The 57,671-nt window shown below is 45.9% G+C and carries 42 protein-coding genes and 2 pseudogenes (1 of these 44 running past the window's edge); 13 read left to right on the top strand and 31 right to left on the bottom strand.

What is annotated here, in order from left to right; all coding sequences use genetic code 11:
• Window positions 1–487 precede the first annotated feature (487 nt).
• From hemW to Q0171_RS05275, 6 genes and pseudogenes are all read right to left on the bottom strand, one after another.
• Window positions 488–1,675, bottom strand: coding sequence for a radical SAM family heme chaperone HemW (gene hemW, locus Q0171_RS05250; protein WP_299327477.1), 1,188 nt, complete (start codon window positions 1,673–1,675; stop codon window positions 488–490).
• 76 nt (window positions 1,676–1,751) lie between these two features.
• On the bottom strand, window positions 1,752–2,213 hold the full coding sequence (locus Q0171_RS05255) for an META domain-containing protein (RefSeq protein ID WP_299327480.1): 462 nt from the start codon (window positions 2,211–2,213) through the stop codon (window positions 1,752–1,754).
• A 38-nt stretch (window positions 2,214–2,251) separates the two neighbouring features.
• A complete protein-coding gene (locus Q0171_RS05260) occupies window positions 2,252–2,923 on the bottom strand; it encodes a hypothetical protein (RefSeq protein WP_299327482.1) in 672 nt (223 codons plus the stop codon).
• 12 nt (window positions 2,924–2,935) lie between these two features.
• Window positions 2,936–4,825, bottom strand: coding sequence for a molecular chaperone HtpG (gene htpG / locus Q0171_RS05265; protein ID WP_299327484.1), 1,890 nt, complete (start codon window positions 4,823–4,825; stop codon window positions 2,936–2,938).
• Window positions 4,826–5,558: 733 nt separating this feature from the next.
• Window positions 5,559–6,101: pseudogene (gene cysE, locus Q0171_RS05270) on the bottom strand (serine O-acetyltransferase); the annotation flags it as partial.
• Window positions 6,102–6,133: 32 nt separating this feature from the next.
• On the bottom strand, window positions 6,134–7,204 hold the full coding sequence (locus Q0171_RS05275; protein ID WP_299327486.1) for a PDZ domain-containing protein: 1,071 nt from the start codon (window positions 7,202–7,204) through the stop codon (window positions 6,134–6,136).
• Window positions 7,205–7,413: 209 nt separating this feature from the next.
• Here Q0171_RS05275 and Q0171_RS05280 point away from each other — a divergent pair, with 209 nt between their 5' ends.
• A complete protein-coding gene (locus Q0171_RS05280; RefSeq protein ID WP_299327488.1) occupies window positions 7,414–8,859 on the top strand; it encodes a hypothetical protein in 1,446 nt (481 codons plus the stop codon).
• Window positions 8,860–8,883: 24 nt separating this feature from the next.
• Here Q0171_RS05280 and obgE read toward each other — a convergent pair whose 3' ends face one another.
• From obgE to Q0171_RS05305, 5 genes are all read right to left on the bottom strand, one after another.
• On the bottom strand, window positions 8,884–10,035 hold the full coding sequence (obgE, locus tag Q0171_RS05285; RefSeq protein WP_299327490.1) for a GTPase ObgE: 1,152 nt from the start codon (window positions 10,033–10,035) through the stop codon (window positions 8,884–8,886).
• 35 nt (window positions 10,036–10,070) lie between these two features.
• Window positions 10,071–10,676, bottom strand: coding sequence for a DUF2059 domain-containing protein (locus Q0171_RS05290; RefSeq protein WP_299327492.1), 606 nt, complete (start codon window positions 10,674–10,676; stop codon window positions 10,071–10,073).
• A gap of 80 nt (window positions 10,677–10,756) precedes the next feature.
• On the bottom strand, window positions 10,757–11,014 hold the full coding sequence (gene rpmA, locus Q0171_RS05295; RefSeq protein WP_299327494.1) for a 50S ribosomal protein L27: 258 nt from the start codon (window positions 11,012–11,014) through the stop codon (window positions 10,757–10,759).
• 11 nt (window positions 11,015–11,025) lie between these two features.
• Entirely contained in the window at window positions 11,026–11,340 is a 315-nt protein-coding gene (gene rplU, locus Q0171_RS05300; RefSeq protein ID WP_299327496.1) for a 50S ribosomal protein L21, read from the bottom strand.
• A gap of 94 nt (window positions 11,341–11,434) precedes the next feature.
• Window positions 11,435–11,824 (bottom strand): RidA family protein, encoded by a 390-nt coding sequence (locus Q0171_RS05305; RefSeq protein ID WP_299327498.1) that lies wholly within the window; start codon window positions 11,822–11,824, stop codon window positions 11,435–11,437.
• 85 nt (window positions 11,825–11,909) lie between these two features.
• Between Q0171_RS05305 and Q0171_RS05310 the strand changes: the two genes are divergently transcribed.
• The 4 genes and pseudogenes from Q0171_RS05310 (at window position 11,910) to Q0171_RS05325 (ending at window position 15,767) form a co-directional block, all read left to right on the top strand.
• Window positions 11,910–12,626, top strand: coding sequence for a hypothetical protein (locus tag Q0171_RS05310; protein WP_299327500.1), 717 nt, complete (start codon window positions 11,910–11,912; stop codon window positions 12,624–12,626).
• 78 nt (window positions 12,627–12,704) lie between these two features.
• A pseudogene (locus Q0171_RS05315) lies at window positions 12,705–12,929 on the top strand (Sir2 family NAD-dependent protein deacetylase); the annotation flags it as partial.
• Between the two features lie 119 nt (window positions 12,930–13,048).
• Window positions 13,049–14,416, top strand: coding sequence for a hypothetical protein (locus tag Q0171_RS05320; protein WP_299327502.1), 1,368 nt, complete (start codon window positions 13,049–13,051; stop codon window positions 14,414–14,416).
• A 67-nt stretch (window positions 14,417–14,483) separates the two neighbouring features.
• The gene (locus Q0171_RS05325; RefSeq protein WP_299327504.1) at window positions 14,484–15,767 is read left to right on the top strand and encodes a citrate synthase; all 1,284 of its coding nucleotides are present in this window, start codon (window positions 14,484–14,486) and stop codon (window positions 15,765–15,767) included.
• Between the two features lie 134 nt (window positions 15,768–15,901).
• Here Q0171_RS05325 and Q0171_RS05330 read toward each other — a convergent pair whose 3' ends face one another.
• From Q0171_RS05330 to Q0171_RS05360, 7 genes are all read right to left on the bottom strand, one after another.
• Window positions 15,902–19,066 (bottom strand): efflux RND transporter permease subunit, encoded by a 3,165-nt coding sequence (locus Q0171_RS05330; protein WP_299327506.1) that lies wholly within the window; start codon window positions 19,064–19,066, stop codon window positions 15,902–15,904.
• A gap of 9 nt (window positions 19,067–19,075) precedes the next feature.
• Window positions 19,076–20,140: an efflux RND transporter periplasmic adaptor subunit gene (locus Q0171_RS05335; protein ID WP_299327508.1), complete on the bottom strand. Its 1,065-nt coding sequence runs from the start codon at window positions 20,138–20,140 to the stop codon at window positions 19,076–19,078.
• A complete protein-coding gene (locus Q0171_RS05340) occupies window positions 20,137–20,655 on the bottom strand; it encodes a MarR family transcriptional regulator (RefSeq protein ID WP_299327510.1) in 519 nt (172 codons plus the stop codon). Before Q0171_RS05340 ends, Q0171_RS05335 begins: the two co-directional genes overlap by 4 nt.
• A gap of 565 nt (window positions 20,656–21,220) precedes the next feature.
• The gene (locus Q0171_RS05345; protein WP_299327512.1) at window positions 21,221–23,335 is read right to left on the bottom strand and encodes a methyl-accepting chemotaxis protein; all 2,115 of its coding nucleotides are present in this window, start codon (window positions 23,333–23,335) and stop codon (window positions 21,221–21,223) included.
• A 158-nt stretch (window positions 23,336–23,493) separates the two neighbouring features.
• Window positions 23,494–25,413 carry a tetraacyldisaccharide 4'-kinase gene (locus Q0171_RS05350; RefSeq protein WP_299327514.1) on the bottom strand — a complete coding sequence of 640 codons (1,920 nt, stop codon included), beginning with the start codon at window positions 25,411–25,413 and terminating at the stop codon, window positions 23,494–23,496.
• Window positions 25,414–26,424: an NAD(+) synthase gene (gene nadE / locus Q0171_RS05355; protein WP_299327516.1), complete on the bottom strand. Its 1,011-nt coding sequence runs from the start codon at window positions 26,422–26,424 to the stop codon at window positions 25,414–25,416.
• Window positions 26,421–27,110, bottom strand: coding sequence for a DedA family protein (locus tag Q0171_RS05360; RefSeq protein WP_299327519.1), 690 nt, complete (start codon window positions 27,108–27,110; stop codon window positions 26,421–26,423). Before Q0171_RS05360 ends, nadE begins: the two co-directional genes overlap by 4 nt.
• Before the next feature lie 168 nt (window positions 27,111–27,278).
• Here Q0171_RS05360 and Q0171_RS05365 point away from each other — a divergent pair, with 168 nt between their 5' ends.
• A complete protein-coding gene (locus Q0171_RS05365; protein WP_299327521.1) occupies window positions 27,279–27,848 on the top strand; it encodes a hemerythrin family protein in 570 nt (189 codons plus the stop codon).
• On the top strand, window positions 27,841–28,347 hold the full coding sequence (locus Q0171_RS05370; RefSeq protein ID WP_299327523.1) for a hypothetical protein: 507 nt from the start codon (window positions 27,841–27,843) through the stop codon (window positions 28,345–28,347). The genes Q0171_RS05365 and Q0171_RS05370 overlap by 8 nt, the downstream gene beginning before the upstream one ends.
• Window positions 28,348–28,410: 63 nt before the next feature.
• Here Q0171_RS05370 and dapE read toward each other — a convergent pair whose 3' ends face one another.
• From dapE to Q0171_RS05420, 10 genes are all read right to left on the bottom strand, one after another.
• A complete protein-coding gene (dapE, locus tag Q0171_RS05375) occupies window positions 28,411–29,736 on the bottom strand; it encodes a succinyl-diaminopimelate desuccinylase (RefSeq protein ID WP_317279214.1) in 1,326 nt (441 codons plus the stop codon).
• A 2-nt stretch (window positions 29,737–29,738) separates the two neighbouring features.
• Complete coding sequence (mnmG, locus tag Q0171_RS05380) at window positions 29,739–31,823, bottom strand: tRNA uridine-5-carboxymethylaminomethyl(34) synthesis enzyme MnmG (RefSeq protein ID WP_299327527.1); 2,085 nt, start codon at window positions 31,821–31,823, stop codon at window positions 29,739–29,741.
• A 15-nt stretch (window positions 31,824–31,838) separates the two neighbouring features.
• Window positions 31,839–33,014: a pyridoxal phosphate-dependent aminotransferase gene (locus Q0171_RS05385; RefSeq protein WP_299327529.1), complete on the bottom strand. Its 1,176-nt coding sequence runs from the start codon at window positions 33,012–33,014 to the stop codon at window positions 31,839–31,841.
• Between the two features lie 190 nt (window positions 33,015–33,204).
• Window positions 33,205–33,756: a hypothetical protein gene (locus Q0171_RS05390; RefSeq protein WP_299327531.1), complete on the bottom strand. Its 552-nt coding sequence runs from the start codon at window positions 33,754–33,756 to the stop codon at window positions 33,205–33,207.
• A 251-nt stretch (window positions 33,757–34,007) separates the two neighbouring features.
• Window positions 34,008–34,526 (bottom strand): chemotaxis protein CheW, encoded by a 519-nt coding sequence (locus Q0171_RS05395; protein WP_299327533.1) that lies wholly within the window; start codon window positions 34,524–34,526, stop codon window positions 34,008–34,010.
• A 1-nt stretch (window position 34,527) separates the two neighbouring features.
• Window positions 34,528–36,906 (bottom strand): chemotaxis protein CheW, encoded by a 2,379-nt coding sequence (locus tag Q0171_RS05400; protein WP_299327535.1) that lies wholly within the window; start codon window positions 36,904–36,906, stop codon window positions 34,528–34,530.
• A gap of 57 nt (window positions 36,907–36,963) precedes the next feature.
• Window positions 36,964–37,911, bottom strand: a complete 948-nt coding sequence (locus Q0171_RS05405) for a chemotaxis protein CheV (RefSeq protein ID WP_299327537.1) — start codon at window positions 37,909–37,911, stop codon at window positions 36,964–36,966.
• A 45-nt stretch (window positions 37,912–37,956) separates the two neighbouring features.
• Window positions 37,957–39,066 (bottom strand): hypothetical protein, encoded by a 1,110-nt coding sequence (locus tag Q0171_RS05410; protein ID WP_299327539.1) that lies wholly within the window; start codon window positions 39,064–39,066, stop codon window positions 37,957–37,959.
• Window positions 39,067–39,075: 9 nt separating this feature from the next.
• Window positions 39,076–40,845: an outer membrane protein transport protein gene (locus Q0171_RS05415; protein WP_299327541.1), complete on the bottom strand. Its 1,770-nt coding sequence runs from the start codon at window positions 40,843–40,845 to the stop codon at window positions 39,076–39,078.
• 182 nt (window positions 40,846–41,027) lie between these two features.
• Window positions 41,028–41,861 (bottom strand): hypothetical protein, encoded by an 834-nt coding sequence (locus tag Q0171_RS05420; protein WP_299327543.1) that lies wholly within the window; start codon window positions 41,859–41,861, stop codon window positions 41,028–41,030.
• 64 nt (window positions 41,862–41,925) lie between these two features.
• On the opposite strand from Q0171_RS05420, the gene Q0171_RS05425 reads away from it, so the two are divergent.
• The 5 genes from Q0171_RS05425 to Q0171_RS05445 all read left to right on the top strand — a co-directional run bounded on the left by Q0171_RS05425 (window position 41,926) and on the right by Q0171_RS05445 (window position 50,443).
• Window positions 41,926–45,417, top strand: coding sequence for a UvrD-helicase domain-containing protein (locus Q0171_RS05425; protein ID WP_299327545.1), 3,492 nt, complete (start codon window positions 41,926–41,928; stop codon window positions 45,415–45,417).
• 15 nt (window positions 45,418–45,432) lie between these two features.
• Window positions 45,433–46,914 (top strand): hypothetical protein, encoded by a 1,482-nt coding sequence (locus Q0171_RS05430; RefSeq protein WP_299327547.1) that lies wholly within the window; start codon window positions 45,433–45,435, stop codon window positions 46,912–46,914.
• Window positions 46,901–48,544: an ATP-binding protein gene (locus Q0171_RS05435; RefSeq protein ID WP_299327549.1), complete on the top strand. Its 1,644-nt coding sequence runs from the start codon at window positions 46,901–46,903 to the stop codon at window positions 48,542–48,544. The genes Q0171_RS05430 and Q0171_RS05435 overlap by 14 nt, the downstream gene beginning before the upstream one ends.
• A complete protein-coding gene (locus tag Q0171_RS05440; protein ID WP_299327551.1) occupies window positions 48,544–49,200 on the top strand; it encodes a response regulator in 657 nt (218 codons plus the stop codon). Before Q0171_RS05435 ends, Q0171_RS05440 begins: the two co-directional genes overlap by 1 nt.
• A gap of 88 nt (window positions 49,201–49,288) precedes the next feature.
• On the top strand, window positions 49,289–50,443 hold the full coding sequence (locus Q0171_RS05445) for a PLP-dependent aspartate aminotransferase family protein (protein ID WP_299327553.1): 1,155 nt from the start codon (window positions 49,289–49,291) through the stop codon (window positions 50,441–50,443).
• Window positions 50,444–50,510: 67 nt separating this feature from the next.
• Here the strand turns inward: Q0171_RS05445 and Q0171_RS05450 are convergent, their stop codons facing one another.
• Window positions 50,511–52,448: an ATP-binding protein gene (locus Q0171_RS05450; protein ID WP_299327555.1), complete on the bottom strand. Its 1,938-nt coding sequence runs from the start codon at window positions 52,446–52,448 to the stop codon at window positions 50,511–50,513.
• Window positions 52,449–52,659: 211 nt separating this feature from the next.
• On the opposite strand from Q0171_RS05450, the gene Q0171_RS05455 reads away from it, so the two are divergent.
• Complete coding sequence (locus Q0171_RS05455; RefSeq protein WP_299327557.1) at window positions 52,660–53,496, top strand: substrate-binding domain-containing protein; 837 nt, start codon at window positions 52,660–52,662, stop codon at window positions 53,494–53,496.
• 536 nt (window positions 53,497–54,032) lie between these two features.
• Here the strand turns inward: Q0171_RS05455 and acnB are convergent.
• A complete protein-coding gene (gene acnB, locus Q0171_RS05460; RefSeq protein ID WP_299327559.1) occupies window positions 54,033–56,603 on the bottom strand; it encodes a bifunctional aconitate hydratase 2/2-methylisocitrate dehydratase in 2,571 nt (856 codons plus the stop codon).
• Window positions 56,604–57,002: 399 nt separating this feature from the next.
• On the bottom strand, window positions 57,003–57,671 hold the 3' portion of the coding sequence (locus Q0171_RS05465) for a di-trans,poly-cis-decaprenylcistransferase (RefSeq protein ID WP_299327561.1). The gene runs 42 nt beyond the window's last position; the window shows 669 of its 711 coding nt (coding positions 43–711); its start codon lies off the right edge, out of view; the stop codon is at window positions 57,003–57,005.

Raw genomic sequence — 57,671 nt, forward strand, 5'->3', positions numbered from 1 at the left:
TTGTCTCGCCTTGCAAAGCCACGATTCTAACTCCAAAATCCTAGAATCCTTTGCTGACTTTTTTACATTTTTAGCTTTTCTCCGTCATTGCGAGCCTTGCACCGCAAGGCGTGGCAATCCATAAACACAAACACAAAAACCTAGAATCCACTTTTTGACTTTCTCCCTTAAAGCCCACTAGCCCCACCGCAAAGCGTAGCTTCTTTAGTAAATCTTAGAATCGTTTTACTCTCAAAATTTGCTTCAACCCTAGAATCCTTTGGTTGCTTTTTTAGATTTCTTACTTAATCCTAGAATCCACTTTTTCACTAGATTCTAGCTTATGGATTGCCACGCTTTGCTACCGCAAAGCTCGCAATGACGGAGAGGGAGAGTGGAAAATAGATTGCCGCGCCGCTAAAGCGGCTCGCAACGACAAGAGATATTTCGCCTAAAGGCTCAATATGACAAGAAAAAGGGCGTTTTTAAAAAAGTGGATTCTAGGGGGTTAGCGCGTAAGCCACAGAGTGATCTCATCAGCTAGAAATATATCGCTTGCTATGAGCCTGCCGCCTTGCACGATACACATTTTTTCTTCTAGCAAGATGCTCAAGCGATTGGGATTGATATAAGCAGATACCGCAGCGATATCCACGCCCACTTCACTCCTAAGCCCCAAAAACACCGCCTCAAAGGCTAGATCGCTTAAAGCTAGGCTCTCGCACTGCTTTGCCAAAGGGTTGGCGATATAAGCTCGCAGATCCTTTTGCCGCTCATAGCGCACCTGCCCTACCCTACCCACTGCCCCCACGCCACAGCCCAAATACTCCTCCCCAGCCCAATATGCGCGATTGTGCAGGCATTTGTAGGGGCGGGCGAAGTTGGAGACTTCATAGTGGCAAAAGCCCTGTGCCAAAGCTACTTCACGCACGATGTGTGCTTGCTTCTCTAGGCTATCTTTTTGCGCTGGGCTTGGCGCGGCTAGGGACTTATGCTTATGGGCAAATCGCGCGCCATCTTCTATCATTAGCGAGTAGGCGGAGAGGTGGTCAATATCAAGCGCGCAGGCTTTCTGCATATCCGCGCGCAGCGTAGCTTCATCATCAAAGGGCGTGCCATACATCATATCAATGCTTCTATGTGGGAAAACTTGCGCGATTTCTAAAGCGTGGTAAATGTCTCGCCCACTATGCTCGCGCTCCAAAAATACAAGCTTGCGCGGATCAAAGCTCTGCACCCCAAAGCTTATGCGGCTTGCCCCAAAGCCTGCTAGATCCTTGCACCACTGCGCTTGCAGAGAGTTGGGATTGGCTTCGATTGTGATTTCAGTGATTTTACTTAAAGCACAATGCCTATCAATCTCGGCGAAAATCCGCTCATAGGCGTGGCTTGGCAGCAGGCTTGGTGTGCCTCCGCCGATGTAAATACTGCGAAGATTGGCTCGATCCAGTGCGGTGGGATTTTTGGATTTTGGTGTGGTGGATTCTGGAATATGCTTTGTGGTGCTAGATTCTCCACCAGAATCTAAAAATTCTAAAAGCTCCCCAGCTCTATATGCCTCTAATGTGGCGCGGATATCGACAATAAGGCTTTGGAGATAGGCTTCATGGAGCTTAGTATCTGGAATCACAGCGGAGTTAAATGCGCAGTAGCCGCATTTACTCGCACAAAATGGAATATGGATATATAAAATCACCGCCCTACCCTACCCAAACGCTTTTGAAACTACATGGAGACAATATTTATGCCTGCTTACGCTCGCCGCACTTAATCTACCTTATAAAATCTGGCTCCATACTAACTGCTGGCACAAGCCGAATGCGAAATCCATTATCGCCCACAAGCTCGATCATCTCATCATCGCCTTGCACGATGAAGCGCCCACTGAAATTGCGCGCAAAAATTGTCTCGATTTGAGACTCTAGGCTGCTAGCACACATTTTGCGAGTAAGCGCGCCAGAGCCTACGATAAGCACTCGCCCACCACCTTGAATCTCATAGGAGGCAGAGAAGTTATTGCACCCGACAATTCCACCCACACGCACGCCGCTAAACGAGAGAAACGCGTTCTCCACCTCGTAGGGAATGATAATTTCATACTCACCAATGCGCATAGATTCCACCTCAAAGCGCGTGAGTTTGCTAAGCGAATACGCACTCACGCCAAGTAGATTTTCATACGCACCAAGTGTGCCAGCGCAGAGCAATAGCAAGAATACAAGAAGCTTTTTCATGGATTTCCTTATAAGCACAGGAGACTTGATAGCAGAATCTAATAAAGCACTATCGTGCCGCCATCATAGCTATAAATCCCAAACACAGCGCCATAAAGCACAAGCGCGAAAGTTAGATTCTCATAGATAAGGCGCGGAATCTTTGCCTTGAATTTGTCGCTGTGGCTTTTGCTGGATTTTTCTAAAAAATTGCGCGATTGCAGCAGGGCAAACACCAGGTCAAACACCGCAAATGTCAAAAACACCCACACAATCCCCTTGCCATAGTAAGCAAAAAGCATGACATAATCGCTGGATTTTAGTAGCGAAAGTGGCTCGAGCGCTATGCCCAGAAACCATTGCACGGGAAAAATCTCGCCCCCAAGCTGTAAGCTAGGATACGCACATGCTAGATAGAGCAAGAAAAGCAACATATAATGGCGCAAAATCTTGAAGCGATCACTCAAGATAAATGCCAAAAATAGCACCATAATCCCGATGAAATTCTCCGCGAAATACATAACGAGCTTCATAAATGGTATAAACACAAGGTAGGCTATAGATTCTGGCAGTGCGCAAACAAGCACTACCACATAGAGGATAAAAAGTAGTAGCACCTTGGCGTTGTAGTCGCTTGCGCTTACATGGTGCCAGAGGCTACAACATGCCCTCTGGCATAGCCTCCATGCGTTGGTGCCAAATGGGGATTGGCGCGGGGATTTTGGCTGCATTATCACTCTTGGCTATTTTTCTAGACTTTCTTGGATAAGTGCATGTAGTCTTGCAGTAAAATCTTTCGCGCTCTCTAGGCTGCCGGATTCTAGGAGCTTGGCACTATCATAGAGTAGATGTGCGATATTTTGGAGCTTGCTAGATTCTAGGCTAGAGTCTGCACCAGAATCTATGAGCTTGGCAAAAATACTATGATTGACATTGATCTGGAGAGTCTTTTTAGCTTTTGGCGGCTCTTGTCCCATTTGTCGCATAAGATTTGCCATCATAGCATTTTGCTCATCGCCAATAAGCGCGATAGGTGAGCTTAGGCTAGCGCTTAGTTCGATGTCTTTTATCTCTTCACCAAGCGCGTCTTTGAATCCCTGCACGATAGGCTCGAAGCGTTTTTTTGTCTCTTCATTGACATTCTCCTCGCCTAGCTCTTTGAGTGCCTCGCTACTAGCAGCATCTTTAAGTGGGGTTTTATCATATTCGCCCACACCTGGCATAACAAAGCCATCAATCTCATCGCCCAAAAGCAGCACATCAAACCCGAGTCTAGCGTATTTCTCTAGGAGCGGGGAGGCTTTGAGTAGGTCTTTGTTCTCACCGATGAGATAGTAGATACTTTTTTGCTCTTTTGGCATGGCATCTTTGTAGGATTTTAGGCTTAGATTCTCTGCCTTGCTTGAGTCGAATCGCAAAAGCTCTAAAATCTTGTCTTTATTTTCAAAATCTCCATAGAGACCTTCTTTGAGCACCTTGCCAAATTGGGCATAGAAGCTCTTGTATTTTTCATCATCTTTGGCAAGCTTGGCAATCTCGCCTAGAATCTTTTTGGTGCTGGCAGATTTGATATTGGCGAGAATCTTGTTTTGCTGCAAGATCTCGCGACTGACATTAAGCGGTAGATCCTCGCTATCAATCACGCCTCGCACGAAGCGCAGATATTGGGGCAAAAGCTCTTTGTCATCATCGGTGATGAAAACGCGCTTGACATAGAGTTTCACACCCGATCGATAATCCACTCGATAGAGATCAAATGGCGCCACAGCTGGAATGAAAAATAGCGTAGTGTATTCTAGATTGCCCTCGACTTTCGTATGAATCCAGCTTAATGGCTCGCTATTATCATGCGCAAAACCTTTGTAGAATTCTTTATAATCTTCATCTTTTAGCTCGGTTTTAGCGATTTTCCAGATAGCCTTGGCGGTGTTTAGCTGCTCACATTTTTGCAATGTCTCATCTTTTTTGCCCTCTTTTTTCTCTTCTTCTGTGGCATATTTTGTCTCCTCATAGTGGAGAAAAATGGGGAATGCGACATGTTCGGAATATTTTTTGATAATCGATTCTATCTCCCAGCGGCTAGCAAACTGCTTTTCATCTTTTTTCAAATAAAGCGCGATTTGAGTGCCATGCGTGTCTTTCTTACACTCTAAAATCTCATATTCCCCACTACCATCGCTTATCCAGCTATACGCCTGCTCGCTTCCAGCCTTTTTGGTAGTAACGACAACTTTCTCTGCGACCATAAATGCGGAGTAGAATCCCACGCCAAATTGCCCAATAAGCGCGGAATCCTTTTTCGCATCACCGCTTAACGCGTTTAAGAAGCCTTTTGTGCCAGATTTAGCGATTGTGCCTAGATTGTCGATAAGCTCGCCCTCGTCCATACCCACGCCAGAGTCTGTGATTGTAATCACGCCCTTTTTCTCATCAAAGCTAATGTCAATGCGTGGATCAAAGGCTATCCCTTTAAATTTGTCATCGCTTATAGTAAGGTAATTTAGCTTATCTAGCGCATCAGAGGCGTTACTCACAAGCTCGCGCAGGAAGATTTCCTTGTTAGAATACAGCGAGTGGATCATAAGATCAAGCAGCTGTTTGATTTCAGTTTGGAATGTCATCTTTTTTCCCATGGTGGTCTCCTTTTGGAATGGATATCGGTTATAAAGCTGGCAATTATAGCAAGGAATTGATAAATATGCAAAAACTTTATACAAATACTATAAAGTTTTATTAGTCTTATTGAGTAATTTTTTATTAGTTAAGTAATGTAGAGTAATTAGGGCGGCATGCTGTGTAAGAGAATCTGGACAAATAGGCAATGTAAGCACAACGCAAGCAGGGAGAGAAGCAGAAAAAGGTGCAAAGTGGTTTGTGCAAGAGCTATCCGTCATTTCGCAAGGCTTGCACATAGCTGCCATATCGCTCTTCTAGCTCTAGCTTTTTGCGCTTAAGCACATTTTGGGTGTTTTCATAGTCTGGAATCTCTGGATTTTCCGCACTTCTTTCTTGATGTCGCGGAGTTTTTTGCTTCTCTGGTTTTTTATGATTTTCTAGATTCTTTCGTGTGTCTTCACGCAGCAAGCGATTCTCCAGCTCAAGAATCTCCACACGCTCGAGCAGATAGAGAAATGCTTGCTTACTAATGTCTGGGAGATCACCACTTGTGCCACTGCTTTGGGCAAGTGGATTGGCATATAGGCTTGTATGAGAATCTAGTGCGTGAGATTTTATATCCTTAGATTCTGGGGTATTGGAATCTAAGATATTAGATTCTGGCAATATAGGCTTCTTAGTGCTAGATTCTAGCACTAAGTCCTGTTGCAATGGGGTTTGTGGATTGACTGAAGTGCTAGCTCTAGGCGGGAGAATGCGCGCTGGAATCCCCACTGCCGTGGCGCCTGCTGGGACATCTTTTAGCACCACGGAGTTTGCTCCAATTTTTGCCCCTTGCCCTATGGTGATATCTCCTAGCACCTTTGCTCCAGCGCCTATGACGACACCGGATTCTAGTGTAGGGTGGCGCTTCTGTCGTGCCAAACTCACCCCGCCCAAACTAACTCCCTGATAAATTGTAACATCATCGCCCACAATTGCCGTTTCCCCAATCACCACCCCAATGCCATGATCGATAAATACCCGCCTGCCAATGCGTGCAGCTGGGTGAATGTCGATGTTGGTAAGAAACTGCATAAACCCCATAATCATACGCGCTAGAATCCTAAACCCACGCTCATATAGCGCATGTGCGATACGATAATGCACCAGTGCCATGACACCAGGATAATTGAAAAGGAGCTCGATTTTGGATTTGAGAGCTGGATCATTGCGTGAGGGAGTGAGAAAATCCTCGCAGATAATGGCAAAAATCCCAACTTGTTTTGTTTGGCTTGCTGTATCGCGACTCATTTTGCCTGCTCATTTGTCATTTTTACACGCTTTTATAGTTTAGATCGGATAAAAATCTCTACGCCTTCATGCAGCACAAGCAGCTCGACTTTGCCTCGCACAAAGGCTTGTGAGAAAAGCTGCCTAAAATGCCAGAAATTTGCGTCTTTTTTCACAGGTGTTTTATCAATCCATAGGATTTTATCCCCCACACTTAGCTGGCGTAGATTATTGGGCAAGGGTTTAGGCATAGCGCGAATTATCAAATCCCTATCGATAAGCACGCCATAGCGCTCGAAAAATGTATCCTGCAAAAGCCCACCACCATAGCGCTTACCTACACGCACTTCTCCGCTTAGTATGCGACTCCCCCGCAGGACTTTCACACTTGCGCTAGATTCTGGAGCAAGATCTGCGACTATCCATTCAAAATCCGCCATAGATTCAATTGCTCTGCCATTGATAGAGAGAATTGTATCTTGGGGTTTTAGGAAAGTTTTTGGAAAAAATATATCAAGCTGTTCAACGATGACACCTCTTGGGTGTTTTGAGTTTGTGGAGGCTTGGGTGTTTGGCGTAACACGCACTCCTATATCTCCATAGCGTCCGCCGCGTGGGCTTAAAAAGCGGTCAATAAGAAGCTTAGGGACAAAATACTGCCCATACGCACTAATCCCATAGCTTTGGTAGCAAATCGTGCTAATGACAGAATCTTTAGGTAGAGTCGTGCTAAATTTTCCCAGATCAAACACACCTTTTTCAAAGTTTAGCACGCTGCCTTGTAGAGCATGCGTAGCACTCACTGCAGCAAGCGGAAGAGAGTGCGCGAAGCTATCAAGCGGCTTTAGGTGGTAGCTTTTTGGTAATTTGCCAGAGAAAAGATAGAGCCCCAGGAATGGATCAGCCTTAATGATGCGCGGGGAGCGCAGGGGTTTTTGTGAAAAGGCGATGAGATGAGGAGTGTCATTATAGAGCACAGAATACACGCGCACAGAATCTATGTTTGCAGTGGCTTGTTTGTAGTAGTTTTGACAGACGCTAAAATCTAGCGCTGCAGCAAGTGGCGCAAACGCCAGCATAAAAACCCCCGCAAAAAACGCTACCATATTTTTACATATACTCATTGTGTATTCCTTACATTGGCTTTTGGATTTTAGATTCTGCTCTATTGTCAGCCCGACTTAACTTTGTGATTGACCCTATACTCTGCATGCGCGCTATTATAACAAATCTACAAAAGTTTCTAGGATATCTGCTATAATGGAGAATGTTGTAAGACTCATTTGTAGTGTTTGTTCGCCGGATTTAGCGGACATGTAGGGAGTGGTGGTTTATGCTAACAGGGAAACTAATTGTAATTGATGAGAGCACCAAAAAGGGCAAGATAGAACAAGATCTCAATCAGCGTGTCTATGATTTTGATTTTTCGGTTTGGGACGAGGATTCTGGTGCAATGGCAGTGGGCGAGGAGGTGGAGTTTGAAGTAGAAATGCGTGTGGTAACGCGCGCAAAAATCAAACCAAAGCCAATCGATCCTGATGAAATCCCCATGACAAAGCTCCCAAATGTCTGTATCGAAGAGTTTTTTGCTAGGGAAAATGAGATATTGCTTGAGTATAAAGATTTTGTTGAAGGGCATTTGAGCTTGGACTTTTTGCGTATGCGTCGCTTCTTGCTCACTGCGTATAACGATCTGTGTGAGATGGATAATCTCGTGGAGAATGAGCAGCTACGCACATCAAAAATGGAAATCAACCACCTGTGGCGCGAGTTTGAAAACTATGTGAAAAAAGCACAATACACACCAGCCTATGCGTTTGAGAAAATCTTCCTTGCCAAGCAGATAGAATACATCAAAGTCGAGAAAGACATCGAGGCTACCCAGCTGGCACTCAATAATGCCAAAGCCCAATCCCAAGTGCTAGGCACAAATCTTGAAGCCAACGAGAAGCGATTGCAGCGCATGGCTAGTAGCTCTGGACGCGGTGGAGTGGAGTATCTGCGGTTTGAAAAAGAAGTCAAACTCATGCGCAGAACATATGTCGATCTTATCCAGTTTATCGCTACACGGCAGGAGTGGCTAGCACACGAACGCGAGCGACTCAAAAAGTTTAAGGACATTCATTTTCAAGAGTTTGTCGATGTGTATGCGCCCATGTTGCGTGAGATCAAAGATCGTTTCGTGGGGCTGCTCAACTCTAAAGCCTATGATTTAGACAAAGAGCTATGGGATCGTGCGAAAAAATCCCAAATCGTGCGAAAATTTTTCCGTGATGCGCGTATTGAGGGAGGATTCTCGTCAAAAACTTTCCTGCGCTACTTTCTACGAGGTCTCGATAGAACTAAAGCTTCGCCAAAAACTAAAGAGCTTTTTAATCTACTTAAATACCTAGAAGAAATAAGCCATAAAAATGTATTAGTGCTTCGAAGCTCGGCGGTAGATGGACTGAAATTCAAAGAAGTGATTGAAAAGATTGATTCCACGCTTAGTGTGAGCGTAGAGAAAAACCCAATAAATGCACTAAAACTCCTTGCGACATCGCACCAAGACATTATCGTGCTTGATGAGAAAATCGGTGAGATGAGCGCGCTAGATTTTATCCAAAATACAAAAAATCTTCCGCAAAAAGAGCCCACAAAGCCCGTGATATTTTGTCTTGTAGTAGCAAAAATGCCAGACTATGACACGGCGGAAGAAGCGAAGCGATTAGGAGTGGCGTATTTTATTCCAGATCAAAATATGGACGCACTCTTTGACTCTGTGCGTATGGCGCTTTAGATATAGCCACAAATTTAACTGCTTTTAATGCTGTATCTTGCCTAGGGCATTATGAAGAATGAATTTTAGTTTATCCGTATTGGTATGCGCAACAGAAGAGATTCCAAGCACAAAAATTGGGGCAAATGGAGAAGTGGCATTGCTACTAGAATCTACATGAGTTTTATCCGGGTGGTCATTACTCATGGGGGGCTTTGTATTTAGAAGCTCTGGGCTCGTAGATTCTGGGATATATTCAAGATTTTTTATAGATTTTGCACCAAAAGATTCCACAAACTTTGCAAATTGTATCGCCAAGTAGTTGCCTTCTTCATTATTGGCACCAGTAAATATATCAATTTTGCTCACCACAATAGCAAATGGTCTAGTATGCAAATCACGGCTAAAGTTTTCAATCTCCATGCGGAGATTGTGGTATTGGCTTGCTAGATCACGCAGACCATCAAGCACAAATAGTAGGCATTTCGTGCGCTCAATATGCTTTAAAAACTCTAGCCCAAGCCCCCTGCCTTGACTCGCGCCATCGATAATCCCAGGTATATCTGCCATCACAAACGAGCGCAGCTCATCGACTTCCACCACGCCTAAATGCGGCGTGAGCGTGGTAAATTCATAGTTTGCTACTTCTGGTCTAGCGTTAGAGAGTGTGGAGATAAGGCTAGACTTCCCAACATTTGGATAGCCTACAAGCCCTACATCAGCGATAAGCTTTAGCTCTAGGCGGATATGTAGGCTCTCACCTGCTATGCCCTTTTGCGCGTAGGTTGGGGCTTGATTGCTCGCATTTTTGAAGCGCGCATTGCCAAGTCCGCCTTTACCGCCTTTAAGCAGCGTGATCCTAGCGCCAGCGTGATCTAAATCCGCTAGCAGCTCCCCGCTATCAAACGCGAAAATCTGCGTGCCAAGCGGGACTTTCACCACCATGTCAGCGCCATTTTTCCCTGTGCAGCGGCGGGATTTGCCCGGCTCCCCATGCTGGGCTTTGTGGTGCTTGCTCCCGCGGAAGCGCGAGAGTGTATCGGCGTTATTATCGACCTCGATAATAACATCACCGCCTTTGCCACCATCGCCGCCATCAGGTCCGCCCTGTATGACAAACTTCTCTCGCCTAAAGCTCACCGCCCCAGCGCCGCCATTTCCAGAAGCGACAAAAATATCCGCACTATCGACAAACATGCAACACCTTTAACCTTTTTATCCCTGATGTGCGATTATTTGGACTTTTGAGAGCGCTTTTCTATAGCTTGGAGTTTGTGCTCCATTTCTAGGACATGACGCTCAATCAGGACTTGCACGAGCTCTTGTGAATCGCGCATAATATTCATCGTGTTATCAGCTAGCTTCTTGCCCATGCCCGATTGATAAAACGCGCTTAGCTCGTTTAGATCTGCTTCGGTGTAGTATTTTTGATAGATTTCTAGCATAGCTTCTTGTAGGTCATCAGCGATTTGCCTAAATGTAGCGCGCACGACTTTTTCGATTTCCTTTTTTTGCGCGGCGGTGGCGGTGTTTGCCTTTGATAGAATTTGATTTAGCAGCATATCAATTGATTGCCCATCTTTTAGGTCATTGATCACGCTATTAGTCTTAGACACTGCTAAAAATTTCTCAAACGCCTTTTTATAAGATTGGCTTATAGGTGCTTTTGCGCTGGATTCTGTGGCTTTAGATTCTGCTAAATCTTGCTCCTTAAAATCCGCTGCATGTGCCACAGCCCCAAATCCCAATGCCACGACAAGCACAATGTGAGCAAAGCGCCCAGAAAAAGGGGTAAGCAAAAAAGCAGGCATAGAAAATTTGCTTGTGATATTTGACATGATGACTCCTTAAATGTGGCGAGAATAGAAAAAGCGTATTTAAGCAAGCGCAATGCTTGCTTAAATTTAACTATGTAGATTTATGAAGCAGGGATAACAGAGACTTTTTTACGCTCTTTTGTTTTTTGAGAGAATTGCACGACTCCATCGATGAGCGCGTAGATCGTGTGGTCTTTTCCCATGCCGACATTATCGCCCGGATGCACTTTTGTGCCTCTTTGGCGGATAATGATATTGCCAGCGCGCACAAACTGCGAGCCAAACTTCTTAACACCTAATCTTCTTCCCGCAGAATCTCTATTATTCTGGGTGCTACCCTGACCTTTCTTGTGTGCCATAATCTTGCTCCTTATTTACTTGCGATACTTAGGATTCTCACGCGTGTGAAATCTCGGCGGAATCCACGCTTAGTCTTGCTATCTTTTCTTCTGCGTTTTTTGAAAGTGATGACTTTCTTCCCGCGACCCTCATTGATGACTTCAGCTTCGATTTTCGCCCCAGAGACAAATGGCGTGCCCACGACAAGGGATTTGCCATCGTGTATAGCGAGAACTTCTTCGAAGCTGATTTTTGACTTCGGCTCAAGGCTTAGTTTATCAAGCAGGATAATGCTCCCTTGCTCTACCTTGTATTGCTTGCCTCCATTCTTTAAAATCGCATACATGTCTTTCCTTTGCTAATGATATTGCTCGATTATTATGCGTGATAGGCGATAATAATGCTTGCAAGGGCGCGATTATAGCACAAAATTTTTGGAATTAGCTTAAAACAGCTATGGCTTCGATTTCGATGAGCGCGTTTTTTGGCAGGGTTTTTACTGCGATTGTGCTTCTAGCAGGCTTATGTTCGTCAAAAAACTTCGCATACACCGCGTTGAATGCAGCAAAATCCTCCATATTTACAAGGAAGCAGGTTGTTTTTACTACCTGGGCTAATCCCACACCGCTTGCCTCAAGGATAGCGCGGAGATTGCGCAGTGCTTGCTCGCTCTGGGCTTCTATATCACCCTCCAGGAATGTGCCATCAGGCTTTAGCGCAATTGCGCCTGATGTAAAAACAAACCCCCCAGCCTTTATCGCCTGTGAATATGGACCTATGGCTTCTGGAGCATTTGGTGTATGGATAGACTGAAGTAACTTGCTTGACATGAGAGCTCCTTATGTGATTTTTGGTATATAATAGCGCAATAATGCTTGCAAGCCCATGTTAAAACCAAAAACCATAAGGAATGCGATGAGAATCATCACAAAATACCACATGCTGCTTTTTCTCTTTTTTTCGCTATCTACACAAGCCCTAGCGCAAATCCCAGAATCTAGCGATTTTGCTCTGTTGGAATCTAGCACAGAGCCCAACCAGGATTCTGGCACTAATCCCCCCCAGAATCCACTTCCTAAGCATGATGCCAGCGCTATTTCTGCGCGTGTGGATTCTCTCATCGATGAGCCTACAAACCAAAAACCACCAAGCGAGGATAGGGTTGATATTATCGACTATAAGCGCGGGAAAATTTTGGGCTATATGGTGTTGCGAAATGGCAATATTATCCGCCGTGTGCTTTTCAAAGAGCCAAAAGATTTACACGCACCAAAATCCCCTTTCCAACACCCTGCAGCCCCGCAAGCACATAAACCCCAAGAATCCAAACCGGATTCTCCAGAATCCATTTCAAAAAGCACATCTCCAAACACCCCAGAGCACCAAAGCCCCACCGAAGCCTACCTTTCGACCACTCCATCAGATAAAGAGCGTGCAAAAAGCCAAGATGCTAAACTTAGCGACAAAGCCATGACGCCTAAATTGCATAAGCAAAATGCAGCCTCTAGCTCCCTGCCCCAAGAGATTGGCGAGGAGTCCAGCAGGATCAATAAAACCTACAAAAACCGCGAATGGGATAAGAAAAAAATCCCCCACGATGTGCAAACGCGTGTGATTGATATTGGGCATTAAACATGTCCAGCCCCAGAATCAAAGCACCAATACAAACATAAGTCGCCACATAAACTATCAATAAACACAAGGAGCGGTATGAAGCAAATTATGATATTTAGCGGTGCAGGACTAAGTGCAGAGAGTGGGCTTGGGGCATTTCGCGATAGCGATGGGCTTTGGGAGAAATATGATGTCATGGAAGTATGTAGCGTGAGAGGGTTTGCTAAAGATTGGCAAAAAGTCCTTAGCTTCTACGATGAGCGCAGAATCCAGCTAGGCAGCGTGCAGCCAAATGTGGCACACAACATAACTGCCGCGCTTGTAGATGAGCTTCGCGCCTAGATTGCGTAGAATAAGGCTGGATTCTAGCAGAATCCGCGATAGAGTGCTATGATGATAATGGGATTATATGATGTGGGTGCTGCCCATAGGACAAGACGATGAGGATTGATATATTTTGTGAGAGCGGTAGTATGTATGGGTTGGGGCATTTTTACCGCTGCTTGAAGCTCGCTCTACTCTGTGCTAAGCTCCCCCAAATCCATACCATCATCTTGCACAATCGCGGGGACTTTTCTCCAAATCTACGCACACTGCTTGCGCAAGAAAGCATAGAGAGTGTTATAAAATTACACTATGATGGGCAGGATTGGAATAATGGAGAGCGGATACAGGACTTAATAAATAACTATGCTTCTAGACAGCAAAAGCATCACAAGCAAGGGCAAGATCATCACAAGAATCATACTCTTGCAATATGCCCATTTGATATTGTTATCATCGATAGCTATGAGGCAGATTCTCATATTTATACCGCCCTGGCACAAAATGCCCAAGCACTCATTTGCCTAGATGATACCCAGCGCACCATCTACCCTCCACGCAGTATTATACTAAGCTCCTTGCCAGAGAGCTATGAGTTTTTTTCGCAAGAACGCTTTGCTGCATGCGACTACACGCTGTGGTGTGGGGAGGAGTATGTAATCTTACCTACTTCATCACCCATGCCTTGGAGGTTGGTGGATTCTAGTAAGCAAAAAACTATCAATACACCAGAATCTGCCTTAGAATCTAGCTCTCCAAACTCCAAAAACCATTTAGACTCTAGCGCAAATCTTGCGCTAAATCCACAATGCCAAGCACAAAAACCTCCAGAATCTACACCCAATCAAATCCCAGAATCCCAAACCCAGCTAGCAAGTGGTATTTGCCAAGTGTTTGTGAGCTTTGGCGGAGTAGATAGGGAAAACTATACGCAAGGTTTTGTGGATTCTCTTGCGCAGTTTATGAGGGATAATAGCGCAAAACCAACCTGCTACAATAGCCCAGAATCTAGCATAAATTCTAGAGATTCCAGTAAGCTAGATTCTGGCTGGCATTTCCATATTGTGCTAGGTGGAGGCTATCCCCATGAGCTAGACACAAATGCGCTTCCTGCGGGGAGTTTTAGCCTATATAGAAATCTAAGCCCAGCAGAGTTTCTTGCTCTGGCGTGTTTATGTGATTGTGCCATTAGCGCTGGAGGTGGAAGTATGCTTGAGCTACTTGCCTTACAGGTGCCTAGTATCATATTTAAGAGCGCCAAGAATCAGCATGCGCAAATCATACATTGGGCGGTTCAGGGTGCGATTATCCACGCCAAAAGCCTAGAATCCATACCTACACACTTATGTATGCTTCTAGCCCCAGAGCGCTTATCTGCTATGCGCACGCTACTTGGCTCGCTTGCTCTTGGCACAACTCTGCCTTTGGCTCTAAATAATCTTGCCCAGTCGTTACGAAACTCCACTAATCCTAGCCAAAAGTAAAAAATATTTTACCCGATGCACAAAATGCTGGTAAAATGTTAGGCAATCCACAACGAAAGGACACACAATGGGAACAATCACTCTTACCAACAATGAGACCAATCAAAGCTGGGATTTTGATCTCATCGACTGCACCAGAGGTCCAAAAGCGGTGAATTTTTCTAAGCTTTTTGAGAGCACAGGGATTTTCGCCTATGATCCGGGCTATGGTAGCACCGCAGGCTGTGAATCTACCATTAGCTATATCGATGGCGCAGCAGGCGAGCTACTCTACAAGGGAATGCCTATCCAAGATTTAGTTGCGCGATACAAATTTACTGATATTTGTAAGCTGCTTATTAGCGATGAGCTGCCCAAAAACGAGCAAGAATCACTAGAGTTTGATCTAGAGCTGCGCCATAGAAGCTTTTTGCACGAGCGATTGAAGGGGATTTTTAGTATTTTCCCAGACTCTGCACACCCTATGGCGACACTCTCCGCGCTTGTCTCTGTGCTAGCCACACTCTACTATGATCACAAAGAAATGGACGATGAAGACGACTACCAAACAATGGCACGCAGAATCATCGCCAAAATCCCCACAATGATAGCCTTTTGCTATCGCAACTCCGTAGGTGCGCCATTTATCGAGCCAGATATTAGTAAAAGCTATGTAGAAAACTTCTTATATATGCTTCGCGCCTATCCACACAGCAGACTTAAGCACACACTAAAAGGCGAGCAAGAAATCACCCCACTTGAAGTAGAAGCCCTAGATAAAATCCTAACCCTCCACGCAGACCACGGGCAAAATGCCTCCACCACAACCGTGCGCAATGTCGCTTCCACAGGCGTGCATCCTTACGCAGCTATCGCTTCTGGGATCAACGCGCTATGGGGTCCAGCGCACGGCGGAGCAAATGAAGCAGTCTTGCGCCAGCTTAATGAGATTGGCGATGTGAAAAATGTCGCAAGCTTTGTAGATAGGGCAAAGGATAAAAACGATCCTTTTAGGATTATGGGATTTGGGCATAGGGTGTATAAAAGCTACGACCCACGCGCTAAGGCGATTAAATCGCTCAAAGATGAGCTTGATAAAAAGGGGATCAAAATGGATCACCGCCTAAGCGATATTGCAGAAAAGCTTGAAGAAGTCGCCCTGCAAGATGACTACTTCAAAGCGCGCAACCTCTATCCTAATGTGGATTTTTACAGCGGTATTATCCTAAGCGCGCTCAAAATCCCCACACAGCTTTTCACGCCAATTTTCGTGCTAGGAAGGATGCCCGGCTGGTGTGCGCAGCTTATCGAGCATTCTAAAAACACAAGTGCTAGAATCACTCGCCCAAGGCAAGTATATCTCGGCAAATAGGCGATAGCACAAAAGTGGATTCTAGGCTCAAGGCTTATTTGCCAGCGCAGAATCCATAGAACATTATGCTTTATCTTACACCTAAGTCCGCAACGACAAAAGACACTTCGCTAAGCTTCCTTAGATTTTGGATTCTAAGATCTAGGCTTGATACTTAGCAGCATCGCAGGGATAATAAACACACTCACAATCGTGGAGAAAAATAGCCCGCCAATAAGCACCGAGCCAAGCCCACGATAAATCTCGCTCCCCGCCCCTGCAAAGATCACCAAAGGCAGCAGTGCCAGCACGCTTGTAAGCATACTCATATAAATGGGTGAAAGGCGCGTTTTGGTAGAGTCCAGCACGCTTTGTGTCCAAGGCATTTTATAGGTGTAGAAATTGATCCGCGCTTGATAGATGATTAAAATCGCATTATTCACCACGCTCCCCACAAGGATAATAAACCCTAGCATTGTGATGACATCAAGATTTTGCGGCGCGATGAAGTGGTTGGTAAAAAACAGCCCCATAAGCCCCCCACTCACCGCCAAAGGCACAGAAGCAATAATTAGCAGCGGATAAAAGAAATTCCCATACAGCGCACATAAAATCAAGTAAGTAATCGCCACCGCTAGCAAAAATCCGCCCAAAAGCTCATTTTTAAGTGTGCTAAGTTTATCGGCATTGCCATTGAGTGTGATGTGTAAATCTGGGTAGGAGTGCGCTATGGGTGCGATGACTTCTTTACGGATTGTTGTGATGAACTCCTCTAGCGGTGTGTTGCCACTTGGGTTTAGGATAAGCAAGACATTGCGCTTTTGCTCAAAGTGGCGGATCGTGGAGACTCCTAGCGTGCTTTCCACCTCGCTTAACGCCCCTAGCATAACAACCTTGCCATTTGGCGCGTAAATGGGGGCGTATAAAATATCTTCTGGGGAATTCTTTTTCTCCCTATTTTCTTGGGATTGCAGCATAAGTTCGACATAGCCTTCATCGATTTTCACACTGCCAAGCGACTTGCCGCCTAAAAGCACGCTGACAATATTGCCAAAACTCGCTACATCAAGCTTATTTTCTAGCAGGGCAAAGTCATTGGGGTAGAGGTTTATCTCGCGATTATTCGCGCCAATGCCAGGCACCACACGCACACTCATATCGCTAAAACGCTCATTAAGCTGCGATTTGATCTGTGCTGAAGCGGCAAAAATTTGCTCTAAATCATCTCCGCTGACATTGATGTCAATGCTCGAGCTAGAAGCCCCGCTAAAGATTTGCTGGCGCAGCACCACGCCGCTGACACCGGGGACTTGCTCAATCGCCTGTTTGGCAAACTTGATAAGCTCGGCACTTTGCTTAGGATCTTGGGCGATGAGATAAAAGGAAATCGAATTCCCAGCCCCGATATAGAAATTTTTAATCATTGGGACTTCTTCTTGCTCGCTAGCTTCTTGGGATTTTATACAAGTGTCTGTAAGCTCCTGCCCAAGAGCATCGCGCCTATATCTGCAGATATATGGCTCGATTTGCAAGCTGATTTGATCCACGATATAACGCTTTTCATTGTAGGAGAGACCGGGCGCGGTTGATATATATGCGATGATGAAATTCTGCTCTCCGCGCGGGAGATAGTCTGTTTTAGGAAAGGTGAAGTAGCTAAACGCAAGGCAGAAGCCCAAAAACCCAGCTATGGTGTAGAATCTAGCCCTACCGCTTTGGACACATTTACACACAAGGCGCATTATATAATCCCTACACCTTAGCCCAAATGCGCCAATCTTCTGGCTAAGTGGATTCTGGGGCTTTGCGCGGCGTAAAAAAAGCAGCAAAAACGCCGGCACGATAAGGACACAAACCACAAATGCCAGCACAATCGCACTGCTAGCAGCAATCCCAATATCTGCAAAGAGCTGCCCAGCTTCGTCCTTGAGATAGAAAATCGGCACAAAAATGGCGATTGTCGTAATGCTTGAGGCAAAGAGCGCGCCTAGCACTTCTCTCACTCCTGTAAGAGTGGATTCTACGGGGGAGTTGGGCGTTTTAGCGCGATTGCGGATAATGGATTCTAGCACGACAATGGCAGAGTCTATCACCATAGAAATGGCAAAGGATATGCCCGCAAGGGAGATGATATTAAGCGTCCTGCCAAAGATATGCAGCACGATAAATGTCCCAATAATGCTTAGAGGGATCACAAGGGCTACAAGCACTAAAGAAGTAAGGTTGCGCAAAAATAGCAGCAGCACTGCGATTGCTAGCACCATACCTAGCAGCACGCTTTGTTTAACTTGGGCGATGGCATTTAGGATAAAGCCACTTTGATCGCGCCCCCAAGTGATTTCTAGCTCTTTTGGCAGGACTTGGTCATTGAGCTTTTGGGTGAGAGCTTTAATGGACTCTGTCATTTCAAGGATATTGGCATCTGCGGTGGGGCGGATTTGGATTGATAGGACTTGCTCTCTATTGTGGAGGTTGTAGCTTGTTTTGCCCGAGTAGCCGCTCTGCACGCTGGCGATGTCCTTTAGCCGCGTGATTTTGCCATTTTGCACGCGGATAATGGTGTTTAGCACTTCATCAGGGGAGCGATACTCACCGATGGTTTGCACGCGATAATTATGCTGGTCAAAGTCAATACTCCCAGCAGAGATATTGTGATTTTGCTTGTTTATGGCGTTAATGATGTCTTGGATAGTGATGTTGTTAAAGGCGAGCTGGGCGGTGTTTAGCACGATTTGGGCTTGCCGCTGCACCCCACCTGCAAGTATGACTTCCCCCACCCCAGCAATGCGCTCATAATGGGGCAGCACTTCATTTTCTATAATGCCTTTATATGTATCAATCGCGCTATCAACGCCCCCATTTTGATCTATGGAGAATATAGCTTCTTTAAGCGAGACAAACAGATACACGCTTATAGGGATTGTTTCGCCTGTGGTTTTGACAATGGGCTTTTGCACACCTTCTGGATAGCCTGTGATCTCTTCAAGCTTGGCACTGACTTCTACAAACGCACTGCGCAAATCGCTCTCAAGCCCAAATTCTAAATTCACAATCCCTATGCCATCGCGCATAGTGGCAGTGAGATTTTTGAGATTTTTGAGATTTTTTAGCTTGGCTTCTTGCCTTTGGACAATCTCTTTTTCTATCTCATAGGGCGAAGCACCTGCATAGTGGGTATAGATACCAATTGTAGGGCGCGTAGTTTGGGGTAGAAGCTGGTAGGGGATCTTCACAAATGCGATACACCCAAAAAGCGTGATAAATATCGCCACCACGCTGGCAAAAACTGGGCGAGTTAGGAAAAATGCGACAATATTCATTTGCGTGCTTTATCTAGGCTTGATGATATGCACTTGCGTGCCATTTTGTAGATTCTCCTGTCCGCGTAGCACGAGAGAATCTGCCTCTGTAAGCTTGGCACGCACAAGTATTTGAAAATCCTGTGTGTGTAGAATCTCTACTGGGATTTGCTCTGCTTTTTGCGCGCGAATCGCAAAGACATAGGGCTTATTATCCTTATAGACAATGCTGCCGCGCGGGATAATAAAGCCCCTTTGCCCACCGCTGACATCAAGCAGCGCACGCGCTGCCATTCCGTCTAAAAAGCTCCCATCATTGCGCACAGCAATATGCACAGGAAATGTCCTAGAGAGCGTATCAGCACGCGGGATAAGCGCGGAGATAGAGCCTTGATACTCTTTGCCACCGATATGGAGCTTGACCTTTTGCCTTGCTTTTAGCGTGCGCACAACAGAGCTTGGCACATCAATAATCACCTCCGTATCGCGTGAGTTTAAGATCTGGCATACCACCGCGCCTGTTTGCACCCACTCGCCCTTATGCGCGCGCTGCTCCACGACAATGCCATCAAAAGGCGCGTAGATGACCTTTTGATCCTTTTGCACTTTGGAGATGGCTAGCTCACCTAGCAAGGCTTGGATTCTAGCTTCTTGGGACTTGACTTCATACTCTAAATTTTCATACTGCTGGATAGAGATGGATTGAGACTGCAAGAGATTTTTGTAGCGTTCTAGCTCGTTTTTCTGCCGCTCTAGCGTATAGCGTGCATCGGCAATCTTTGCTTGCTTAATCTTAATATCTTCTAAAAGCAGAGCAGAATCTAGCGCGATAAGCTTCTGCCCCTTTTTGACATTATCGCCGATAGAGAAATACACCCCCTCTACCACGCCTTGCGCAGAAGTAGCCACAGAGCTAATCTCCTTAAATCGCACACTCCCGATAAATGACTCCACTTTACTAAGCGTGCCATATTTGATTGCCACACTCTCTACTGGCACTTCCTTAGAAAGTGCAAAAGTGCTTATGCACGCAAGCAATAGCACCCCACGAGATAAACATAAAATGCTCCAAAAAACACCTCGATAAATATTCATAGATTCTCCGTTATATCGCGCCATTTTTGTTTGTTTGTTTGTTTGTTTGTTTGCTGGGCAGCTTTATGTCGAATGGCTTGATTGATCTTTTCAAGCAAAGAGCGTAGAATCGCCTGCTCCTCTTGGTTTAGGGCTTCGTCAAAAAGCATATCAAGCTCTTCTTTAAGAAATGCCACACTCTCGAGCTTTTGCCTACCAGATTCTGTGATATACACATAGGCAAACCGCTTATCTTTGGTATCTTTTTGCTTTTTGACAAAGCCCTTTTGCTCGAGTGTAGAAAGCAGGCGCGAAGTAGTTGTGATATCTTTGAGCAGGGCGTTTGCAAGCTCGCCGACACGGATATTTTGACTCGTAGAATGCAGAAAATACAGCACCCAAAGCTGCTCGGTCCCAATCCCAAAAGGGCGCAGAAGATTAAGCATATAGCCCTCGAGCTGATGTGCGGTATCACCCAGAAAATACCCTACACTCTTACTTTTTTTATTACAAATTTCCTTATTACGCGACGCCATACTACCCTTTACTGGCAAATTTTTCCACATTAACCACTGCACTTAAGCCCTAGCGATTGAGAATCTAGCTACAAATCCGCGACACAATCACAAAGCCAATACCCAAAGCAGAGACGGATCCCAAGACAAACCAAATCGCAACAAATTGCCAGATTCTAGGGTTGTGCTTTTTATGCGATTATTATGGACTACCAAAGAATCTCGCTGTGCTTGCCTTGCCACTTAATTGCTGCTGAACTTGCTCACAATGACAAGAAAGCAGATTCTAGTAACGCCAAAAATACAAAAGCCCAAATTCTAAAACACTAGCAAAGGATTCTAGGGTAAAAGCCCATTTTGTAGCAACACGATTCTAAGCATTGCGCCTGTTTTATTCTAAAGGATTCTAGGATTTGCGATGAGAAAACCAGCGAAGCGGTGCAAGGCGAACAAGGTGAAGCCGCAGCAGGTTTCTTTAGTAAATCGGGGTTTTTCAAGCGCGTGCAAGGGCGCATACTAGAGCGTATGTAACCGCAGCACGCGCGCAGAAATCCACGATTTATCGCGCAAAGATAGAATCCTTTTATTAGATTTTTTTCTTATTTGCATCATCTAATATCGCCTTCGCAATCCCTGACACATCTTGTGAGATTTGTGAGCTAGCATTGGCAATGCTTACATTCTCTTGGGTTACAGACTCTAGGCTAGAGATGGCTTCGTTGATTTGTGTAATGCCTGCGGTTTGCTCTTTGATAGATTCTGCCATATCGTTGATGGACTGCACTAGGAGGTTTGTGTTTGCCTCTATCTCGCCTAGAGATTTGCTGGTGCGCTCTGCTAGTTTTCTCACTTCATCAGCTACGACTGCAAAGCCCCGTCCGTGCTCTCCAGCTCTAGCAGCTTCGATAGCGGCATTTAGGGCTAGGAGGTTTGTTTGATCTGCTATATCTCTAATGATACCAATGACATTTCTTATATCTTCTGTTTGCTGGATTACTTCATTGGTCCTGCCAGAGACATTTTGCATAGATGAAGTGATCTCCTCTACTGCAGTAGCAGTTTGCTCTAGGCTGCTAGCTTGGGAGTTAGAAGATTTAGTAAGGGCGGCTACGGCTTCTTCTAGCTTGTTGCTTTGATTGTGCAAAGAGTTGGCAAACTCTAGGGAGGTGGTGAGCATTTTTCTAATCTCTTCTCCTAGAGTGTTAGTAACTACTTCTACTCGCCCTTGTGCATTTGCTACTTCTGTGGTGAAATCAAGGCGGGTGTAGGAGTCAAAGACGCGATTAAGCTCTGAGAGATCGTTTCCAATGGCACTTGAAAGTAGATTTAATAGATCATTGACAGAATCTTTAAGCGCATTTAGCTGGGGGTTTGAGCCAGAGAGGGTGATTCTTTTTGTAACTCTGCCTTGCTTGGTGTGGTTGATGACAGAGAGGGATTCGGCTACTAGCTCATCATCTTTTTTCAAGTGTGCGCGAGATTTATCGATGTTCTCGTTAATCATCTGCCCAATTTTGCCAAGCTCATCGTGGGCTTTAATCTGGATATGATGAACCTCATTACCCTCGTGGTTGATGTATTTAAAAAACATATCAAGAGTTTTTAGGATAAGTGGCAAGCGTGATGAGAGAATCCTTCGCACAAGCAGATACACCGTAGCAATTACAAGTAGTAGAATCACAAGAGACCCCACCACGATAAGCCCTTGTAGCGAGTGCAATGGTGCTAGAACTTCATCTACGGGTGCTGCAACAAAAACCGAAAAACTTTTTCCATCAGATGTGTTAAAAGACGATATGCTCGCATAGGCTTTATCGCCATTTATCGTAATATAATTATCAATGACAGCAGATTTTTTCTCATCAATGAGACTAATCACAGCTTTAGTTTCTGGGCGGTTGTTTGATTCTAGCAAGTTTTGCAGAGCAATACTTCGGGTAGTATGCAAGGCTATCGTGCCATCTTGGGCGACTAGGGCTTTTACCTCTCGGTCAAACGCTTTATCTTGAGGATTGAGAATAAAATCCGCTAATTGTGAAAGATCAATAGTGAAGCCAAATACGCCAACCAACCTACGCTCACTGTCAAACAGCGGTGCAGCCAGATTGAGCCCGACAAATTCCCTGCCGTTTATCACAAGCTTGCTTGGGCGACCAAATATCGCACCATCGCCGTATTTCGCAGTCTTTAGCACCTCTTGCACGACAGGGAAGCTCACCACAGAATCCTGTGCCTGCACGACTTTCACTCCGCCTGCTCTTTCCATGTCGGTGTCCTCATAGACCATGATGACTTTACCGCTACTTGTGTTGTAGGCTTTGTTTTTCTGCGCGACACTACTAGGCGAGTCAAGCAGATAAATAAAGCCATAGTGTGCATAGCCACCCGCATCAAGCGCAGAGCGCAGAGAAGATTCAAATATCGAAGCTGTAGTCGAGCTACCAAGCGAAGAAATCGTAAGAAGCTCGCTTAGGCTTTTTGAGCTACTAGTGAGAACCGCAGACATCTCGCTAAAGGCTTCTTTGACATAAATGGCATACTTACCAGAGGCATTTTGAATGATAGATTCTGCATCTTGGCGCATGTTGTCGCCGACATTTTTTGAGACAATGAGAGCGAGCGCGACAACCCCGATGATAACAATTTGCGAGATGAATAAGATAAACTTCGTCCCGATACTCAATCTACGATAAAACCCCATAACAAACTCCTTAGTATTTAGGATAAGTCGCTTTGGATTATATTGATTTAACCCCGCATGTTTTAAATTCTACACTATGCCAGCTTAAAATCAGGTTGGCTTCTTAACTTCTCTCAACAAGTTTAATAGCCCTCTGGCATTCCAAAATCCACCCCAAGCTAAAAGTTTAACAACCTCGCATAATACGCCTGCCCACTTTTTGTCAGCCCGACGCGCACATTTGCCAAGCAGAAAAGCTCTGGGCTATCCCAGCTCAGATTCTGCTTAGGGTCTTTGGAATCTAACCCACCAAAATCCGTTTTACCAGAATCTGCCCTACTAGAATCTGCTTGGCTAACCCCAAATGCCAAATGCTCGAGAGTTGTTGCTGAAATTTTACGCCAAGTATGCGTAGATGGGCGATTGGATTCTGGTGGGGTTTTGCCAGATAAGCCAGCTTCCAAAAATATATCGCCCACAAGCGCGTCATAGAGATATTTCCATGCAACATGTTTTTGCGGTAGGCTTTGGGATAGACTTTGGCTTTGGAGGTGGCTGTGTGTGGCACTCTGCGCAAAATCTTGCTCTTGGGACTTTGTGTAAAATCTCCTATCAAGCCAAAAGTCAATAACCCCCTCGTAAAAAGCATTTTCAAGGATTGCTAGTGCTTCTTGTAGGAGTCCATTGCGCAAGCTCTGCATATCGCAAGGCAGCCAGAGCCATAGTAGCAAAATCCCCTTATTAGCACCCTGCCCTGCGTGTTTTGCGCCAGACTCTGGAGCCGCTATGGAAGCGAGCATACTACGCTCGATATCGCGTAGGGTCTGGATAGGATCGCGCCAGCTTGGCTTACGAGCGAATTTTGCCTGCTTGGGCATATATACCTCATGCGTATGGGGCTGAAAGCTTTTAGCATAGATGAGACGATAGAGAAAATCGCCTATGGATTTAGGGGCAGAATCCATCATAGACTCCCTGCCAGCACGCACACTAGAATCTAAGCATAAATCCAAATAATGCCGAGTAGCACAAAGCACACGAGAATGAATATGCAAGCGAAGCTCCATGATACTAAGCAGCTCTTGAAACTCCTGAAGCTTGGTAGCGTCTTTGGCAGTGGTGAGCAACGATGTGGGGGCATAGGATTCTAGGATAGCGTGGATTTCTTTAGGGCTAAAATGATGATGATCAGGGAAAAATCTACTCCCAACAATCCTGCAATCATTATCCATGGCTTGCGCACTAGAATCTAGCTTTGGCTCTAGTGGCGCTGGAGCTTGCATGCTAGATTCTGGATAAATAGGGGGGAGAAATGCTAGCAAGCGCGTAGGATTGGCTATGGCACTTAGAAGAAACATCTTGGGGCTTGGGTTTTTCACCCATACTTCACGCATGAAATCTCGCCCATCTTGCGCGATAATGGCATAGGGGCTATGATTTAGCTTGGTGTAGAGAGCGGGAGATTCTCGGTAGATTCCACTTGGGATAAGCCGTTGATAAAATGGCTCTGGGTTTGGGCGCAGGATAATATCAAATTTACTAAAGCAAAAGCGGAGTCCATCATCAAGCAGCACAACATCTGCACCATAGCGTTTGGATTCTCGTATGGCTCTGGCGCGATTTTCACTCACAATAACGCTGACATTGTGCTGCGAGAGAGCAGTCGCAATGAGATAAGGCTCATCACCAGCCAGACTGGCTGTAGTAAGCAGCGTCCCATGCCGACTCACCCACAAAAGCCCTTTGCTCTTGCGCTTGTAGCCACGCGAAATAATAATAATATGCCCTCCAGAAGTGTTTGCCTTAGAATCCAGAGTAGATTCTGCCCCAGAATCCATAATAGCCTGACGCAAATAATGGCTAGCAAGATGTGTGGCAAGTGCAATGATAAATGGCGTTTTCCCGCTGCCCCCTGCGATTAAGTTGCCCACTGATATGATTGGCAGCCCAAAGTCCCTGCCCTGCTTGCCATAGAGGATTCTAGGGGCAAGTCTTTTAAGCGTGGCAATCGCGCCATAGAGATAGCTTAGGGGCAGGAGCAAAAGGCTTAAGGCTTTATGCCCTAAATGTGGCGCGTAGTGGTAGCGGTGCAAATCCACTTATGTGTCCTTGTGCGTGGCTTTGTGGCTTGAAGTGTCTGTGCGAAGCTCGCGCAGTAGCTTGGATTTGGGCATAAATATCGTGGGCATCTCACGCTTAAATTGATTGGCTTTTATGCGTGTAAGCACCATAGATGCGAGTTTTTTCTCAAAGCTTTTGTAGTGCTTTTTGCGCAAGGCGTTGGGGTGGATAGGCGTTAGGGTGGATTTTGAGGGCATTGGTGGCTTAGCTTTAGGCTCTCCCTTGACTTTGGCTGACTCTCTAGCGCGGTGCTTGGGGGATTCTTTAGAGTAGTATTTGGCAGATCGCGCCACTATGGCGGCTAGCAGGCTGTCGATTTCAGCATAGCTAAACCCCAGCTCACCCTCATCGCTTTGATTGGGGTAGAGATCAGCGCTTGGGGGCTTTGTGATGATGGATTCTGGGAGTTGCAGGATTCTAGCTAGGGAGAAAATCTGTGTTTTAAACAATGCGCCTATGGGATTGATCGCGCACGCTAGATCGCCAAAAATCGTGCCATAGCCTAGCAGTAGCTCGGATTGATTGCTTGTGCCTACGACAATGCCTTGATACATACTTGAGTAGTGATAGAGCAGAGCCATTCTCACCCTAGCGCAGAAATTCCCCACTTCAAGTGGTGTGGCTTTAGGAAAATCAGCCAAAAACTGCTCTTGATAGTGCGCGATTGAATGCTGCTTAAGCGAAAGAGAAAAGGCATGCGCAAGTGCCTTGGCGTCTTCTCTGGAATGTGCGCTCGTAGTGAGACTAGGGAGAAACACACATACAAGCTTGATAGGTGTGTGAAATTTGCGTGCATACCGCTGTATGGCAAGCTGACATAATCGCGCCACTACCGCAGAATCCACTCCGCCACTCACACCCAGCACAAGAGAGCGTGCGTTTGTATAGGAAATCTGCTTACAGATGAATTTCACACTTTCATGCACGAAAGCCTTTTCACAAAATCCTGCTCCTCTAAAGGATTCTAGCTTGGCACTCTTGGCACTCATTGGATAGAGCCGCTTGATGTAGATTCTGTGGTTTTGGATTCTGTGAAGCCAGGTTGCGGCATGGATTTTATAGAGCTAGAATCTAAAGTGCTAGATTCCATATTGGGCTTTGTAAGGGAGGCGTGCTTTTTTCTCCCAAATACTATAAACACGAATACAAGAGCAGCAAAAAGCAAAGCCAATATCCCATAGGAATACTGACCATAAGACTCGATGATCTCGACAATAGCCTGCGAGAAATAAAATGCCAAAACCCCAAGACTAAGCGCCCATACTATGCTAGAAAGCACATTTAGCAGGAGGAATTTTCTCATATCATAGCGACTCACACCAATAGCCACTGGGACAAGGAATTTGACACCATAGAGATATTTATTTACCAAAATCAGCAATGCGCCATATTTTTTTAGCCAGATATGCATGAGCGCAATTTTTCTACGATGTGCGATAAGAAAACGCTCAAAGTCCTTTTTCTGGTAGCGCATGAGAATCACAAGCAACGAACTACCAAAGAAATTCCCCGCCGCTGCGACAAGAATGCTTATCGATAAATCCGTATGACCAAATGTCGCTAGGGCGCCAGCTGCGAGAATCCCCACATAGCCACTCCCCATGCAGTAGAAAAACAGCGCCACATAGCCCCATGTCTCAAAAAAATCCTGAAAAGTGTTGATAAAAGTTTCCATGAATTTACTAAGCCTTTATGCGATTGATTCTTGATTATACCTAAACTTTAAGCTAAAAAAGACTTTTTAAGGTGTATAATCCGGCACTTGCAGGAGTAAAAATCGCTGGAATCAAAAGCGAACCCTCAAAACAAAAGTTTGACTAGATTCTGGCAAAGGGGAGAGCACATGGCAATACCTGAATGGGACGATAAATTTAGTATCCATAACGATGAAATTGATGTGCAGCACAAGAAGCTGTTTGACATCGCACATAGGGCTGGACTACTCATCAGCAAGCAAGTTGATGGCAACGAAATCAAAAAAATCCTTGTCGAGTTGTTTGAATATATGAAAGTGCATTTCCGCGATGAGGAAGCCTATATGGCAAGTATTGGCTATCCAGGGCTGGAGCGCCAATCTGCGATGCATCAGCAAATTATCCAAGACATGACAGAACTTATCCAAAATATCCGTTACGACTTCAAGCAAAAGCTCGCAATCATCACCGAAGAGTGGCTTATCAATCATATTTTAAAAGAAGATATGCAAATCGAAGTCTATCGCAAAGCGCACGAAGAGGAAATCAAAGCTCTCCAAGCCCAGCAAAATGGAGCCAAAGGAGTTACTCATGTCTATAAATGCGCCTGTAAGCCAGCGTTTAAAGTCCTAAATACCGTGCATGAAAAAATCCAGAGTGGGCAGGCATTTCACTGCAAAAAATGTGGCGAGGGGATTGTTTTCGTGCGCGATGAGTAGAATTTCTCGCGCCTCCATATTATCTGCTTTTTTCCTGTTCTCTTGTATATACGCAGGATCGGGCACTCCACAGAGCGAGCCCCAAATTGATGCACTAGACTTTCTACACTACTATGCAAGCGAGCTTCAAGAGATTCATAGAGAAATTATCAAGCGCTCTGTGGATAGGGATTTTTTGCGCTTCCGGGGCTATTGGCTAATCGACTATACCACCTACAAATCCATGAGCGCACGCGAAGTTGTCGCGATTGCAAAACCTTTAGTGTTTTTCGGTGGGACGCTCGCAAGTAAGCCTAGATACAGAGAGCTAGGCGGAGTTAGCATAGATGCCAGAGCACAAGGGGAGGAGAGCAAATCTCGCCCGATTCATCTGCAGTTTCAAAGTCGGTATTTCAGCGATTTACTCACAATTTATGCAAATGGGAGCGGATTCTACGCGCTATGTGTGCCAGCTCCACTTCGTCATTGCTTACTGCTTGGCATAGGCGAGCGCTGGTAGTCTATTTGCCCTGCTAGCCAGAATCCAGCAGGCAAATTTGGCAGCACTTGCTCCAGAGCTTGCCTATAACGCGCGCAAAAACTCCATAAACACCCAATATAGTCTCTCGACATCACTCACTGCTACACGCTCATCTATACTATGGATTCTATCATTGCGCACGCCAAACTCCACCGCTTCTATTCCATATTCATGGCAAAATCGCGCATCGCTTGTCCCTCCACTCGTGCTGCATGCGGGTGTGATACCACAGGTCTTCTCCACACTTGCTGCAAGATGTTTTACCAGAGTAGAATCTCTTGCGCAGATAAATGGTTTTGCACTTTGTTTTAGGCTAAGAGTGCAAGTAATCCCATGCGAGCGCTGGATTTCTTGCATGATAGATTCTATATAGTTTTGCAGGCTTTCTCTCGAGCTTAGCGGGGAGTTTCGCACATTAAACATCACTCTAAGCGCACTAGGCGTTACATTTACCACTTCAAGCCCACCGCGTATATCAGTGATGACAAGCTTTGATGGTGCGAAATTCTCATCTCCAGAGTCCAGCTCTACCCCAGCAAGCTTACCAAGCCAAGCCCCTAGCGCCTCCACAGGGTTGTGGCATTTCTCCGGGTAGGCGACATGCCCTTGTTTGCCCAGAATCTCAAGCACCCCATTGATACTTCCACGCCGCCCGTTTTTAATCGTATCGCCAAAAATCTCGCTACATGTGGGTTCAGCGACAATGGCATGGCTTGGAAGCAAATCAAGCTTTGCTAGCTCTTCTAGAGCATAGCGCGTGCCATAAGTGCCCTCCCCCTCCTCATCACTTGTAAGCAAAAGCGAGAGCATAGGTGGGTGGGCGCGATTGGACTGCAAGGTAGATTCTGGGAGTTTAGGCTGCGTGCTAGAATCTATGTTTAGCTTGGATTTTGCTCTCATAGATTCCACAAAATCCACCAAAGCGCAGACAAATGCTGCTACACCAGCTTTCATATCCTGCGCACCTCTACCCCATATATACCCCCCCTGCTCTACCCCAGAAAACGCCCCCACGCTCCAGCCATCACCTGCGGGCACAACATCTACATGCCCCATGAAGCAAAAATGCCTGATGTTTTGTATGGATTCCATAGATTCTAGTGTGCGATTCTGCTGCTTGCCTGGGTTTTTAGTATTTTCACTCAAATCAATATATGCAAACAAATTACGCACGCCACCCTTATCAATCTGCAAGCACCTAAACCCAACAGCCTCTAGCCTTGGACGGATTAAATCATAAATCCCACATTCCTGGGGCGTAACACTCTCCCGGCGCAAAAGCTCCTGGAGAAGCGCAAGACTTGCACGAGCATTTGTGCAAATCGGTGCTGGTGCTCGAGAATTTTTTGCTAATGCGGCGTTGGACATGGCTAACACTCTGGATTTATTCTATCATTTTTACTTTTGCTGCGCAGGTGGATATACAAATGCAGCACATCAAGGCTTGCGGGCGTGATTCCGCTGATTTTAGAGGCATCAAAGAGACTTTTGGGACGCGTCTTGGAAAGCTTCTCGATGACTTCAAGCGAGAGTCCAGAGATCCCCTCATAGCAGAAATCCTGCGGAATCTGCACTGCTAGCATGGCTTGCATGTTTTCAATACTTGCTTGTTGTTTTTTGATATAGTCGTGGTATTTGGCTTCTATACGGATTTGCTCTAGCGCTTGGAGGCTAAAAGTGCTAAAAGCCGGGATAGAGTCTAGCGCCCAAGATCCCTTAGAAAAAGCTGCTTTAGATTCCATGCCAGAATCTAAAGCTTTAGAATCTTTTGATGCTAGATTTATGAGAAATCGCTCCAATGCGGCAAAATCCTTAAACTCATCGCGCCCTATTATTGTGATGAGTGGGGTTTTTTGCGTGATTGGTTGGAGTCCTTGCATGGATAGAAACTCTAAACTTTGTCGGCTTGGGGTTAGCGAATTTGTGCGTAAAAACTCCAGTGCATAGGTGATATCACCCATGTCTTTGGTAAAAATTGCCAAAGAGCTTTTCTCTATCGTGCCAAGCTCTTTGGCATAGGTTAGCAGGCGGTATATAGCATTATCCTCACGCAGCAACAACCGATACTCCGCACGCGAAGTGAAAACACGATAGGGCTCCTCTGTGCCTTTTGTTACAAGATCATCAATCATCACGCCAATATAACTCTCATCTCGGCGTAGCACGAGCTCTTTACGCGAGAATCTAAAGCGTTTAGGCTCGAGATTCTGGAGTGAAAGTGTGGCATTGATCCCTGCCATAAGCCCAAGCGCACCTGCCTCCTCATAGCCTGTGGTGCCATTGATCTGTCCTGCGAGATAGAGTGAATCCACCGCTTTAGATTCTAATGTATGATGCAGCTGAGTAGGCAAGACATAATCATACTCTATCGCATAGCCATAGCGCGTGATTTTGGCATTTTCTAGCCCTGCTATGGAGGCGACAACCTGCTCTTGCACATCAAAAGGCAGCGAGGTAGAAAGCCCGTTAATGTAATATTCTACGCCATCTTTGGTCTGGGGCTCGAGAAAAAGTTGGTGGCGCTCTTTATCTGCGAAGCGATTTATCTTATCCTCGATACTTGGGCAATATCGCGGACCAACGCCTGAAATTTGCCCAGTAAATAGCGGTGCTCGGTGAAAATTCTCACGGATAAGTTCATGCGTGCGTTCATTGGTATAAGTAACAAAACAAGGCAGCTGCACTGGCGCAAAAGACTTAGGCTCTAGCATACTTTGATAGCTGAAGCTTGGTGGATTCTCATCGCCATCGTGGCGCTCAAGACTAGCAAAATCAATGCTTCTGCCATCAATGCGCGGGCAGGTGCCGGTTTTTAAGCGCCCAAGCTTTAGCCCAAGCGCGGCGAGAGAAGCGCTTAAATCATTGCTTGCATTCTCGCCAAAGCGCCCATTTTCCAGGCGATTTTCCCCGATATGAACAAGTCCTCGCAAGAATGTGCCAGTGGTTATGATGACCTTGTGCGCATGGTAGGATTTGCCGATATTTGTGCGCACACCAATGGCTTTGAAGCGCGGAGTGGTTGGGCTAGATGGTGGTGTTTTTGCGCCCAAATCCTCCACAGGTGCTACTAAAATCTCGCTCACCATTTCTTGCGAGATTGTGAGATTTGGCGTGTTTAGCGCGAGATTGCGCGCGTAGATTCTGTATGCGTCCATGTCGATTTGCGCTCTTGTGCCACGCACTGCTGGACCTTTTGAAGCATTTAGCGTGCGGTATTGGATTCCGCAAGCATCAGTGATCTGCCCCATAACTCCGCCAAGCGCATCAATCTCTTTTACCAAGTGCCCTTTACCAAGTCCGCCAATTGCTGGATTACAACTCGCTAGAGCAATGTTTTCTACAAGGATTGTAAGCAAATGCACGCGCGCACCCATTTTTGCAGCAATATGTGCTGCTTCAAGCCCCGCATGCCCGCCTCCTACGACAATTACATCAAACTCTTGTGTATTTTGCATATAGATTCTGCTTGCCTATGCCCTGAAATGCGTAGCCATGAAGCGAGCGAGCCGCTCTATACCCGCCAGAATCTGCTGTGTCGAGCATGCAAAGCTAAAGCGCACATAGCCCTCCATGCCAAACGCACTTCCAGGCACCAGTGCCACACCCTCTTTCTCCAAAAGCTGCTTGCAAAACTCCATAGAATCAAGCCCATCACCAATGCGGATAAAGAGATAAAATGCGCCCTGTGGGGCAAGCACGCTTAGACCATTTATGGCATTGATTTGCTCCACAGCGATATTTCTGCGCTCAAGAAATGCCTGGCGCATGGACTCTATCTGTGCATCAACCTTGCCCTCTAGCGCGATGATAGAAGCTTTTTGCGTGATAGAGTTGATATTGGAAGTGCATTGGGATTGGAGATTGGTCATAAGTTTGATGAGTTTGCTATCTGCGCATGCACAATACCCCATACGCCAGCCTGTCATCGCCACAGATTTACTAAGACCATTTATCGTAATAGTGCGCCTAAACATATCCTCGCTCACCGAGCCTGCTGAGACAAACTCCCCGTCATATACAAGCTTTTCATACATTTCATCTGCGATTACTGCAATATTAGTGTCCTGAAGCACGCTAGCAAGCGCCTCGAGCTCGGCTCGATCATATACCATGCCTGTGGGATTTGAAGGAGTAGTAAGCACAAGGGCTTTTGTCCTGGGGGTGATATGCTCATGCAACATCGCAGGGGTGATTTTGAAACTAGATTCTGGGCTTGTCTGGATAAAAACATTGCGCCCACCGCTATAGGTAACAAGCTCTGGATAAGTAACCCAATATGGCGATGGTATCAGCACTTCATCGCCTTCGTCAATGAGCGCTTGAAACACATTAAAAAGCGATTGCTTCGCACCATTGCTGACTAGAATCTGGGCTTCCTCATAGTGAAGATTATTTTCGCGTTTAAGCTTGCTGGCAATTGCTTGTTTGAGATCGGGGATACCCGCAACAGGCGTATATTTAGTAAATCCAGAATCTAGCGCGTCTTTAGCAGCTTGCTTAATAAGCTCTGGTGTGTCAAAATCAGGCTCACCAGCTGAGAAGCTCAAGATATCGCGTCCCTGGGATTTTAGCGTAGCAGCGAGCGTAGAGATAGCAATCGTAGCGGATTCATTGAGATTGCGAATGCGATTTGAATACAAAAACATAGTTGCTCCTTAATTAGTGATTGGGCTTCAAAGCTTGATCGGCTATTGTAGCAGATTCTACATACTTAGGGTTTGGTCAGCAGATTTGATAGATTGCTTAAAAATTTCTAAGATTTTTCACAATCCTTTCGATGTTTTCGTAAATTTTAAACCTCTATCAAAGCCTCTCCTAGAAAATCCACTTGATTCCTTAAAGCACTTCAATGTGTGTGAGAATCCTAACCCCTAGCCGCGCGCATACCTGAGATACTTTTGGGGAGAGATTAAGCGCTAGGCTATCTTTTTTGTTTATATAAGCGTGGATTTTTAGCACGATAAAGGCATTATGCACTTCGCGCAAATGCTCTAGAATCTTTTGTTTGTGGTCAATGCGCTCAACAAAGCGCTCACACTCTCTACGGAATGTGGTTGGGGCTATTTTTTTGGAGTGGATTTTGTAAAATGCTTTTGGCTCATCTTTTAGCTCTTTTGTAAAATCCCTGGGAGATCCTGCGGTGCATAATTCTTTGAGTGAAGAGTCTGGATCTGGCGCTAAGTCTATGGTCTGGGCAGCTTGTGCTGCATCTGCCTGCTGTTTCATAGAAGCTTGAGCCAGATTCTCGCAAGCTTTAAGGTATTGCTCTAGCTCCGCACGCCAGTTGCCATAGCTTAAATTGAGCACTTCTTTGGCGCTTTTATGCTTGTAAATTGTGGGGCGCAAACCAAGCTTCTCATACACATCAATGGGAGAAAAATCCTCCATATATAATTCCAAACCGATAATGCAATACGAGCGTTTGTGCATGAAACAATCTCCAAAGCCAACCGAGATACTTCAATAAACCTGCCAAACTTTAAACAATTTCAAACAATAGCAAGCTCACAAAATAGATAACAGATAGGCGTTCAAAACTACATTGATGAATGTTATAAAATCTAGGTGCCCAAAATCTAAAAGCATATACCAAATCCAATGCACATCTCACATGGGATTCTAAGCTGCTCAAGAAGCGACTAGAAATCTCGCTTCAACAAGACATCGATTTTTAGAATAGTGATTAGATGATCTTCCCTTTTGCCCACACCATCAATCATTCCAGCTTGGTTACTCGCGAGTGTTTCAGGGACTGGGTCGATACTAGAGCCTGGCAATGTAATTGCAGCAGTGAGCTTATCAATCACGAATCCTGCGATTTCGTCATTTTGATGCACAATAAGATAGCGCGTATCTTTATCTTGTTTGATGGCAGGTAGCCCGAACTTCAAACGCAAGTTAATAAGTGGATAAACATTTCCACGCATGTTAAACACACCTAGCACATAGGGGGGTGTGCCTGGGACTCTTGTAAATTCTGTGGGTTTTACGATTTCCTTGACATTGAGAATCGGCACAGCAAATTCCTCATTCCCTACGACAAATCCAATCACCTGCAAGATATTTTCAGGCTCATCTTGCATTTCACCAATACCGCGATTTAGCCCACTGGCATGCATTTTTTGCTGTTCGAAGATATTTTTGATTTGATCAGACATCTTATTCTCCAGTCATAAGATTGATGTTGCGCTTAACAACATTCACTAGATACTCTGGCGTATAGGGCTTGGTGATATATTCCGTCATCCCGGATTCTACGCCGCGCATTCTATCTGTCTTGCTTGTCCTACTGGTAACAGCGATAAGTGGAAGATTTTTAAATTTATTATACTTGCGCACTTCCGCGGCAAATGTATAGCCGTCCATTTTAGGCATTTCAATATCTACTAGCACTGCGTCCAGAGGCTTATCGCTGTTTTTTACTATCTCAAGTCCTTCTACTCCATTGCTCGCCTCCAGCACGGTAACCCCAAGTGTTTTGAGACATTTTTTCATAATAGCTCTGTCAGTGTTGCTATCATCGATTGCTAGCACGATATAATCCGCTGGCGAAGATTTAGCCTTAGAGCTTTGTGCTTCCTCCATGACCGCGTTAATACTGACTTTGACTTCTTTTGCCATTTCCATCATCGCTGCAACATCTACGATGAGCGTAATTTTTCCATCACCACGCACTGTCGCTCCAGCGATACCACGCGTGCTCTTTAAGTAATAGCCAAGTGATTTAATAACCACTTCCTCTTGCCCAATAAGATAATCCACAATCACGCCGATTTTCTGCTCTGCAAGCGCAATAATGACGACATACACTTCGCTTGCAGTCTCGAGCACAGAATCTACCCCAAAAATATCCGCAAGTCGCACAAGCGATAGCACTTCATCGCGCAGACGCAAGACTGACTTTCCATCCACGCTATAAATTTCATCTTGCCCGATGCGCACGGTTTCAATAACAGATGAAAGCGGGATTGCATAATACTCTTCTTGCGCTCCAACAAGCAATGCCTGGATAATCGCAAGAGTGAGTGGGATTTTGAGCTTAAATGTCGTGCCTACACCTTTTTCAGAATCTATCTCAATAATCCCATTGAGCTTTTCGACATTAGTTTTAACAACATCCATTCCCACGCCACGCCCAGAGACATTAGAAATCGTCTTGGCAGTAGAGAATCCGGGCTTAAAGATAATCCCAAATGCTTCCTTATCTGTCATAGAGTCGGCTTCTTTTTCGGATATCAAACCTTTTTCAATGGCTTTAAGTTTTAGCATTTCTGCATCGAGCCCCTTACCATCATCGGTGATTTCGATGACGATATGATTGCCCTCATTGTAAGCCTTAAGATCCACACGCCCAATCTCTGGCTTACCTAGAGCCTTTCTATCTTCCGGAGACTCCACACCATGATCACAAGAGTTACGGATAATATGGATAAGCGGATCGCCAATTTCCTCGACGATTGATTTGTCAAGCTCTGTCTCCTCCCCTGTGATGACAAGATCTATACTCTTCTTAAGCTCGCGGGATAGGTCGCGCACCATGCGCGGAAATTTATTAAACACTTTGCCCACAGGCTGCATTCTTGTTTTCATGACAGCTAGCTGGAGATCTGTCGTAACACTTGAGATTGAAGAAACGACCTGGTTAAGCTCTTCTAGGAATTTCTCGCCATCATAGCGCTCTTCGACATCGCCATAGATTTTGATAAGGCGGTTTTTACCAAGCACGAGCTCCCCAATAAGGTTCATGAGATTATCAAGCCTGCGAACATCAACACGCACGGTTTGCTCTACGCTTGTGGCGACTTTACCCTCGTCTTTGGCACCAGTCTTAGACTCTGCCTTAGCAGCAGGCTTAGGAGCGGAGGTAGCAGGCGCAGCAGCTGCTTTATCGTCAGTAGGGGCTTTTGGCGCTTGGATATCACTGACTTGACCACTCGCTTTTTTTTGTGCGCGCATTTGCTTATCGGCTTCTTGGCGCTTTTGTAGAAGACGCTCAATCTCTGCATCAACTTCATCAGAACTCATGCTCGAGTAGTCTTTCTCTGGCTCATCGGCAAGCGGATTATCGCCTGCTGGAGCTGGAGTAGTAGCAGGCGCTTCTTTGGGGGCTGGAGCAGATTCTGCAGCAGGCGAAGCGCCACCAGCTGTGCCCTGAGAGATAGCTTGCAATTTTGTTACCGCATCGCTAATATCAATTCCACTGCCTGCATCTGTGCCAGAATCTCGAATCGCCTGCAATAGTGCTTTCATTAAGTCAATTGAGAGCAAAACCACATCCATGACATCGGGTGTGATTTTTAGCTCGTCACGGCGCGCTTTATTGAGCACATCTTCCATATTATGCGTTAGACTAGTAAGAATGTCAAAATTCAAAAACGAGCTTGATCCCTTAATCGTATGCGCAACACGGAATATGCGATTAAGCAACTCTAGATCCTCGGGGTTGCTTTCAAGCTCGACTAAATCTTGGTCGAGCTGATCGACCATTTCAAAGGCTTCGATTAAAAAGTCTTCCATTATCTCTTGCATATCGTCCATACTACACTACCTCTTCGTCGTTAATTTGCGGTTATTCTACCAAATTTTTTTTCAACTTCACACAGAAGTTAGTAGTTTTTTGACCTCTTGATAGAAAATATTAGGGTCAAACTTCACAATATATCCATCACCACCAGCTTTTTTGCCTTTTTCCATGCTGTTTGGATCGCAGATTGATGAGTTGAACACCAGCGGAATCCGCGAAAATCTAGGATCATTTTTGATTTCATTTGCAAAGTGAAATCCATCAATCTTTGGCATTTCTACATCTGAAACGATGATTTTAAGATACTCGGGTAGTCGATCACCATACTGCTGAAACAGCCCCTCAATCTTTTCTTTGCCCTCCTCGCCATCAATAGCCTCTACGACCTCAAACCCCATTGCTACGAGGTTTTTCACCACGCGTTTGCGGGCTATAGAGCTATCCTCTAGCACAAGTGCCAATCCATTGAAACGCTCCTGCTCCTCGACAATCGTAATAATATCATCTGCCTTTTTCTCATAGAAATTTAGCTCATCGATAATGCTCTCTAGGTCAAGGATCAGCAGCGTGCGCCCATCTTCTATACGCGTGGTGCCCGTGATTTTCCCACGCTCAATCGTGCTAGATGAGCTAAACTGCGCGGATTCTACCTGCTTCCAGCTCACACGGCGGATACGCTTGACTTCATCGACCACAAAGCCAATTTGGACATTGTTAAACTCCGAAATAATAATTTTGTGCTTGCGTGGAGTATCGTCGGCTTTGATATTAAGCCACTTGGAGAGATCCACGAGCGGGATAATCGTCCCGCGCAAGTCAAAAAGCCCTAGCACATAATCAGGGCTTGCCGGTATATCAAACAGCTCATCTGGCTGCTCGATGATACTCTGCACTTTTACCACATTGACACCATAAATCCCCTCATACACCTCACCTTCGCGAAGCTCAAAAATCCTAAAATCTATAAGTGCAATCTCGTTAAACCCCTCAATCTGTGCGTCCAAAATATTTCCTGCCATATTTCTCCCCACTGCTAAACTTCATTCATCTTATACATATCGGCATTATAAGACAAGAATTCTTTTATCACAATAAAAAGAAGGGAGAGCGAAATACTCTCCACACGCGCCCTGCTCCATGCCTTGTGGCGTATATTTCCCCACATGCCCGATATGAAAATGCCCCTCTATCACTCCTTGCACCTCCCGCACCCATTGCGCGCCCAATATCACACCAGAATCTACTACCATAGAATCTAGTTTGCCAGATTTTACGCATGTAGCATATTGCTCCATACGCCCTTGCATAAACTTCGCAAACTCCTTAGAATCTAGCTCAAGCGCTCGTATCCTTTTGGCATTCACGCGCCGCTGGGCGAGACGATACAAGACCCCAAAGCTCAAATTATTAAGCAGTTTTAGCACACTTAGTGTCAATGGCGCACTTATGGAGCGGATATATGCTTCATAGATTCTGCTGATAAACAAATCTCCATGAGCAAGCATGATCCACTTTCTCTGCCCCTCTCCACCACACTCCCTCTCCCCTACGCTCTCTCCCTCTCTCCCAGGCAGCGATCGCGCACATAGCAGAGGCTGCAAGCAGCGTGGATATATTTTCACACCCGGCATGATCCTAGAATCTAGCCCAAAGTCGTGATTCCCCTCGAGGTAGAACACTTCAGCGCATTTTGCCAATGCGTTAATAAGCGCGATAAATGCCTCATGCCCTTGTGTGCTGATATGCGGGAGAAAGAGATGTGCCACATCGCCCATGAGAAACACCTGCTTAGGAAGCTCGCTTGGCGGCTTGGCAGAAAAGTCGATGACCAAATGCGCCAGTAGTCCCAGCAGCCCATGCTCGCCTACATAGCGCAAATAGCGTGCTTGCGTAGAATCCAGCGCGCTAGATTCTAGCCTGGCTTCCTTGCTGGATTCTTGCCTAGAATCTAAAACGCTAGATTCTAGCACCAGAGAGTCTTTCAGCCCATGCTCGCCCATAGTCATGGAGCGCAGGGATTCTAGTGTGGCTTCCACGCCCTGCTCGTAGATCATCGTCTCCAGCACAGCGCCATCAGTATGGGGGATATAGTGCGCATCTGCGATAAACACCGCTCCATCGCGCAGCGCTAGATTCTCGCCCAAATGCTCATCTCTCGCCTGCGTAAGTCCCACAAGCCAGCCCTACCACCGATAGCCTAGTGAAGCGGTATAGATAAAGAGCCCGCCAAGTCCGCCAGAGTGATAGAGCGAGCTCATACTCTGCTTATAAGTCCAGCTTCCAGCTAGCCCTAGATCAAAGCCCCTTAGATTGATTTTCGCCCCACAGCCTAGCATAAAGCCATCAGAATCCGGTATGCCAATTTTATCCTGCGCGCTTGGGGCGGCGTCATAGGCAGCGGACGCCATAAGGCGCACAAATGGCGTCTTATAAGTCGCACCTATGCGGAAAGTATTGGTATCGCGCCAGCCAGCCCCCATATTGCTCACCACATTAAAATCCGCGAGACGCACCATATTTTTAAGCGTTTCTGGAGGAAAGACTTGAGGCAGCGCGACAAGCCCGCTTAAGGGCTGATACTTGGCATTATCAAAATCTGGCGAGACATTAAACTTAAACCCACGACTCCAAAATGTCCGCTCATACACACCCTCTAAGCGCAAGCGTTTGTCAAAAAACTCGTGCGCATACGCGAGCGTCAAAATCTCTGGCATTTGCACGGCGATATTGAGATCTGCTATGGTAAGCACATTGCCCATAGCACCGCCGACATAGGTGGTCGCTTCGACCTTGCCTTTCATATCAAACTTGACAGGGGAGTTATACACTACACTTGCCATACCATTATCAAATACACGCAGTGAAGCAGAGAGGCGATAGCCTGTGGCAAGGTCCTTGCCCTCGCTTTTTTGATAGACTTTAGAAGTGCCATAGAGGTTTGTTTTCTCACCCTTCACACCGCCCATAAGCGCACCCCAATTGACGCACTCTATTCCGTTCGTATTGCAGTTTTCCTTACGAAGACTCACGCCAAACAACTTGGCAAATTCTTCAATGACTTTATTGCTCAAAAGCTCGCCAACATTACCATTTTTAATAGATTCTGGGATAAGCGCTTCAATCGCTTCTGGGTGATTGGCGAGATCCTTTATCTGTCCGCTATCAAGCTGGATCCCGTCGCCATCCTTATCAAGCGGGACATACACGACATTATTAAAGCTGCCCATCGCATACATCACGCGGTAGCCAAAGCCAAAGGATAGGCGATCATTGATTGTCCAAGATACACTAGGGCTAGCCTCTACCATCATGATAAACACATCTTGTAAGAACTCCCCGCCTTTCCCTGCCCACTGCATAGCTAGCCCAGAGCTAGCTACAAAGCTCCCGCCAAAGGTGATGCCGTGCATCGTGCGCGATTTATAAAACATCTTTGGCACTGCTAGGGCGGTATCACCGGTGCCACCGGTAATGATTTGAGAGTCTGGGGTGGAATGCTCTAGGATAATGGGCTTTTTCAAATCCGCAAGCTCTGGCAAAATCCCTGTAACCAACTTCCCAAGCGTAGTGTTCGGGTCAAGCATTTGATCAAGCGTGCTACCAGCACCAAAATCTAGCTTGGTTTTTGAATACAGCCCTTGATTTGTCGTGGCGACATCGAAGTTAAAGCCCGGGATATTGATAAGACTTGTGGCTAGCTCAAACTCGCTTTTATTCTCCCCCCAGTCGTTGCTAAAGCCCATATTCGCAGGGTTGTAGTAGCTCGCATCTGCTCCGCGCGCGCCTGCGATATACGCAGAGCTAAGGGCGGTGGCATTTAGGCTTTGCTCTTGGATTTTAAAGCCATTGGCACCTGCTTGAGTGGCGAGCGTCAAAAAAGCCAGCACATAGAAAGCACCCCGAGAGTAAAAACGCCAGAAGCACAGAGATTGAGAAACGCATTTTCCTATCATAAACACACTGCCCCATGTAGCAAATAGCCAGAATCTAGCGCAATAGTGCGATGAGCAGAAGTAGATTCTGCTAGAATCTAAGCAAATCCCGCTCCTTACACATTCAAACGACCAAATGCGAGCGCGAAGCTAGATTCTAGCAAGAGAAGTTTAACAATTAGAAAAGCCCAGAAGCAAGCCTCTTAGAACACCACAGACACAAAGCCCATGAATTTCATATAGTCGATATTGTAGATATCGCGCCCACGCTGCGTGGTGATAAGCTGACTATCAAGACCATCGCCAATGGCTGCATCAGAGAGCTCTGTGCCGTCTTTGCGGTTTGTCATATTGCCCATAGTCCAGCGGAAGCCGATATTCATGACATTGCGCACTTTATAGCCCACGCTTGCCCCCCAGATGAGTCCATCGTAGCTTGTTTTAATCGTAGGGTGCGCGCCTCTGCCATTAGCCAGTGTATAGGTATCTGTCATAAACTGCCAGCCATAGCCCACAAGCCCCGTCAAGTAGAATCCAGATTTCTCAAACCCAATAATCGCTGGCACTTCCACTCCCCAGCCCTGTATGGCTGAAGCAGTCTCCTCTGTCTCAAATGGCTTATTGGCGATGATGTTGGATTTGCCACTTGCTTGGAGATAGATAGGGAAGTTAATCTCTGCACCAAACAAGAAGTTTAGCCCTAACATGGCAGTCTCGATCGTGCGGAGATACGCGCGATAGCCCACATCGACAGCGACATAGTTCGCCTCACCAAGCGTTGTATAAGAGCCCCCGGCACTCGCTTCATTGAATATATACCAGCGGCGCGCGGCGTTTTTGTTTGTGCTGCCATAGGTGGAGCCAGAGACGATAGAGCCGCTCGCGAAATTTTTGGTAAAAGAGCTTTGCTGGCTTTTTAGGTTTTTGTAATTTTTGTTGCTTGCTGCGTGTGCGCCACTGACACCTAGCAGTGCTACAATAGCTACGAGAGAAAGGGATTTGCCAAGCTTCATGCCCGCAGAGTAAGTAAATCGCATTTGAACTCCTTTGTGCTGATAAATTTGCTATGATACTAAATCGACAATAATAAAAAGTAATGAAATGAAAAGCACCAGCCCAGAATCCAGCGCACAATCCATGCCATTGGCTGCGCACCCTGCTCCAGCACCAAACTCCAAGCATATCTCACTAAAAGCCCCTATGCTCGCGCTCAAAGCAAGCGCAGGTAGCGGCAAAACCTCCGCGCTCGCCACACGCTACATCATCTTGCTATTCCAAGGTGCCAAACCTAGCGAGATTCTGGCTATCACATTTGCCAAAAAGGCGACCAAAGAAATGCAAGAGCGTATCGCGCATGCCTTGCTAGAAATCACACAGGGCAAAAAAGACTCGCAGTTCTATCAAAATCTCGTGCGCGAGGGATTTTCACAGGAGCAAATCGCGCGCCTTGCGCCCAGAATCTACCAAGATTTTCTGCACTCTAAGCTTAGGATTCTCACAATCGATGCGTTTTTTAATGCGATTTTGAAGAAATTTTCGCATTTTGTGGGGTTGCATGCGGATTTTACTATGCTTGGCGATAGTAGTGAAGAAGAGTATGCAAATGAAGCGATGAAAGAGCGATTCCTAGAGTCAATCATCACCAAATCTAATAGCGCTCATACTAAGAGTCCAAACCAGAATCTAAGCGGCTTAGAATCGCTCTTTGCCATGCGAGAGGATTTGGATATAGAGCTTGATGGGCTGCTAGATTTTGTCTGGCAGTGCTTTAAAGATAAAACGCACTTTTCTAAGGAGTTTTTCGAGCATTATCGCACGCTTGATATCCCTACACTCCAGCGCGCGTGCAATGCGCATGCGGCGCAGGCTATGGAGATTTTGCTCCAAATGCGAGTGCTGCTAGAAGAAGGTGGAGAAAGGATCAAAAAACCACTAAGCGATAAAGGCATAAAGGCACTAGAATTTGAAAGCTTTGGGACGCTCCTAGAGAGTAAAAGCACTTGGCTTGCTTTGGACGATTTACGGGAGTATTCATATTTTGGCAAGATTCTAAAGGCTGATGATGATGTTTGCCAAGCAGTGCAAGACAAATACGCCCAGCTGCGCGAGTGTATATGCGCTTATAGCCAGAATCTAGAGCAAATCGCATTTGCACATATCGCAAGCGTGCTACACTCCTATACAAGCGCCTATCATAGCTGGCTTGCTTCCACGCAAGCCCCGCGCTTCATCGACTGCACACTGCTGGTTTATATGCTGCTAGCAGATTCTAGTCAAGCAGCTGTGAGCGCGGAGTTTTTTTATTTCCGTATGGATAGTGTTATCACCCATATTCTCATCGATGAATTCCAGGACACAAACGCCATGCAATACCGCATTATGAAACCACTCATCGATGAAATCCGCGCAGGGCTTGGCGCCAAGCACCCCACCCTAAGGCACTACACCCCCTCTCTAGCTACACACAGCGCACAAAATGAGTGCGATAATGGCAGAAGCTTTTTTATCGTCGGCGATAGCAAGCAGAGTATTTATGGATTCCGCGGGAGTGAGAGCGGGCTGTTTGACAAAGTCATCGCCGAGCTTGACTTGCAAGTGGAGAATCTCCCCTACAACTACCGCTCATACCGCGAGGTGGTGGAGTTTGTCAATGCGGTGTTTGCAAAGATTTTCCCAGACTATGTGCCCCAAGCTCTCCCAGAGCCTGTGTGCCAAAATCTAGCGCAAACGCCAAAATCTAGCGCCAATACCGCTGATGATAAATCGGGGGGATTTGTGCGTGTATGCAAAATCCAAGCACACAAATCAGGCTCTAAAAGCGCTAATGCTGATGAAAAGCGCAAGGCACTTATCGCAAGCGCACTTCACAGCCTAGAGGAGCTGCTTCACGCGAGTGTGAGTGCAAATGACATCGCATTCCTTTGCTCCACAAATGTCGAGTGCGCAAACCTGCGCAGCGCGATAAAGCAGCGATTCCCAGAGATAAATATCGTCCTAAATGCACGCGCCAAGCTCACCGATGAGCCAAGTGTCAAAATCCTACTTACCGCGCTTAAGCTCCTGCGCGCACTAGAATCAAGCAAATCCACGCCAGATTCTGCCAAGTCATCTGGTGCTAAGGCTCGATTCTATTTCATAGAGCTTGCCAAGCTTCTAGGCACTCGCGCATTTGCTAGAGAGGAGGTGCTAGAATCCACCCTGCTAGATTCTAGTGCTGCAAATGACACTATGGATTTCACAGAGCTTTCAAGCTCTCTCCCAAGCTCTTTTACAGCTATCAAGCACACAATCATGCAAGCTATGGCAGAAGTGGATTCTAGCAGACCAAGCAGCTATCTGCTATATTTCATACAAAAATTCGCGCTAGGCGATAAATCCGCACAGCTTCTGCTTGAGCAGAGTATCGAGCATGAAGATATAGATTCATTGCTTGACGCGCTAGAATCTAGCACGCCTGATGCGCCTAAAGACAATCAAAATGGCTTGCAGATTCTCACTATCCATAAGTCCAAAGGCTTAGAATACCCCTATGTCATCATTGTGGATTCTGCACCAAAAACCCCAAGCCCCTCGAAAATCCTTTTTGATGAGCATGGTGCATTACTACAACTAAAGCGCGTAAATAATCGCCGCCAGAGCTATGATCTGCGCTATCAAAAAGCACTAGAAGCTGATATAAGACACAAAATGCTTGAAGAGCATAATGTCCTCTATGTCGCTTGCACCAGAGCGCAAAAAGGCTTAATCCTGCTCGCTCATGATGATGAGAAAAGCTCTAGGCTTGCCCCTGTGCTAGAGCAGCTACCACTGCAAGAAATCGCACGCTGGGAAATCACGCAGGATTTTGGCGTAAGCGAGTCTAGTATAGGAGAATCTAACGACAATAACGATGACATAAACACCAAGGAATGCACTCCAAGCACACTGCGTGCAGAGTGTATCATCATGCTAGAATCTGGCGCGATTATAGGGAGTCAAAAGCAATCTCCACCCAAAGCCCCCACCCCAACAATTCTCACCCAAGAATCCCACGGCAGGCAAGAATGTTTCATCAAATCCAGCGAGCAAGAGGAGTATGCTAGCAATAATATCGCTCATATCCGCTTTGGACAGGCGCTGCATTTGGGGCTAGAATATGCGCTAGGCTATGGCACGCCTAGGGAGCAGATAGCGGGGATTTTGCACTATCGCTTTGGGCTAGATTCTCATGCGATTGACAAGGTTTTGACTCGTATTGCTGCGCTAGAATCCAATGCTAAACTCCAATCTATATTTCAATCCACCAGCGAGGACAAAAGTGGAGCGAAAAATTCTGTGCGATTTGTGGAGGCACCGCTCGTGGTAGATGGCAAGTCATATCGGCTTGATTTGCTGGTGTATGATAGGGATTTGGGTGAGGTTATCGTCATCGACTATAAAAGCGGAGCAAAAAAACCAAGCCATCAAAAGCAGGTGCAAAACTATCTTGCTCTCCTGCAGCAAGCAGATTCTGCACAATTGCACCAAAACAAGCTAGATTTCCAGGGCTATGTGCTCTATCTAGGCGAGCATATAGAGTGGCTCGCAATCACGCCAGAGCCACAAATAAAATAGCGCACAAGGGGCAAGATGAATCAAGCACTCTACCTAGAATCTATCAGCATCATGACTAAGGAATTCCTTAGTCAGTCAAGTTTTGAAGACTTTTTGCAAAGTGTCAAGCGTGAAGTATTTGCGCTACTCTCCCAGCGCGGTGATGTCGAGAAAGATACCATACGCAAGGCGATTATGGATTTTATGGCGCAGCGCGGCATGAAAGCAATCGTGCTATTTAGCACCAAGGGTGTGGAGATAAAGACAGCGATTCTTCATCGTGAGCGCAATGCGTATGTGGATTTTCTCGTGCGCTATTTAGATGAGAAGCACTACATCGAGCAACTCAAATCAAATGATTTTAGCTGCCTAAAAGATATATTTCTCTCCCTCCAAGAGCTACAAATCACTGATGAATCGCTCATAAAAGACATCGTGCGTGGTGCGCTCAAAAAGGCGCTAGGCTTAAGTGAGCGCGATGGATTATTTTTCAGCGATGTGGATCCATTGATTAAAAATTTTGACTTTGAGTTAGTGCAAAACAACGCCCAAATCCGCGAGCTAAGAAAATCACACCATAAGCAATCACTGCTCGATGATGTAACTAGATCTAGAATCGACCACGCTCTGCGCGATAGCGATATCTCACTAATGAAGCAAATCGTGCAAGAAATCATACACTCTAGATTCTCAAACCTAAAGCCACTAGAGTTTCTAAGCGGCTTCTCATTTGCATATATACAAGGTTTTGCCAAGGCATTAGAGTTAATTCTCCAATCAAGCGCAATCTCTAATCAAGACTCCAGCCTTAGTGCGCGAGTGCTTAACTACTATTGCGTAGAATCCTACCGCGCTAAAAAAGAATCAATCTATGAAGAGCTTGCCCAAGAAGTGCTACACATGCTGGATTCTGGGAGCAAAGCCGCACAGGAATTTGTCGTGTTTTTTAGCGGGCGGAGCAGTAGGTTTAATGGCAGAGAGCTCTATGTGCCTGCTATTGAAGATATGGACGCTAAGGTGTGGGCACTTGGAGATATTGAATTTATCTTGCATTCTGAGCGCGATATCAATAACGCCATAAAATCCCATCAGCAAAAAATTTCCACTGCTAGCGCGCGTCTGCTGGCAATCGAGCAAGAGACGAAAGAAAACAACGAGCTCATGCACCAAAAACAGCTCCAAATCCAAACCATAAGCGAGGAATACGAGCAGAAAAAGTCTCAAGCTGCCGCGTATGAAAAGGCTGACATCGAAACGCGCAACGCCATGACAAAAATCATCAATGCCCTATTGCAGCAAAAAATCCAAACCCTAGATTCTATTGCCACGCTTAAATCCCAAAATACCGCACTCCAAGATGAGAAATACGCCCTACAAAACACGCAAAAAAATGCGCAAGCTGAAATCGCACTCATCACGCGCGAAAACAAAGAAAGCCTATATAGATTCCATAATCTCCTGCGCGCGCTAAGCGCATGTATAAGCGCAGTAGTGCGAGATCTTGATGACTATGCCTAAGAGCTTTGAGTCCCAGGCTAAGATTTTGCTGCTATTTATCGCGCTGGGCTTTTTGCTTGTGTGCGTGATTGGCTTTCTGGCACTTTTTGGCTTAAAAGAGGAATACGACACAAGCCTTGCTAATCACCTGCAAAAATCCCACTCCCTGCAACAAATCCAGGCATTCTACACCAAGCGTGCTTCTATGGATTCTGCAGATTCTGCTATGTTTGATTCTGCCACACTCGCTAAAGATGAAAAATCCATGCTGGACGAATGGAAGTCATACAAGCTAGAATCCAGCACTTCTCACAGCCACATCGCCAAGCTAAAAAGCTTCTACCAGAGGATTTTTCTCCCAGACCAAAACAACCAAATCATCAAGCTTCAAGCCATACGAAGCGAGCTTATCGCCAAGATTGATGAACGCTTTAGCCAATATCCCCAAAATCCTACAGCCACTGCATTACCAGAGACAGACTCTAGCAAAAGTGTCGCGCTACTTACTCATAGTATCGAGACAAATGCCCTGCTAAGCGAGCTTTTCCAAAATGACATCATCATTGCAAGCATTGGCAACCACATCGCAGATTCTCTCTATAATGCCACATTGTGGCTGCTGCTTGGGTTTGCATTCTTGGTATGCTTTGGGACGCTATATTTTGCTTCAATCGTGTTGGCATTTGTGCGATCAATCAACCAAAAGCTCCAACAGCGTATCGATATCCAAACCCACGAGCTAAAACTCACCAACCAAAATCTACAAAAAACCATCGCCCATGAAATCGAGCAATCCCGTAAAAAAGATCAAATCATGTATCAGCAAGCACGCCTTGCCTCCATGGGAGAGATGATACAAAATATCGCGCACCAATGGCGACAACCACTAAACTCACTCATCATTCTCTTCCAAAGCTTTAAGCTCAAATACGAGCAAAAAAAGCTCACCGATGATTTTGTGGCAAGAGAGACGGAATTTGCACTGCAAGTAGCAAAAAACATGTCGGAGACGATAGAGAATTTCCGCAACTTTTTCCGCCCAAATCTCACTCGCGAGCGGTTTTTCCTAGCAAAAAGTATCCAAGACTCTATCCGTCTCATCAAGCCCACGCTTCAGCAAAATAATATCCAAGTCATTTTTAGCTATGAAGAGGATATGGAGATTTGTGGCTATGAGAATGCGTTCTCGCAAGTAGTGCTCAATATCATCAAAAATTCCCAAGACATTTTTATGCAAGATACCAGCCCAGATCGCAGCTGCGCACTCCAAGATGTGCGAGGCATGGTGCAGCTTGTGCTCCAGCGTGAGGAAGCAAGAGCGCAAGTAGATTCTAGCACTCCAGAATCCCAATCGCCAGAATCTAGTCTAAAACCCCAGGATACAGGAGATGGATACGCCAGGCTAACTCTCATGGATAATGGCGGAGGGATTAAACCACAAGTCATCGATAAAATCTTTGAACCTTACTTCACTACCAAACACAAATCAATTGGCACGGGCATTGGGCTCTATATGGTTAAGCAAATCGTAGAAAAGCAAATGGGCGGAAGCATTGAGGTGCGCAATGGTGCGTGGGAATATGAAGGGGCGGAATTTTTTGGTGCGATTTTTATGATAAGATTTCCACTATCTTTTGATCAGGATAGCTAATGCAATCAGCATACAAAGAGCTAAAAAACCTCACGATTCTCTATGTCGAAGATAATGAAGATGTCTCGCGCGTAACAGCCATGGTGCTTGAAGAATATCTAGGCAGGATTTTACTAGCCAAAAATGGCGCACAAGCCCTAGAGCTATTTAACACGCATGCTGTGGATATCGTGCTAACTGATATACTCATGCCCAAAATGAATGGTATAGAATTCGCCCGTCTCGTGCGATCTGGCGTGCATAATGCCAAATGCCCTATCATCATAGCCACTGCACACACAGAAGTAAGCTACTTGCTTGATGCCATAAGCCTGCAAGTCGATGGCTATATCCTAAAGCCAATCGATATAGAAGAGCTACTCTCCACACTGCACCGCGCCATGCTTCCGCGCCTCCAAGCCAAAGAGATCCATGACAAAAATATCCTCCTAGGTGCGATTGCGACATTTGTAGGCGGGAAGAAAATTGAGATCATCAAATTTCTTTTTGAACACTGCGATAAGGATAATATGTTTTATGGTTCGTATGAAGATATCATTGGGCAGCTTAATGTCAGCAAGCCGACAATCGTAAAAACATTTCGCCAACTCATAGAAGTGGGACTACTCGTCAAAATCCGCAACAAAGTCTATCGCCTAACTATGCCAAATACATAGAGTCTAATCCGTATGAACATTGTTTTTGCCAAGGGCGCTTCTTGTTTTTTGTTATAATCTTGGCAAATCTCTACTACAAAGGATTCTTATGCAAAGTCCGCTTGATACGCTTTTGATCCACGGAGGATTGACGACAGATCCTCGCACAGGCGCGGTCAATACACCTATTTTCCAAACCTCCACTTATGCCCAAAGTGGCTTGGGACAAAACCTCGGCTACGAATACTCACGCACCAAAAACCCCACACGCGATGGAGTGGAAAGTCTCATAGCTGAATGCGAGGGAGGGCAATATGGTTTTGCTTTTGCCTCTGGTATGGCAGCGATTGGTTGTGTTTTAAGCCTTTTTAAAAGTGGCGATTGCGTGGTGATTTCTAGCAATGTTTATGGCGGCACTTTTAGAATCTTGGATAAAGTTTTTTGTAACTTTGGCATAGGGTATAAGATTGTAGATACAAGTGATTTGAATGCGTTAGAATCTGCGCTCACGCCTGAAGTCAAAGCCGTGCTAATAGAGACACCTGCCAATCCACTTTTAACCATCACGCCACTAGAAGCCACTGCCAAACTCTGTAAGAAAAAGGGCGTCCTAAGCATTGTGGATAATACTTTCATGACACCCTATTTGCAACAGCCCTTAAGCCTTGGCATAGACATTGTGCTACATTCAGCTACCAAATATTTAGGAGGGCATAGCGATTTGGTCGCTGGGCTTGTGGTGGTCAATGATAGCGCGCTAGCAGAGCGCATAGGCTTTTTGCAAAATAGCATTGGCGGGATTCTCGCCCCTTTTGATAGCTTTCTCCTAATACGAGGAATGAAAACTCTAGCCCTGCGAATGCAGCGCCATTGCGAGAATGCGCTCTTTCTAGCACATGAGTTAAGCAGGCATGAAGCAGTGGAGAGGGTGTATTACCCGGGGCTAGAGTCTCATGCAGGCTATGGGATCCATAAAGCCCAAGCGCGTGCTGGCGGAGGAATGCTAAGCTTTACATTAAAGCCAAATTATGATTATAAAACATTCTTTAAATCCACGCGTATTATTGTCTTAGCCGAAAGTCTAGGTGGTGTGGAATCGCTGCTGTGCCACCCTGCGAGCATGACTCATGCCTCTATCCCAAAAGAGCTACGCGAGCAAATGGGGATAGGAGAAAATCTCATACGACTATCTGTAGGCATAGAATACGCGCAAGATTTGCTAGCTGATATACATCAAGCCATTGAAAAAAGTCGCGTGCAATAGCACACGGCTCTTGGAGCGCAACTCTCCAAGCATTTACCCTGTATGTTTAAACTCCAGAATCTATGCCCTAGCGCTTAAATAACATCACCACTTCACTTCCCCGCCCTACTTCACTTCGTATAAAAATCTGCGCACCATGATAAAGCGCGATATGCTTGACAATAGAGAGACCAAGCCCTGTGCCGCCAAGCTTTTTGCTCCTGCTTTTATCCACGCGGTAAAATCGCTCAAACACGCGCGCGATCTCACCGCTAGGGATTCCAATCCCACTATCACACACCGCTACGAGTAGAAGATTTTGTGGTAGCGGGAGTGCGGGTGTTATGAGCGTAAATTGCACAAGATCAAGCATGTGTGAATCGCCCATAAGCCTAGATTCCAGCCCAGAATCCACCACCTCCCCAGAATCCCCGATTAGCTCCAGCACCAGCCCCTGCGCACGAGCATTGCAAATAAAAATCTCAAGCGCCCCATTTTCTTTGTTGTATTTGATTGCATTTTCGCACAGATTATAAAGCATATCTTGCAAAAGATGTGTAACACCAAGCACACTAGATTCCCGTGCTTGGCATACTAATTTAGTATGCAAATGCTTTTCCTCGATAAGTGGAGCAAGCGAATGCAGCACAATTTGTGCTAGCTCATACATGCGCACAGGCGTTTTCTCCAGCTCCCTACCCCCTTCATCAAAAAACGAGAGCTTCAAAATATCATTGATAATCTCTAGTAGCCGCTTGCACTCTTCATAGATTTTGTCAAAAAACAGCATAAAATCTTTCTCTGCGATGAGACCTTGCTTCATCATCTCGCTGCTTGCCATGATGACACTTAGAGGGGTTTTGAGCTCATGGGTTACATTTGCGCTAAACTCACGCCGCATAGCTTGGATCTGGCGCATCTGGCTACGATCAAGCAGTAGCACAGCAAATGCTTTGGGCTTGGTTTTCCCCCAGATAGGCAGCGCGATACACTCGATATGCGTATCGCTAATTTGTAACTCGTTTGTTTGGATTTGTGCGAGGGAGAAATCGATAAACGAAAATATGTCGCCTTGAATCGCATGTGTGCTAGATTCTGCTTCTTTGGATTCTGGTGGCGAGGATTTTGCTCGAGAATCCGCACTCCAAGCCCCAAATGATCCAGAATCTATATGCGGCAAAATAGCTCTAGCACTGGCGTTGTAGCCTAAAACTTTGCGCTTGCTATCAAGCAGCACCACGCCCTCATTGATATTCTGGCTAATAGCTTGAAACTGCTGTTGCTGGCGGCGAATAATTTTTAGCTGCTTTTTTAGCTGCTTTTTTTGCGCAATAATTTTTGTAAAAAACGGCGCCAGCTCTGCATAGGGGATCTGGAAGCTCTTGCTATCAAGGGTGGATAGGGTATTAAGCGGGGCAATGATAGATCGCGTGAGATAGTGTGCTAACAAGGCACTAAGAGCTAGCCCTAGGGCAAGAATCACGCCCATATACCCAAGGATTGGCAGAAAAAACGCATACACATCTTGCTGATTTATAGAAATACGCACAATGAGATGAAACTCTGGCACATAGCGGGCATAGTAAAGAGATTTATATTTGGTGCTAGTGGATTTGCGCTCCATGTAGCCCCATCCAGATTCTAGCGCAGCTTGCACTTCCTCTCTCTGTCTGTGATTGTCTAGCTCGGTGGTATTGATACGATTGTCATACGCCACAGCGCCAGACTCCGTGATAAGCGAGATTCGATAAGGATACTGCCCCCAGAATGCAAGGTAGTCTGTGTTGTGCATTTGAGCGATAAGCTTGTTGGATTCTTGCTCGAGGTGCTCGCGCGCCCATGTGCGCCCCATACTATCTGCCACCAGAAGCACCAACCCAAACACTACAATTTCCACTGCTACCACCAGCCCAAAAAGCGAGTAGAAAATCTTAGAGCGCAGGTGTGGAGCTGTGCGCATGCGAGATGAAGGTTGCTTAGAATGCTGGGGTCGCAAGCTGGATTCTAGGGTTGTGCGTGTGCTCATAATAGTGTCTTTACAAGTATTAGGGATTTGGCTTGACGCATTGTAGCAGGCTTTTATAAGTTTTGATAAAAGGCGATATTTGCACATAAAATCCAGGCACAGAATCTATATGAGATTGAGCTTTACAGAATCTTTACCAAATAAGCTTTGAGACTTTACATGCAGATACTAGCATTGCAAGTGCCTTTAGAATATCACTCAAGGAGTCCAAATGTTTTCACTTTCATCATTCTCTAGTAAGCTAATTCTGGCTATTAGTCTAGGCACGCTTAGCGTGGCAAGCGCTGCTCCAATTAGCCCAATCTCCCGCGAGGAAGGTTCTGGAACACGCGGTGCGTTTGTGGAGATTTTCGACTTGTTACAAAAACAAGGTGAGAAAAAAATCGACATGACCTCGCCAAAAGCCCAAATCACCAACTCCACCGCTGTCATGCTAACCACAATCTCGCGCAACAAAAATGCGATTGGTTATGTCTCACTAGGCTCATTAAACAACAGCGTTAAAGCGATAAAAATCGATAATGTCGAGCCAACAGTCGAGAATATCAAAAGCAAACAATACACAATCTCGCGACCATTTATCGTAATCACAGCCAAAGATGACCCGCTTGCAGATGATTTCTTAAACTTTGTTACATCTACAAGTGCGCAAGAGCTTATCACCAAATCTGGCTATATCCCGCTGGAGCCTCAAGCCTACACACCTAAAAACCCCGAGGGTAAAATCGTCATCGCTGGCTCAAGCTCGATTACTCCACTTATGGAAAAGCTCAAAGAACTCTACATCGCCCAGAATCCTAAAGCCACAATCGAAGTGCAACAATCAGATTCTACTACCGGCGTAAATGCCACGGTGCAGGGGATCGCACAGATTGGTATGGTGAGTCGGGAGCTAAAAGATAGCGAGCTAGCAAAAGGTGTCAAGCCTCGCGTGCTGGCAATCGATGGGCTAGCTGTTATTGTCAATCCAAGCAACCCAATCAAAAACCTAAGCAAAGATGAAGTCAAACAAATCTTTAGCGGTAAGATGAAAGAGTGGGCAAAATAGCCCCTCGCCAATAAATGCTCAAGCAATCCTAGAATCTAGCTAAATCTGGGGCTTGAGCGTTTCAAACAATCAATTCTAAGACTATCCTCTTGCTATTTTATTATGTCTTTTCATTGCTTTTTCCTACTACTATAAGCCAATACACCAAATCTATTGAAGCCACAAACATACTTCCACAACCTAATTTATTAAAATAATGCTTGCATACGATAATCTTACAAGCCAGAGGCTACTATCCATGTGCCAATAAATTTTGCAGTGCCTCTTCTGCTAGCACAAAGTCAAATCACAGGGGCAAAACAAAATGCCCTATGCCATTACGGACTATTTCTGTAGATTTTCAATTATTATATTGAGGCTAAATAGATCAAAAGCAAGCACACCATCTGTTTGGAGTTTAAAAGCTTGTGAGAATCGTGGATTTAGGATTTGGGCGGGTAGAGTCGATAAGTCTAAAAGCAGATTCTGTAATGCAAATCACAATAATTGGATTTGCAAATTTCACAGGATTCTTACAAGAATCCTGTGAAACTGCCCTAGAGCGAGAAGTCTTTGATCTTGTCAAATTCTAGGTATTTATAGACTTTGGCAGTATTCTCGCCTAGTTTTTGAGGAACGATTTGGAGGTATTCTTCAAGGCTGGGGAGTCGCCCAAGCTTGGCACACACCGCACCTAGCTCCGCACTGCCTAGATACACTTGCGCGCCCTTGCCCATACGATTGTCAAAGTTTCTTGTAGAAGTGGAGAATACCACAGCATTATCTCTCACGCGCGCTTGATTGCCCATACATAGGCTGCAGCCGGGCACTTCGATCCTAGCACCCGCTGCGCCAAAGAGCGAGAAATAGCCCTCATCGCTTAGCTGCTTAGAATCCATCTTTGTAGGAGGCACAAGCCAAGTGCGTGTGGCAGACTGCCCTTCGTTTTTCATAATCTCGCCAAATGCCCTAAAATGCCCGATATTTGTCATACAGCTACCGATGAAGACTTCATCGATATTTTTGGGGCGTTTAGGATCAGCTAAAATCTCGCTCAAAGTAGCGACATCATCTGGGTCATTGGGGCAGGCTAGGATAGGGTCTTTGATCTCACTTAGATCAATCTCAATCACTGCGGCATACTGGGCATCTTTATCCGCTCTTAGTAGCACAGGATTGTTGATCCACTCGCGCATTTTCTCTGCGCGGCGCGCTAGGGTCTTGGCATCGCCATAGCCGTCTTTGATCATTGCGTTGATGAGAGAAATGTTGGATTCTAGGTATTCGATGATGGGCTCTTTGTTTAAGGCGATGGTGCAAGCTGCTGCACTGCGCTCGGCACTCGCATCACTTAGCTCAAACGCCTGCTCGACTTTAATGTTTTCAAGCCCTTCGATTTCTAGGATTTTGCCGCTGAAGATGTTCTTTTTGTTTTGCTTGGGGACGGTTAGAAGCCCTTGCTTGATCGCATAGTAGGGGATCGCATTGACTAAATCGCGTAGGGTAATGCCCGAATTCATCGTGCCTTTAAAGCGCACAAGCACAGATTCTGGCATATTGAGTGGCATAGAGCCTGTAACTGCTGCAAAGGCTACAAGCCCACTCCCTGCTGGGAAGCTAATGCCAATGGGGAAGCGCGTGTGTGAGTCTCCGCCTGTGCCAACGGTGTCTGGCAGGCAGAAGCGATTGAGCCACGAGTGGATCACGCCATCTTTAGGGCGCAGGGCGACACCGCCGCGATTGCGCATAAAATCTGGCAAAGTCGCTTGCAAGCTCACATCAGCTGGCTTAGGGTAGGCTGCTGTGTGGCAGAAGCTTTGCATTACAAAATCCGCGCTATAACTTAGGCTAGCAAGCTCTTTGACTTCATCGCGTGTCATAGCACCGGTGGTATCTTGGCTGCCCACGGTGGTGGCGATTGGCTCGCAGTATTCCCCTGCTCTCACGCCCTCTTTGCCGCACGCTCGCCCGACCATTTTCTGCGCTAGGGTGAAGCCCTTTTGGCTAGATTGTGGCTGGGCTGGTTTGGCAAAGCCATCAAACTCACCTAGCCCTAGGAATTTGCGCGCCTTGTTGGTAAGCCCCCTACCGATGATAAGGGGGATCCGCCCTCCTGCGCGGATTTCATCAAAGATCGTGTTTGGACTTAGGGTGAAGCTGCTTACCACCTTGCCATTTTTCACAATCTCGCCGCTATAAGGCTTAAGGGTGATAATATCGCCCTCTTTAAGCTCATCGACATTTGCCACCACTGGTAGGCAGCCGCTATCTTCACAAGTGGCGAAAAAGATGGGCGCGATAATGCTGCCTATCACAAAGCCGCCGCTTTTTTTGTTTGGCACAAATGGAATATCATTGCCAAAGTGCCATACAATTGAGTTGCAAGCAGACTTGCGGCTGCTGCCTGTGCCTACGACATCGCCGACATACACGACGCTAGCATTATTATCTTTAGCGATTTTTTTGATATTTTCTATGCGTGCTTCGTAGTTTTCAACGCGGCTTTTTAGCATAGCTTTAGCGTGCAAGGGTATATCACTCCTTGTGAAAGCATCGCTTGCTGGGCTTAGGTCATCGGTGTTGGTCTCACCATCGATTTTAAGCACAGCTAGCTTAATCTCTTGTGGCAGGGCAGGCTTATGCAAAAACCACTCGGCGTTTGCCCACGACTCGATAATCTCTTTTGCTAGGGCAGAAGTTTTACTCATCGCTGCAATCGTATCAAACACATCATAAATAAGCAGCGTATGTTTGAGCCCATGTGTGGCGATTTTAGCCACCTCCGCGTCTTTAGATTCTAGGGCTTTGATAAGGTAGGGGACATTGTAACCTCCTAGCATTGTGCCAAGCAGCTTTGCCGCAAGCTCTGGGGCAATGCTCTTACACGCCTTGCCTGCGATAATCTCTCCTAGAAACTCCGCTTTAAGCTTGGCTCCTTCATCGACTCCGGGGCTTACGCGGTTTGTAAGGAGATCAAGCGCGAAATCCTGATCCTCCTTGCTCGCACTGGAATCCAACAAAATTGCAATCACTTCTTTTGTCTGCGCTGGTGTGAGTGGTAGGGGTGGAATACCCTCTTTAGCTCTTTCTTCTAAGGCTTGTTTATATGCTGTAATAAACGCTTGCATGAGTGCTCCTTTTGATGTTGCTGTGGTATTCGCAAATGCGGACTAAATCACAAGCCAAGAACCCTTACTCTCAAACCTAAAGCTAGATAGATTCCAGTGTGGGATTGTCCTGTGATTTGCGCTTTGGTGGTTAAGTATAGCAAATTTATCGCGGCATAAGTTTAATTATTTCTTAACTTTTTGGAGTGTTTAAGGCGAGGGGAAACTTTAGAATCTCCATGTCTTTTTAAACTCCCAGGCAGGATTCTAGGGTTTGATCGAAAACTTCACACACCAAAAATCACTTGCAATGGAATCTATTCTCATTGGATTCTAGGATTTTACAATTTTAGATAAGCATGCACTATCTAACTAAATAGATGAGATGACCATACGCAACAAAATCGTATGCCAAACACACTAGAGCCCACCAAATCGCCTTGTGCGCGAGTGAAACTCCTCAATAATGCGTGCTAGCTCGTTGGTGTTAAAATCTGGCCACAGCGTATGGGTGAAAGCTAGCTCGGCATAGCTTGCTTGCCATAGCAGGAAGTTTGAGAGCCGCTGCTCGCCACCTGTGCGGATAAGCAAATCTACATCAGGCATATCCGCAGTATCAAGCGCATTGGCAAAAGTGGATTCCAGGGCTTTGACTGCTTCTTGGGGGCTTTGCGCGCCATTAGACATATTTGCTTGTAGGATTTTGTAGCACGCTCTTGCAATTTCATTGCGCGAGCCGTAGTTTAGGGCTAGGGTTTGGGTGAGCTTGGTGTAGCTCTTGGTGCTAGATTCTAGCGTATAGATAAGATCACGAAGCGGCTGGGAAAATGTTTCAATATCCCCAATAGCACGAAACTTTATTTCATTTTCATGGTAGGTTGGCGCCTCATCGCGTAGGTAGCGCTCCAAAAGACGCATGAGAAAATCGACCTCTTTTTTAGGGCGATTCCAATTCTCCGTGGAAAAGGCATAAAGAGTGAGGAATTGTATCTCATGTTTGGCGCACCAATCAGTGATGACGCGCACATTTTTTGCGCCTTTTTTATGTCCAATATGGCGAGCTTTACCCTGCATTTGTGCCCATCTGCC

Origin of the sequence: uncultured Helicobacter sp. (genome assembly GCF_937906905.1) — a bacterium.
In the GTDB taxonomy this organism is placed as follows: Bacteria; Campylobacterota; Campylobacteria; order Campylobacterales; family Helicobacteraceae; genus Helicobacter_B.

Excerpts from the sequence above, each read along its gene's own strand:
- Q0171_RS05255 (WP_299327480.1), bottom strand. The coding sequence starts at position 2,213 with ATGAAAAAGCTTCTTGTATTCTTGCTATTGCTCTGCGCTGGCACACTT.
- Q0171_RS05260 (WP_299327482.1), bottom strand. The coding sequence starts at position 2,923 with ATGCAGCCAAAATCCCCGCGCCAATCCCCATTTGGCACCAACGCATGG.
- htpG (WP_299327484.1), bottom strand. The coding sequence starts at position 4,825 with ATGGGAAAAAAGATGACATTCCAAACTGAAATCAAACAGCTGCTTGAT.
- Q0171_RS05275 (WP_299327486.1), bottom strand. The coding sequence starts at position 7,204 with ATGAGTATATGTAAAAATATGGTAGCGTTTTTTGCGGGGGTTTTTATG.
- Q0171_RS05280 (WP_299327488.1), top strand. The coding sequence starts at position 7,414 with ATGCTAACAGGGAAACTAATTGTAATTGATGAGAGCACCAAAAAGGGC.
- obgE (WP_299327490.1), bottom strand. The coding sequence starts at position 10,035 with ATGTTTGTCGATAGTGCGGATATTTTTGTCGCTTCTGGAAATGGCGGC.
- Q0171_RS05290 (WP_299327492.1), bottom strand. The coding sequence starts at position 10,676 with ATGTCAAATATCACAAGCAAATTTTCTATGCCTGCTTTTTTGCTTACC.
- rpmA (WP_299327494.1), bottom strand. The coding sequence starts at position 11,014 with ATGGCACACAAGAAAGGTCAGGGTAGCACCCAGAATAATAGAGATTCT.
- rplU (WP_299327496.1), bottom strand. The coding sequence starts at position 11,340 with ATGTATGCGATTTTAAAGAATGGAGGCAAGCAATACAAGGTAGAGCAA.
- Q0171_RS05305 (WP_299327498.1), bottom strand. The coding sequence starts at position 11,824 with ATGTCAAGCAAGTTACTTCAGTCTATCCATACACCAAATGCTCCAGAA.
- Q0171_RS05310 (WP_299327500.1), top strand. The coding sequence starts at position 11,910 with ATGAGAATCATCACAAAATACCACATGCTGCTTTTTCTCTTTTTTTCG.
- Q0171_RS05320 (WP_299327502.1), top strand. The coding sequence starts at position 13,049 with ATGAGGATTGATATATTTTGTGAGAGCGGTAGTATGTATGGGTTGGGG.
- Q0171_RS05325 (WP_299327504.1), top strand. The coding sequence starts at position 14,484 with ATGGGAACAATCACTCTTACCAACAATGAGACCAATCAAAGCTGGGAT.
- Q0171_RS05330 (WP_299327506.1), bottom strand. The coding sequence starts at position 19,066 with ATGAATATTGTCGCATTTTTCCTAACTCGCCCAGTTTTTGCCAGCGTG.
- Q0171_RS05335 (WP_299327508.1), bottom strand. The coding sequence starts at position 20,140 with ATGAATATTTATCGAGGTGTTTTTTGGAGCATTTTATGTTTATCTCGT.
- Q0171_RS05340 (WP_299327510.1), bottom strand. The coding sequence starts at position 20,655 with ATGGCGTCGCGTAATAAGGAAATTTGTAATAAAAAAAGTAAGAGTGTA.
- Q0171_RS05345 (WP_299327512.1), bottom strand. The coding sequence starts at position 23,335 with ATGGGGTTTTATCGTAGATTGAGTATCGGGACGAAGTTTATCTTATTC.
- nadE (WP_299327516.1), bottom strand. The coding sequence starts at position 26,424 with ATGAGTGCCAAGAGTGCCAAGCTAGAATCCTTTAGAGGAGCAGGATTT.
- Q0171_RS05360 (WP_299327519.1), bottom strand. The coding sequence starts at position 27,110 with ATGGAAACTTTTATCAACACTTTTCAGGATTTTTTTGAGACATGGGGC.
- Q0171_RS05365 (WP_299327521.1), top strand. The coding sequence starts at position 27,279 with ATGGCAATACCTGAATGGGACGATAAATTTAGTATCCATAACGATGAA.
- Q0171_RS05370 (WP_299327523.1), top strand. The coding sequence starts at position 27,841 with ATGAGTAGAATTTCTCGCGCCTCCATATTATCTGCTTTTTTCCTGTTC.
- dapE (WP_317279214.1), bottom strand. The coding sequence starts at position 29,736 with ATGTCCAACGCCGCATTAGCAAAAAATTCTCGAGCACCAGCACCGATT.
- mnmG (WP_299327527.1), bottom strand. The coding sequence starts at position 31,823 with ATGCAAAATACACAAGAGTTTGATGTAATTGTCGTAGGAGGCGGGCAT.
- Q0171_RS05385 (WP_299327529.1), bottom strand. The coding sequence starts at position 33,014 with ATGTTTTTGTATTCAAATCGCATTCGCAATCTCAATGAATCCGCTACG.
- Q0171_RS05390 (WP_299327531.1), bottom strand. The coding sequence starts at position 33,756 with ATGGAGGATTTTTCTCCCATTGATGTGTATGAGAAGCTTGGTTTGCGC.
- Q0171_RS05395 (WP_299327533.1), bottom strand. The coding sequence starts at position 34,526 with ATGTCTGATCAAATCAAAAATATCTTCGAACAGCAAAAAATGCATGCC.
- Q0171_RS05400 (WP_299327535.1), bottom strand. The coding sequence starts at position 36,906 with ATGGACGATATGCAAGAGATAATGGAAGACTTTTTAATCGAAGCCTTT.
- Q0171_RS05405 (WP_299327537.1), bottom strand. The coding sequence starts at position 37,911 with ATGGCAGGAAATATTTTGGACGCACAGATTGAGGGGTTTAACGAGATT.
- Q0171_RS05415 (WP_299327541.1), bottom strand. The coding sequence starts at position 40,845 with ATGATAGGAAAATGCGTTTCTCAATCTCTGTGCTTCTGGCGTTTTTAC.
- Q0171_RS05420 (WP_299327543.1), bottom strand. The coding sequence starts at position 41,861 with ATGCGATTTACTTACTCTGCGGGCATGAAGCTTGGCAAATCCCTTTCT.
- Q0171_RS05425 (WP_299327545.1), top strand. The coding sequence starts at position 41,926 with ATGAAAAGCACCAGCCCAGAATCCAGCGCACAATCCATGCCATTGGCT.
- Q0171_RS05430 (WP_299327547.1), top strand. The coding sequence starts at position 45,433 with ATGAATCAAGCACTCTACCTAGAATCTATCAGCATCATGACTAAGGAA.
- Q0171_RS05435 (WP_299327549.1), top strand. The coding sequence starts at position 46,901 with ATGACTATGCCTAAGAGCTTTGAGTCCCAGGCTAAGATTTTGCTGCTA.
- Q0171_RS05440 (WP_299327551.1), top strand. The coding sequence starts at position 48,544 with ATGCAATCAGCATACAAAGAGCTAAAAAACCTCACGATTCTCTATGTC.
- Q0171_RS05445 (WP_299327553.1), top strand. The coding sequence starts at position 49,289 with ATGCAAAGTCCGCTTGATACGCTTTTGATCCACGGAGGATTGACGACA.
- Q0171_RS05450 (WP_299327555.1), bottom strand. The coding sequence starts at position 52,448 with ATGAGCACACGCACAACCCTAGAATCCAGCTTGCGACCCCAGCATTCT.
- Q0171_RS05455 (WP_299327557.1), top strand. The coding sequence starts at position 52,660 with ATGTTTTCACTTTCATCATTCTCTAGTAAGCTAATTCTGGCTATTAGT.
- acnB (WP_299327559.1), bottom strand. The coding sequence starts at position 56,603 with ATGCAAGCGTTTATTACAGCATATAAACAAGCCTTAGAAGAAAGAGCT.